At 67.0% G+C, this 54,684-nt stretch carries 56 protein-coding genes, 1 tRNA gene and 1 pseudogene (1 of these 58 only partly in view); 18 read left to right on the top strand and 40 right to left on the bottom strand.

All coding sequences use genetic code 11. From position 1 onward, the window contains the following. Window positions 1-300: 300 nt before the first annotated feature. The 4 genes from ACFQ2S_RS20385 to msrP form a co-directional block, all read right to left on the bottom strand. Window positions 301-1,335 carry a hypothetical protein gene (locus ACFQ2S_RS20385; RefSeq protein ID WP_386077360.1) on the bottom strand — a complete coding sequence of 345 codons (1,035 nt, stop codon included), beginning with the start codon at window positions 1,333-1,335 and terminating at the stop codon, window positions 301-303. Window positions 1,336-1,413: 78 nt separating this feature from the next. Then, window positions 1,414-2,028, bottom strand: a complete 615-nt coding sequence (gene msrQ / locus ACFQ2S_RS20390) for a protein-methionine-sulfoxide reductase heme-binding subunit MsrQ (RefSeq protein ID WP_386077622.1) — start codon at window positions 2,026-2,028, stop codon at window positions 1,414-1,416. Then, the gene (locus tag ACFQ2S_RS20395; RefSeq protein ID WP_281251220.1) at window positions 2,028-2,234 is read right to left on the bottom strand and encodes a GDCCVxC domain-containing (seleno)protein; all 207 of its coding nucleotides are present in this window, start codon (window positions 2,232-2,234) and stop codon (window positions 2,028-2,030) included. Before ACFQ2S_RS20395 ends, msrQ begins: the two co-directional genes overlap by 1 nt. Before the next feature lie 2 nt (window positions 2,235-2,236). Next, a complete protein-coding gene (gene msrP, locus ACFQ2S_RS20400) occupies window positions 2,237-3,166 on the bottom strand; it encodes a protein-methionine-sulfoxide reductase catalytic subunit MsrP (RefSeq protein WP_386077361.1) in 930 nt (309 codons plus the stop codon). 343 nt (window positions 3,167-3,509) lie between these two features. Here msrP and ACFQ2S_RS20405 point away from each other — a divergent pair, with 343 nt between their 5' ends. Further along, on the top strand, window positions 3,510-3,995 hold the full coding sequence (locus tag ACFQ2S_RS20405; protein ID WP_386077363.1) for a fasciclin domain-containing protein: 486 nt from the start codon (window positions 3,510-3,512) through the stop codon (window positions 3,993-3,995). A 151-nt stretch (window positions 3,996-4,146) separates the two neighbouring features. Here the strand turns inward: ACFQ2S_RS20405 and clpB are convergent, their stop codons facing one another. Next, window positions 4,147-6,762 (bottom strand): ATP-dependent chaperone ClpB, encoded by a 2,616-nt coding sequence (clpB, locus tag ACFQ2S_RS20410; RefSeq protein WP_386077365.1) that lies wholly within the window; start codon window positions 6,760-6,762, stop codon window positions 4,147-4,149. Between the two features lie 297 nt (window positions 6,763-7,059). Here clpB and pyrF point away from each other — a divergent pair, with 297 nt between their 5' ends. Further along, complete coding sequence (gene pyrF / locus ACFQ2S_RS20415; protein WP_386077367.1) at window positions 7,060-7,788, top strand: orotidine-5'-phosphate decarboxylase; 729 nt, start codon at window positions 7,060-7,062, stop codon at window positions 7,786-7,788. 197 nt (window positions 7,789-7,985) lie between these two features. Here the strand turns inward: pyrF and ACFQ2S_RS20420 are convergent, their stop codons facing one another. The 3 genes from ACFQ2S_RS20420 to ACFQ2S_RS20430 form a co-directional block, all read right to left on the bottom strand. Further along, complete coding sequence (locus ACFQ2S_RS20420; protein WP_089233911.1) at window positions 7,986-8,273, bottom strand: NfeD family protein; 288 nt, start codon at window positions 8,271-8,273, stop codon at window positions 7,986-7,988. Then, window positions 8,273-9,163 carry an SPFH domain-containing protein gene (locus ACFQ2S_RS20425; RefSeq protein ID WP_386077369.1) on the bottom strand — a complete coding sequence of 297 codons (891 nt, stop codon included), beginning with the start codon at window positions 9,161-9,163 and terminating at the stop codon, window positions 8,273-8,275. The genes ACFQ2S_RS20420 and ACFQ2S_RS20425 overlap by 1 nt, the downstream gene beginning before the upstream one ends. A 177-nt stretch (window positions 9,164-9,340) precedes the next feature. Next, a complete protein-coding gene (locus tag ACFQ2S_RS20430; protein ID WP_386077371.1) occupies window positions 9,341-9,766 on the bottom strand; it encodes an NUDIX domain-containing protein in 426 nt (141 codons plus the stop codon). Window positions 9,767-9,935: 169 nt separating this feature from the next. Here ACFQ2S_RS20430 and ACFQ2S_RS20435 point away from each other — a divergent pair, with 169 nt between their 5' ends. Further along, the gene (locus ACFQ2S_RS20435; protein ID WP_386077372.1) at window positions 9,936-11,189 is read left to right on the top strand and encodes a DNA polymerase IV; all 1,254 of its coding nucleotides are present in this window, start codon (window positions 9,936-9,938) and stop codon (window positions 11,187-11,189) included. 269 nt (window positions 11,190-11,458) lie between these two features. Here ACFQ2S_RS20435 and ACFQ2S_RS20440 read toward each other — a convergent pair whose 3' ends face one another. Then, the gene (locus tag ACFQ2S_RS20440) at window positions 11,459-12,322 is read right to left on the bottom strand and encodes an N-formylglutamate amidohydrolase (protein WP_386077373.1); all 864 of its coding nucleotides are present in this window, start codon (window positions 12,320-12,322) and stop codon (window positions 11,459-11,461) included. Window positions 12,323-12,480: 158 nt separating this feature from the next. On the opposite strand from ACFQ2S_RS20440, the gene ACFQ2S_RS20445 reads away from it, so the two are divergent. The 3 genes from ACFQ2S_RS20445 (at window position 12,481) to ACFQ2S_RS20455 (ending at window position 14,867) form a co-directional block, all read left to right on the top strand. After that, window positions 12,481-12,555 (top strand) — tRNA-Val (locus ACFQ2S_RS20445). A 79-nt stretch (window positions 12,556-12,634) separates the two neighbouring features. Continuing rightward, window positions 12,635-12,760 carry a type B 50S ribosomal protein L36 gene (gene ykgO / locus ACFQ2S_RS20450; RefSeq protein WP_089233906.1) on the top strand — a complete coding sequence of 42 codons (126 nt, stop codon included), beginning with the start codon at window positions 12,635-12,637 and terminating at the stop codon, window positions 12,758-12,760. Window positions 12,761-13,046: 286 nt separating this feature from the next. Then, complete coding sequence (locus ACFQ2S_RS20455) at window positions 13,047-14,867, top strand: calcium-binding protein (protein WP_386077374.1); 1,821 nt, start codon at window positions 13,047-13,049, stop codon at window positions 14,865-14,867. Window positions 14,868-14,909: 42 nt separating this feature from the next. On the opposite strand, the gene ACFQ2S_RS20460 is transcribed toward ACFQ2S_RS20455, so the two are convergent. Next, window positions 14,910-15,371 carry an Lrp/AsnC family transcriptional regulator gene (locus ACFQ2S_RS20460; protein WP_217898320.1) on the bottom strand — a complete coding sequence of 154 codons (462 nt, stop codon included), beginning with the start codon at window positions 15,369-15,371 and terminating at the stop codon, window positions 14,910-14,912. Window positions 15,372-15,524: 153 nt separating this feature from the next. Between ACFQ2S_RS20460 and ald the strand changes: the two genes are divergently transcribed. Next, window positions 15,525-16,643: an alanine dehydrogenase gene (ald, locus tag ACFQ2S_RS20465; protein ID WP_386077375.1), complete on the top strand. Its 1,119-nt coding sequence runs from the start codon at window positions 15,525-15,527 to the stop codon at window positions 16,641-16,643. 25 nt (window positions 16,644-16,668) lie between these two features. Here ald and ACFQ2S_RS20470 read toward each other — a convergent pair whose 3' ends face one another. Beyond that, on the bottom strand, window positions 16,669-18,324 hold the full coding sequence (locus ACFQ2S_RS20470) for a peptidoglycan-binding protein (protein WP_386077376.1): 1,656 nt from the start codon (window positions 18,322-18,324) through the stop codon (window positions 16,669-16,671). Between the two features lie 84 nt (window positions 18,325-18,408). Then, a complete protein-coding gene (locus ACFQ2S_RS20475; protein ID WP_386077378.1) occupies window positions 18,409-19,632 on the bottom strand; it encodes a phenylacetate--CoA ligase family protein in 1,224 nt (407 codons plus the stop codon). A 334-nt stretch (window positions 19,633-19,966) separates the two neighbouring features. Here ACFQ2S_RS20475 and ACFQ2S_RS20480 point away from each other — a divergent pair, with 334 nt between their 5' ends. Beyond that, window positions 19,967-20,116, top strand: coding sequence for a hypothetical protein (locus tag ACFQ2S_RS20480; protein WP_386077379.1), 150 nt, complete (start codon window positions 19,967-19,969; stop codon window positions 20,114-20,116). Window positions 20,117-20,165: 49 nt separating this feature from the next. On the opposite strand, the gene ACFQ2S_RS20485 is transcribed toward ACFQ2S_RS20480, so the two are convergent. The 8 genes from ACFQ2S_RS20485 to ACFQ2S_RS20520 form a co-directional block, all read right to left on the bottom strand. Then, on the bottom strand, window positions 20,166-20,996 hold the full coding sequence (locus ACFQ2S_RS20485; protein WP_386077381.1) for an ABC transporter ATP-binding protein: 831 nt from the start codon (window positions 20,994-20,996) through the stop codon (window positions 20,166-20,168). 74 nt (window positions 20,997-21,070) lie between these two features. Next, window positions 21,071-22,360, bottom strand: a complete 1,290-nt coding sequence (locus ACFQ2S_RS20490; RefSeq protein WP_386077382.1) for an ABC transporter substrate-binding protein — start codon at window positions 22,358-22,360, stop codon at window positions 21,071-21,073. 87 nt (window positions 22,361-22,447) lie between these two features. Next, a complete protein-coding gene (locus tag ACFQ2S_RS20495) occupies window positions 22,448-23,524 on the bottom strand; it encodes a branched-chain amino acid ABC transporter permease (RefSeq protein WP_386077384.1) in 1,077 nt (358 codons plus the stop codon). Beyond that, window positions 23,524-23,793, bottom strand: a complete 270-nt coding sequence (locus tag ACFQ2S_RS20500; RefSeq protein ID WP_386077386.1) for a hypothetical protein — start codon at window positions 23,791-23,793, stop codon at window positions 23,524-23,526. Before ACFQ2S_RS20500 ends, ACFQ2S_RS20495 begins: the two co-directional genes overlap by 1 nt. Window positions 23,794-23,848: 55 nt before the next feature. Further along, window positions 23,849-24,802: a branched-chain amino acid ABC transporter permease gene (locus ACFQ2S_RS20505; protein WP_386077625.1), complete on the bottom strand. Its 954-nt coding sequence runs from the start codon at window positions 24,800-24,802 to the stop codon at window positions 23,849-23,851. 192 nt (window positions 24,803-24,994) lie between these two features. Further along, the gene (locus ACFQ2S_RS20510) at window positions 24,995-25,753 is read right to left on the bottom strand and encodes an ABC transporter ATP-binding protein (RefSeq protein ID WP_386077628.1); all 759 of its coding nucleotides are present in this window, start codon (window positions 25,751-25,753) and stop codon (window positions 24,995-24,997) included. 47 nt (window positions 25,754-25,800) lie between these two features. Then, a complete protein-coding gene (locus ACFQ2S_RS20515; RefSeq protein WP_386077388.1) occupies window positions 25,801-26,055 on the bottom strand; it encodes a hypothetical protein in 255 nt (84 codons plus the stop codon). Further along, a complete protein-coding gene (locus tag ACFQ2S_RS20520) occupies window positions 26,052-28,025 on the bottom strand; it encodes an AMP-binding protein (RefSeq protein ID WP_386077389.1) in 1,974 nt (657 codons plus the stop codon). The genes ACFQ2S_RS20515 and ACFQ2S_RS20520 overlap by 4 nt, the downstream gene beginning before the upstream one ends. Window positions 28,026-28,282: 257 nt before the next feature. Here ACFQ2S_RS20520 and ACFQ2S_RS20525 point away from each other — a divergent pair, with 257 nt between their 5' ends. Next, the gene (locus ACFQ2S_RS20525) at window positions 28,283-28,846 is read left to right on the top strand and encodes a L,D-transpeptidase (RefSeq protein WP_386077390.1); all 564 of its coding nucleotides are present in this window, start codon (window positions 28,283-28,285) and stop codon (window positions 28,844-28,846) included. Between the two features lie 102 nt (window positions 28,847-28,948). Here the strand turns inward: ACFQ2S_RS20525 and ACFQ2S_RS20530 are convergent, their stop codons facing one another. Beyond that, window positions 28,949-29,503, bottom strand: coding sequence for a L,D-transpeptidase (locus ACFQ2S_RS20530; RefSeq protein WP_386077391.1), 555 nt, complete (start codon window positions 29,501-29,503; stop codon window positions 28,949-28,951). Between the two features lie 180 nt (window positions 29,504-29,683). On the opposite strand from ACFQ2S_RS20530, the gene ACFQ2S_RS20535 reads away from it, so the two are divergent. Beyond that, window positions 29,684-30,307: a hypothetical protein gene (locus ACFQ2S_RS20535; RefSeq protein ID WP_386077392.1), complete on the top strand. Its 624-nt coding sequence runs from the start codon at window positions 29,684-29,686 to the stop codon at window positions 30,305-30,307. Window positions 30,308-30,353: 46 nt separating this feature from the next. Here ACFQ2S_RS20535 and ACFQ2S_RS20540 read toward each other — a convergent pair whose 3' ends face one another. Next, window positions 30,354-31,010, bottom strand: coding sequence for a peroxiredoxin (locus ACFQ2S_RS20540; RefSeq protein WP_386077393.1), 657 nt, complete (start codon window positions 31,008-31,010; stop codon window positions 30,354-30,356). A 161-nt stretch (window positions 31,011-31,171) separates the two neighbouring features. Here ACFQ2S_RS20540 and ACFQ2S_RS20545 point away from each other — a divergent pair, with 161 nt between their 5' ends. Next, window positions 31,172-32,611, top strand: a complete 1,440-nt coding sequence (locus ACFQ2S_RS20545; protein ID WP_386077395.1) for an aldehyde dehydrogenase family protein — start codon at window positions 31,172-31,174, stop codon at window positions 32,609-32,611. Window positions 32,612-32,683: 72 nt separating this feature from the next. On the opposite strand, the gene ACFQ2S_RS20550 is transcribed toward ACFQ2S_RS20545, so the two are convergent. From ACFQ2S_RS20550 to ACFQ2S_RS20565, 4 genes are read right to left on the bottom strand one after another with little or no spacing between them, the layout of a single operon-like run. After that, window positions 32,684-33,322 carry an RluA family pseudouridine synthase gene (locus tag ACFQ2S_RS20550; RefSeq protein WP_386077397.1) on the bottom strand — a complete coding sequence of 213 codons (639 nt, stop codon included), beginning with the start codon at window positions 33,320-33,322 and terminating at the stop codon, window positions 32,684-32,686. Beyond that, complete coding sequence (locus tag ACFQ2S_RS20555; protein WP_386077399.1) at window positions 33,319-33,702, bottom strand: GFA family protein; 384 nt, start codon at window positions 33,700-33,702, stop codon at window positions 33,319-33,321. The genes ACFQ2S_RS20550 and ACFQ2S_RS20555 overlap by 4 nt, the downstream gene beginning before the upstream one ends. Further along, window positions 33,695-34,150, bottom strand: a complete 456-nt coding sequence (locus ACFQ2S_RS20560; RefSeq protein ID WP_386077400.1) for a GAF domain-containing protein — start codon at window positions 34,148-34,150, stop codon at window positions 33,695-33,697. Before ACFQ2S_RS20560 ends, ACFQ2S_RS20555 begins: the two co-directional genes overlap by 8 nt. Then, window positions 34,150-35,310, bottom strand: a complete 1,161-nt coding sequence (locus ACFQ2S_RS20565; RefSeq protein WP_386077402.1) for a thiolase family protein — start codon at window positions 35,308-35,310, stop codon at window positions 34,150-34,152. The genes ACFQ2S_RS20560 and ACFQ2S_RS20565 overlap by 1 nt, the downstream gene beginning before the upstream one ends. 93 nt (window positions 35,311-35,403) lie before the next feature. Here ACFQ2S_RS20565 and ACFQ2S_RS20570 point away from each other — a divergent pair, with 93 nt between their 5' ends. Then, window positions 35,404-35,748: an STAS domain-containing protein gene (locus ACFQ2S_RS20570; protein WP_386077404.1), complete on the top strand. Its 345-nt coding sequence runs from the start codon at window positions 35,404-35,406 to the stop codon at window positions 35,746-35,748. Beyond that, complete coding sequence (locus tag ACFQ2S_RS20575; RefSeq protein WP_386077405.1) at window positions 35,748-36,320, top strand: ATP-binding protein; 573 nt, start codon at window positions 35,748-35,750, stop codon at window positions 36,318-36,320. Before ACFQ2S_RS20570 ends, ACFQ2S_RS20575 begins: the two co-directional genes overlap by 1 nt. Window positions 36,321-36,861: 541 nt before the next feature. Here the strand turns inward: ACFQ2S_RS20575 and hspQ are convergent. Beyond that, on the bottom strand, window positions 36,862-37,188 hold the full coding sequence (gene hspQ / locus ACFQ2S_RS20580; protein WP_386077407.1) for a heat shock protein HspQ: 327 nt from the start codon (window positions 37,186-37,188) through the stop codon (window positions 36,862-36,864). An 83-nt stretch (window positions 37,189-37,271) separates the two neighbouring features. On the opposite strand from hspQ, the gene ACFQ2S_RS20585 reads away from it, so the two are divergent. Together ACFQ2S_RS20585 and ACFQ2S_RS20590 are read left to right on the top strand one after the other, a co-directional pair. Beyond that, entirely contained in the window at window positions 37,272-38,153 is an 882-nt protein-coding gene (locus tag ACFQ2S_RS20585; protein WP_386077409.1) for an AEC family transporter, read from the top strand. 117 nt (window positions 38,154-38,270) lie between these two features. Further along, complete coding sequence (locus ACFQ2S_RS20590; protein ID WP_386077411.1) at window positions 38,271-38,855, top strand: transglycosylase SLT domain-containing protein; 585 nt, start codon at window positions 38,271-38,273, stop codon at window positions 38,853-38,855. Between the two features lie 22 nt (window positions 38,856-38,877). Here ACFQ2S_RS20590 and ACFQ2S_RS20595 read toward each other — a convergent pair whose 3' ends face one another. The 6 genes and pseudogenes from ACFQ2S_RS20595 to ACFQ2S_RS20620 all read right to left on the bottom strand — a co-directional run bounded on the left by ACFQ2S_RS20595 (window position 38,878) and on the right by ACFQ2S_RS20620 (window position 46,861). Further along, entirely contained in the window at window positions 38,878-39,477 is a 600-nt protein-coding gene (locus ACFQ2S_RS20595) for a LolA family protein (protein ID WP_386077413.1), read from the bottom strand. 93 nt (window positions 39,478-39,570) lie between these two features. Beyond that, entirely contained in the window at window positions 39,571-40,293 is a 723-nt protein-coding gene (locus tag ACFQ2S_RS20600; RefSeq protein WP_386077414.1) for a calcium-binding protein, read from the bottom strand. A gap of 7 nt (window positions 40,294-40,300) precedes the next feature. Further along, a pseudogene (locus ACFQ2S_RS20605) lies at window positions 40,301-41,116 on the bottom strand (matrixin family metalloprotease); the annotation flags it as partial. An 81-nt stretch (window positions 41,117-41,197) separates the two neighbouring features. Next, the gene (locus ACFQ2S_RS20610; protein WP_386077416.1) at window positions 41,198-44,167 is read right to left on the bottom strand and encodes a DNA translocase FtsK; all 2,970 of its coding nucleotides are present in this window, start codon (window positions 44,165-44,167) and stop codon (window positions 41,198-41,200) included. A 15-nt stretch (window positions 44,168-44,182) separates the two neighbouring features. Next, complete coding sequence (locus tag ACFQ2S_RS20615; protein ID WP_386077418.1) at window positions 44,183-45,367, bottom strand: aminotransferase class I/II-fold pyridoxal phosphate-dependent enzyme; 1,185 nt, start codon at window positions 45,365-45,367, stop codon at window positions 44,183-44,185. A 165-nt stretch (window positions 45,368-45,532) separates the two neighbouring features. Then, the gene (locus tag ACFQ2S_RS20620) at window positions 45,533-46,861 is read right to left on the bottom strand and encodes an amidase (RefSeq protein WP_386077420.1); all 1,329 of its coding nucleotides are present in this window, start codon (window positions 46,859-46,861) and stop codon (window positions 45,533-45,535) included. 85 nt (window positions 46,862-46,946) lie between these two features. Here ACFQ2S_RS20620 and ACFQ2S_RS20625 point away from each other — a divergent pair, with 85 nt between their 5' ends. After that, a complete protein-coding gene (locus tag ACFQ2S_RS20625) occupies window positions 46,947-48,176 on the top strand; it encodes a UbiH/UbiF/VisC/COQ6 family ubiquinone biosynthesis hydroxylase (protein WP_386077421.1) in 1,230 nt (409 codons plus the stop codon). A 15-nt stretch (window positions 48,177-48,191) separates the two neighbouring features. On the opposite strand, the gene ACFQ2S_RS20630 is transcribed toward ACFQ2S_RS20625, so the two are convergent. The 5 genes from ACFQ2S_RS20630 to ACFQ2S_RS20650 form a co-directional block, all read right to left on the bottom strand. After that, entirely contained in the window at window positions 48,192-48,344 is a 153-nt protein-coding gene (locus ACFQ2S_RS20630) for a Trm112 family protein (protein WP_386077631.1), read from the bottom strand. A gap of 47 nt (window positions 48,345-48,391) precedes the next feature. Continuing rightward, window positions 48,392-49,024: an LON peptidase substrate-binding domain-containing protein gene (locus ACFQ2S_RS20635; protein ID WP_386077423.1), complete on the bottom strand. Its 633-nt coding sequence runs from the start codon at window positions 49,022-49,024 to the stop codon at window positions 48,392-48,394. A 26-nt stretch (window positions 49,025-49,050) separates the two neighbouring features. After that, entirely contained in the window at window positions 49,051-49,974 is a 924-nt protein-coding gene (locus ACFQ2S_RS20640) for a tetratricopeptide repeat protein (protein ID WP_386077425.1), read from the bottom strand. Window positions 49,975-50,042: 68 nt separating this feature from the next. Next, entirely contained in the window at window positions 50,043-50,831 is a 789-nt protein-coding gene (locus tag ACFQ2S_RS20645) for an exodeoxyribonuclease III (RefSeq protein WP_386077427.1), read from the bottom strand. A gap of 186 nt (window positions 50,832-51,017) precedes the next feature. Further along, window positions 51,018-51,704 (bottom strand): response regulator transcription factor, encoded by a 687-nt coding sequence (locus ACFQ2S_RS20650; protein ID WP_089233873.1) that lies wholly within the window; start codon window positions 51,702-51,704, stop codon window positions 51,018-51,020. 164 nt (window positions 51,705-51,868) lie between these two features. Between ACFQ2S_RS20650 and ribA the strand changes: the two genes are divergently transcribed. Both ribA and ACFQ2S_RS20660 read left to right on the top strand, forming a co-directional pair. After that, window positions 51,869-52,951, top strand: coding sequence for a GTP cyclohydrolase II (gene ribA / locus ACFQ2S_RS20655; RefSeq protein ID WP_386077429.1), 1,083 nt, complete (start codon window positions 51,869-51,871; stop codon window positions 52,949-52,951). After that, entirely contained in the window at window positions 52,948-53,442 is a 495-nt protein-coding gene (locus ACFQ2S_RS20660; protein WP_386077431.1) for a L,D-transpeptidase family protein, read from the top strand. The genes ribA and ACFQ2S_RS20660 overlap by 4 nt, the downstream gene beginning before the upstream one ends. A 29-nt stretch (window positions 53,443-53,471) precedes the next feature. Here ACFQ2S_RS20660 and ACFQ2S_RS20665 read toward each other — a convergent pair whose 3' ends face one another. Further along, window positions 53,472-54,125, bottom strand: a complete 654-nt coding sequence (locus ACFQ2S_RS20665) for a YggS family pyridoxal phosphate-dependent enzyme (protein WP_386077433.1) — start codon at window positions 54,123-54,125, stop codon at window positions 53,472-53,474. A 1-nt stretch (window position 54,126) separates the two neighbouring features. Then, window positions 54,127-54,684: the end of a tetratricopeptide repeat-containing sulfotransferase family protein gene (locus ACFQ2S_RS20670; protein WP_386077434.1), read on the bottom strand. The gene runs 915 nt beyond the window's last position; the window shows 558 of its 1,473 coding nt (coding positions 916-1,473); the start codon falls outside the window, past its right edge — the gene reads right to left on this strand; the stop codon is at window positions 54,127-54,129.

Genomic DNA, 54,684 nt, shown 5'->3' on the forward strand with positions numbered 1-54,684 from the left:
CGCCTCAGCGCCGCCGGTGAAGGGGGTTCTACGGATACTACCCGCAGGCCGCAAGGGGTTTTTTACATGAAGATGACAGTTTTTGCATCTCTTTTTGAATATCCATTAAAAACAATAACTTGGGCACCCATTTTTTCACCCACCCCGTCAGAAAAGCCTGCGGACGCCCATCTGGATCGGGTGCGGCGGGGCGATTTTCGGGCGATTTCGGACTTCTCCACAGACTCGCCCACAGAATCCGCCGGAACATCCGCCGAGTCGCCTTCGCGAGTCGTCCGAATCCGGCCTGAACGGGCCGAGTCAGGCAGCCCCCGCCTTCTTCGCGCCCCGCTTCCGCTTGGCGAGCTGCGCCTGCAGCCGCTCGTTCTCTCTCTTAAGCCGGTTGAGTTCCCGGGCGATGTCCTCGACCGTCTCCGGCCCCCAGAGATCCGCCTCCGGCGGAAACGACGGCGCCGGCAGGTCGAGCCCGTACCGCTCGCGGAGCAGGTCCGCCTCGGGCCCCGCGATCTCCATGATCGCCTCCCGCGTCTCGGGTGGCAGGAAGAACCGCTGCCCACGGATCCGGCTGAACACGGCGCCGGGTGCCCGCGCCCGTTCCGGATTCGGACGCCCCTCGATCAGCACCGGCTCTATCCGGTTCAGTGCATCCGCCAGCAGCACCGCCTCGTGGCTCAGGCTCTCGTTGGTGTCGGTCCGGCTGAGCTGGCCGATTTGGCTGTCCTCCAGTCCGAGAATGCCGAAGAAATCCCGCACCACGTCGCCACCCTGAAGCTGGGTGCGATCGAAGGGGCGCAGCACGAGCTCGCATTTCTCCAGCGCGGGGCCGAATTGCTCCAGCTTCTCGGACCAGCGCCGGACGTTCCGGTCGGGCGTGAAGTCCTTCAGCTGCATGTTTCCCATCTTGATGTGCTGCTGCACGCCACTGAAGACCAGCGACGCGGGGTGCCGCAGATAGCAGATCACGACGACGCGCCGCGCCTTGGTCAGCAGGAAATCCACCAACCGCTCGAAGGACAGTGCGTCCTGCGTCACGAAGCTCTCGCTGGACAGGATCAGGTTGGGCGTTTCCGCCGTCGCCATCTCCGCCTCGATGCGGGCGCGGTATTCCAGCGCCTCGGCGCGAACCTCGTCCGACGTCCGCCCGTCGCGCCAGTGGTTCCGCTTCGGCGCGGGGTTGTCGACGAAGGACTGGCCCAGAAGGAAGTGGTTCCGGATGCCGGAAGGGTAGTGATAGCCGAACTCGCGCAGGAGATCCCTGGACTGATGCGCCGTCGCCTGGATCGACGAGCTTCCGGTCTTGCCGGTGCCGATGTGAAGATAGGCGGTGGCGAACATGGGCGATCCTCCGGGTCAGTCATCGCGCGCCACGGTTCCACGTTCCCCCGTGGCGGGCAAGCACCCAGTGGGCCGCCCTCAGGTCCGGGCCGCGGACCGGGAGCGGAGCAACCGGCCGGGGCGCAGGCGCAGCGCCAGCAGGCCGAGGATCGCGGCCAGATAGTAGAACGGCTCGACCTGCCAGCCCTTCACCACCATGACGAAATGCACCGCGCCGAGCGGCACCACCAAGTAGGTCAGCCGGTGCAGCCGCCGCCACCGCTCTCCGCCGAGCCGGCGCAGCGCCCAGTTGTTCGAGGTCAGCGCCAACGGGATCATCAAGACGAAGGCGACCATGCCGATGGTGATGTAGGGCCGCTTGAGAATGTCGCCCCAGATCTGCGCGGGGATCTGCACGTCCAGCACCAGCCAGACGGCCAGGTGCGCCGCTATATAATAGAACCCGAGCAAGCCGATGGCCCGGCGGAACCGGACCAGCCGCAGCCCCGCGTGGCGCTGCAGGGGCGTGATCGCCAGCGTCGCGATCAGCAGCCACAAGCCCCAGAGCCCCAGCCGATGCTCGATCGCCTTCACCGGATCGACGCCGAGGTCACCCCGGATGCCGGCCCAGAACAGCCAGATCACCGGCAGCGCGCCAAGCGGATACAGCACCCAGGCCGGGACGCGGCGCAGCGCGGAATTGATCGGGTCCATCAGGTGCAACACCCCTGTCCTTCCTGAACCGGCGGGCATGGCACGTCCCCGTAGGAACAGAAGACGCAGCAATCGCCGGGGCGCGGCCGCAGCAGCGCCGCACAGGCCGGGCATTCGTAAAACCAGACGCAGGCATTCCCGGGCATGTCCTCCCGGCTGCGATGGCCGCAGCGCGGGCAGGTCAATGTCGAGACGGTCTGCGTCACCGTCAGTAGTACTTCGCCAGGTCCATCCCGTCGTAGAGCGACGCGACCTCCTGACCGTATCCATTGAACATCAGCGTCGGCTTTCGCCGGGCCAGCAACCCGCCGCCCACCTCACGCTCGGAAGCCTGGCTCCAGCGCGGATGGCTCACTTCCGGGTTCACGTTGGAATAGAAGCCATATTCCCGCGGCTGAGACTTGTTCCAGCTCGTCGGGGGTTCGCTGTCGGTCAGGGTAATGCGCACGATCGACTTGATCGACTTGAAGCCGTACTTCCACGGCACCACCAGCCGGATCGGCGCGCCGTTCTGGTTCGGCATCGGCTCGTCGTAGAGTCCCGTCGCAAGGATCGTCAGCGGGTTCATCGCCTCGTCAAGCCGCAGCCCCTCCACATAGGGCCAGTCGATCACGCGGGTGCGCACGCCCGGCATCTCTTCCGGCCTCAGCGCGGTCTCGAAGGCCACGTATTTCGCCGAAGGCTGCACACCCACGCGGTTCAGCATGTCGGCCAGCTCGAAGCCGACCCAGGGCACGACCATCGACCAGGCCTCGACACAACGAAAGCGATAGATCCGCTCCTCCAACGTCGTGCCGGCCAGAACGTCGTCCATTGTCCAGGTACCGGGCTTGTCCACCAACCCGTCGATCTGCACCTGCCAGCCGTCGGTGGTCAGCATGTGCGCGTTGCGCGCCGGATCTTCCTTGCCCGTACCGAACTCGTAGAAGTTGTTGTAGGACGTCACCGCCTCGTAGCTCGTCGGCTCTTCGACGGTCGAATATTGCGACGGTTTCGCCGCCAGCCCGGCACGCGCCACGCCGGCGATCCCGCCCGCAGCCAGACCGGCGGCAGCGGCGATCACCTGGCGACGGTTCAGCCAGGCCACCTTCGGGGTCACCTGCGACCAGGTGAGATCGTTTTTCCAGCGTCCGGCCATCTCTGCCCTCCTGTTGCGCTTTCCCCCTTGTACGATATTCCAAAGCATCCCGCGCCCCTCCGAAACGAAATCTCACGCGAAAGTTGGCACTCGTCACCGCGTCGGCCCACCGCGCCATCGCGCGGGGCAGTCTCGCGGAGATCACGTCCATTCATCAAAAGGTGACTTGATTCTGCGAAAGCCCCGGGCTTAGCGCGCAGAACCTCCGGATCAAGCCCATGCCCGGCGTTCTTTTACCCGTTCCCGAACATCCAGACGGCGTCTCCCACCGTAGCCCTGATAACGTCCCAGACGGGCGTGCCAGAACCAACTGGAAACAACATTGGCTACGGAGATGACCAAAATGATTCGCAGAACTTTCCTCGCCCTCGCTTCCGCCACCATGCTTTCCGCCCCGGCCTTTGCCGGCAGCCACAGCATGGACATCGTCGACACCGCCGTCGGCGCCGGCTCCTTCGAAACCCTCGTCGCCGCGGTGACCGCCGCCGGCCTGGTCGACACGCTGAAGGGCGAAGGCCCGTTCACCGTCTTCGCGCCGACCGACGAAGCCTTCGCCGCGCTGCCCGAAGGCACGGTCGAGTCGCTGTTGCTGCCGGAGAACAAGGACCAGCTGGTCTCGATCCTCACCTACCACGTCGTTCCGGCCAAGGTGATGTCGAGCGAGCTTGCCGGCCAGACCGTGACCGCCAAGACGGTGAACGGCGGTGAGCTCATGGTCGATGGCCGCGACGGCGTAAAGGTTAACGACGCCATGGTCGTGCAGGCCGACATCGAGGCCTCCAACGGCGTCATCCACGTCGTCGACAAGGTGATCCTGCCCGAGGGCTGAGTCCGAGCGGCCCTGCCGCCATCTCACGAAAAGGGGCGCGCCGCAGCAGCGACGCGCCCCGTTTTTCTCTCCGACCCCACCAGCAAGGCCCAGCCTGTCTTCCTGGCTGCAATACCCCCGCCGGAGGCAGCGCGCGGCAGCGCGCTCCCGATCAGTGAACCACGGCATCCTCTGGCGGCTGCCGGTTTGTCGAGCCGATGTGGTCGCCCACGATCAGCCCCTCCGCCCCGGCAGAAACCGTGACAGTATCGCCCTCGGCCACGTCGCCGGCCAGGATCATCTCGGCCAGTTCGTTCTGCAGCGCCTTCTGGATCACCCGCTTCAGCGGACGCGCGCCGAACACCGGGTCGTAGCCCTCGTCGGCCAGCCACTTCCGCGCCGCCTCGTCCAGATCCAGCGAGATGCCCCGCCGCGCCAGACGCTTCTCCAGCAAACCGACCTGGATATCGACGATCCCGTCCATGTCGCGCCGGCTGAGCCGGTCGAAGATGATTGTCTCGTCCAGCCGGTTCAGGAACTCGGGCCGGAAATGCGCCTTCACCGCATCCATCACGTCGCGCTTGGCCTCCGAGGCATCCGCCCCATCGGGAAGCTGGCTCAACGCCTGCGCCCCGAGGTTGGAGGTCAGCACGATCAGCGTCTGCTTGAAATCCACCGTCCGGCCCTGCCCGTCGGTCAACTGACCGTCGTCAAGCACCTGCAGCAGCACGTTGAACACGTCCGGATGCGCCTTCTCGACTTCGTCGAACAGCACCACCTGGTAGGGCCGGCGCCGCACGGCCTCGGTCAGCACACCGCCCTCGTCATAGCCCACGTAGCCCGGAGGCGCACCGATCAGGCGGGCCACCGCGTGTTTCTCCATGAACTCCGACATGTCGATACGCACCATCGCACTGTCATCGTCGAACAGGAACTCCGCCAGCGCCTTGGTCAGCTCGGTCTTGCCGACACCGGTCGGCCCGAGGAACAGGAACGAGCCCAGCGGCCGCGATTCCTCATTGAGCCCGGCACGCGCCCTGCGGACCGCATTCGCCACCGCAGTCACCGCCTGCCGCTGGCCGATCACGCGCTTGCCGATCTCCTCTTCCATGCGCAAGAGCTTCTCGCGCTCGCCCTCCAGCATCCGCGTGGTCGGAATTCCGGTCCAGCGTTCCACGACCTCGGCGATCTGCTCGGGCCGCACGGCCTCCTCGACCATCACGTCGTCCTCGGAGTTTTCAGCCTCGGCGAGCTGCTTCTCGAGCTGCGGGATGACGCCATAGGACAGCTCCCCGGCCTTGGCCAGGTTGCCCTCGCGCTTGGCGATATCCAGCTCCGCCCGCGCCTGGTCGAGCTGCTCCTTGAGGTTGCGCGCCGAATCGAGCTTGTCGCGCTCCGACTGCCAGCGCGCGGTCATCTCGGCCGAGCGCTGCTGAAGGTTCGACAGCTCCTCTTCCAGCTTGTCCAGCCGGGTCCGCGAGGCCTGGTCGTCCTCCTTCTTGAGCGCTTCCGCCTCGATCTGCTTCTGCAGAATCTCGCGGTCGAGCGCATCGAGCTCTTCCGGCTTCGAATCCACCGCCATCCGCAGACGGCTCGCCGCCTCGTCCATCAGGTCGATCGCCTTGTCCGGCAGGAACCGGTCGGTGATGTAGCGATGGCTGAGCGTCGAGGCCGCCACCAGCGCGCTGTCCGAAATCCGGACCCCGTGATGCAGCTCGTACTTCTCCTTGATGCCGCGCAGGATGGAGATCGTGTCCTCCACCGTCGGCTCCTCGACCATGATCGGCTGGAACCGCCGCGCCAACGCCGCGTCCTTCTCGACGTGCTTGCGGTACTCGTCGATCGTCGTCGCGCCCACGCAGTGCAGCTCGCCCCGCGCCAGCGCCGGCTTCAGCAGGTTGGAGGCGTCCATCGCCCCATCCGCCTTGCCCGCGCCCACCAGCGTGTGCATCTCGTCGATGAACAGGATGATCTCGCCCGCCGCGGCGGTGATCTCCGCCAGAACCGCCTTCAGCCGCTCCTCGAACTCGCCGCGGTACTTCGCGCCGGCAATCAGCGAGCCCATGTCGAGCGCCATCAGCGTCTTGTTGCGCAGGCTCTCCGGCACGTCGCCGTTGATGATGCGCAGCGCAAGGCCCTCGGCGATCGCCGTCTTGCCGACGCCGGGTTCGCCGATCAGCACCGGGTTGTTCTTGGTCCGCCGGCTCAGCACCTGCATGGTGCGCCGGATCTCGTCGTCGCGGCCGATGATCGGGTCGATCTTGCCCTCGCGCGCCGCCGCCGTCAGGTCGCGGGCGTATTTCTTGAGCGCGTCATAGCCTTCCTCGGCGCTCGCCGTGTCGGCGGTCCGGCCCTTGCGCACGTCATTGATCGCGGCGTTCAGCGCCTGCGCGGTCACCGCCCCCGCTTCCAGCGCCTCCTTGGCGCCCGAACGCACCACCGCCAGCGCGGTCAGGATGCGCTCCACCGGCACGAAACTGTCGCCCGCCTTGGTGGCGATCTTCTCGGCCTCGTCCAGCACGCGGCTCATCTTCTGGTCCAGATAGACCTGCGCCCCGTCGCCCGACACCTTCGGCTGCTTGGCAAGCTGCGCTTCCACGGCCTCCCGCACCCGCTCCGGCGCGCCGCCCGACCGCTTGATCAGGTTGGCCGCAAGCCCCTCTTCGTCATCCAGCAAGGCCTTCAGCAGATGCTCCGGCACCAGCCTCTGGTGCTCTTCCCGCATCGCGATGGTCTGCGCAGCCTGAAGGAACCCGCGCGACCGCTCCGTGAACTTCTCCATGTTCATCGGTCTCTCCTTTTCCAAAGCGCCTGCCAGGATTTCGCCGCCCGTCCGGCGGCACGGCGATGTCGCAGGCCTCGTCAGCGATATGGGAAGCGAAACCGCCCGGCTCAAGCCGCACTGTCACATTTTTCACACAGCAACTTTCGTGCCCCCAGCCCTCTCCTGCCCGGAAATTTCCCCGGCGAGAGCGCGGCCGCATGGGCCGCAACGGGGACAGACAGTCCCCCGGCCACCGCCGCCACAGGCTTGACCCGCATGTAAAGCAGCGCCATGACGGCCCCGATCAACCGGAGAACCGCCATGCCACAGCCCGCAGCCGACGACCGCCTGATCGTCGCCCTCGACGTCCCCGACGCCCTCGCAGGGCTGAAACTGGCCACCGAAATCGGCGACGCCGTCTCCTTCTACAAGATCGGCCTCGGCATGCTGACCGGCGGCGGGCTGGCACTGGCCAACGAACTCAAGGCCGAACACGGCAAGCGCATCTTTCTCGACATGAAGCTCTTCGACATCGGCGCGACCGTCGAGGCGGCCGTGCGCGGGCTCGCGCAATTCGACCTCGATTTCCTGACCGTCCACGGTGACCCCCATGTCGTGCGCGCCGCGCAGGAAGGCAAGGGGGCGAGCGAGCTCAGGATCCTCGCCGTCACCATCCTCACCTCGCTCGACCGTGCCGACCTCGACGCCAGCCTGATCCGGCCCGGCGACCTGCCGGAGATCGTCCTCGAACGCGCCGCCCGGGCGCTCTCCGCCGGGGCCGACGGGGTGATCGCCTCGCCGCAGGAAGCCGCCCTGATCCGCGCCCTTCCCGAAGCGGAAGGCAAGCTCATCGTGACGCCGGGCGTCCGCCCCGCCGGCGCCGACCTCGGCGACCAGAAACGCGTCGCCACCCCGGCGCAGGCGGTTGCGGACGGCGCCGATCACGTGGTGGTGGGCCGCCCGGTCTGGCAGGCCGAGGACCCGCGCGCCGCCTCCCAGGCCATCGTCGCCGAGCTCAACAGCCCGCAGGCTCTCCGCGCCAACGCCTGATCGGGCCGGCAAAGGGGGCTCCCCTCGCGGCTCGACGCTGCCGCGCCTCGCCCCCTTGGGGCCGGGCGCGCCTGCGGCGCGTCCCCGCGCCCGTGGCGGACGCCCCCCCTTGCCGGGCACGACCGCGGCGTCTTCTGTCCGGAAATATCCCGCCGGAGCCAATCGCGCGCCAGCGCGATCCTCTGCCCCAATGAGGCTCAATCCTCGTTGATGTCCTCGTCGAACGTCTTCACCGACCCGCCAGACAGCCCGAATATCCGCTTCAGCGCCAGCCAGGCCACGAGCGAGAGCACGGCAAAGACCAGGAACAGCAGCGGCAGCGACCCGGCCATCATCGCCCCGAGCGGCCCGCCGACCCAGAGCAGCAGCCCGGTCGCCAGCGCCCCCACCGCGAAGCCCAGAAAGATCCATCCCGGCGCCAGCACCTCGAGGATCGCCAGCACCAGCCCGGCGATCACCCAGGCCCACCAGGTGCTCCAGACCATCAGCCACGCCCCCGCAACATCTTGAACGCGTCACCGAAGGCCTCGGCGGCATTCGCCGGCAGCACGATGGTCTGCTTGCCCTCGCCGTTGCCGAGGTTGTTCAGCGCCTCGACCTGCTTCAGCGCCACCTGGTACTGCGCCGCTTCGATCCCGTTATCGCGGATCGCCGCCGCTACCACGCCGGTGGCATAGGCCTCCGCATCCGCCTGGATCCGCCGCGCCTTGGCGACCTGCTCGGCGGCATAGAGCTCCGCATCCGCGTTGAGCTCGATCGCCCGCTTCTGGCCCTCGGCCCGGGTCACCGCGGCGCGGCGCTCCCGCTCGGCGTTGAGCTGCTGCAGCATGGCGTCCCGCGTCGCCTGGTCGAGATTGACGTCCAGGATCTCCGCCCGGGTCACCTCGATCCCCCAGTCGTCCACCGCGGATTCGACGCTGGTCTTGATCTGATCGATCAGCTGCGAGCGGTTCGACTGCACCTCGTCGAGGTCCATCTTGCCGATCTCGGCCCGCACGATCCCCGCGACGGTCGTGGCGATCGCCCCGTCCACGTCGCGGATCCGGTAGACCGTCTTTTCCGGCTCGAGGATGCGGTAGAACACCGATGTGTCGATCTGCACCAGCACGTTGTCCTTGGTGATCGCATCCTGGGTGGCGTTGGGCAGCTGCCGCTCCAGGATCGACACCTTGTGCGCGACCCGGTCGAGAAACGGCACGATCAGGTTCAGGCCCGGCCCGAGCACCGCCCGCAAACGGCCGAACCGCTCCACCACGTATTTCTCGGATTGCGGCACGATCCGCACCCCGAGAAAGACACAGAGCAGAATGAAGGCCGCAAGAAGCAGCACCACCACCGAGCCGCCAGAAAGGGAGAAAAGAATATCTTCGAGCATGGGACCGCTTTCGTCTGCCAGCAAATCTTGCAGGACTATGCCGGTCGCATGTGAAAACAAAAAGGCGCGAATGGTCCGATTGCAGGAAACCGGGAGCGGATGTGGCGCGGGAGCGGCATCGGCGCTGCTGCGCGGCGACGATCAGCCGAGCGCCTCCCACCAGTGGCACAGCGCACCCTACAACTCCGGAACGGCGTTCGGATGGGCGATGAAACGGGGCACGCCCATCATCTCCCAACGCTGGCCCTCCTCGCCAAAGACGATCGCCTCGACCAGCGCCGGCGGGATGCGGGCGACGAAGAAGACGCCCGCGATCCGCTGCGGCTGATACTTGTGGAACCGGTCGGCATGGACGACCGACGCCGCCGGGACCCGGATGCCGAATTCCTCGTGCGTCTCGCGCAGCGCGCAGTCGAGCGCCGTCTCCCCCGGCTCGCTCTCGCCGCCCGGAAGATCCCATTGGCCCGGGTTCGGGATATGCGCAAAGTCGTCCCTGAGGTAACTCACCAGATGGTCGCCGCAGATTAGGGCGATCTTTGCTCCCAGAACATCGCGGCTGGCGGTCCAGTCCCGCGCCACCGGTCTCGTCTCGATCACCGCCATCCGTTCCCTTCCGTCCCGCCTTCACTTAGCGCGCCCCGCCAACGAGGCAAACCCAAGGCGCCTGGCTGCAGGGGGCGCCAGCCCGCCCACGGAACAAATCCGTTGCGCCCGGTCCGTCCCCTCCCCTATCCCGTCTGCACCACAGGTTCCCAGCTAAGGGCCCCGCGCCATGCCCGCGCTCTGCCGCGATTGCCTGCACAGTTTCGAGACCGGCCGCCGCTGCACGGCCTGCGGCTCGCCGCGCGTGATCGCCCATCCCGAACTCTTCGACCTCGCCATAGCCCACATGGATTGCGACGCCTTCTATGCTTCTGTGGAAAAGCGCGACGACCCGAGCCTCGCCGACAAGCCGGTGATCGTCGGCGGCGGCAAGCGCGGGGTGGTCTCCACCTGCTGCTATATCGCCCGCACCTACGGCGTGCGTTCGGCGATGCCGATGTTCCAGGCGCTGAAGCTCTGCCCGCAGGCCGTGGTGATCAAGCCGCGGGGAGAGGCCTACGCCGCGGCCTCCCGTGCAATCCGCGGGATGATGGAGGAGCTGACCCCGGCCATCGAGCCGCTGTCGCTCGACGAGGCCTTCATCGACCTCACCGGCACCGCGCGGCTTCACCATGCACCACCCGCGGTGATGCTGGCCCGGCTGGTGCGCCGGATGGAGCAGGAACTGGGCCTCTCCGGCTCGATCGGGCTCAGCCACAACAAGTTTCTGGCCAAGGTCGCGTCCGACCTCGACAAGCCCCGCGGCTTCGCGGTGATCGGCAAGGCCGAGACAGCCGATTTCCTGCGCGACCAGCCCGTGCGCCTGATCTGGGGCGTGGGCGAGGCCTTCCAGTCCTCGCTCGACCGCGCCGGCATCCGCACCTTCGGCGACCTGCTCCGCTGGGACCGCAAGGACCTGCATGCCCGGTTCGGCGCCTCGGGCGACCGGCTCTGGCACCTGGCGCGCGGCGAGGACCGCCGCCGCGTGACCCGCAACGCCCCGGTCAAGTCGATCTCCAGCGAGACCACCTTCTTCGAGGACACCGCCGACCGCGACCTGCTGGACGGTCATATCTGGCGCCTCGCCGAGAAGGTCTCGGACCGGGCCAAGGCCAGGGGATCGGCCGGGCGCGTGGTGACGCTCAAGCTGAAACGGGCGAGCCACGCCCTGCTCACGCGGCGCCGCGCGCTGGAGGACGCCACCCAGGTCGCCGACCGGATCTACCGCACCGCGCGCAGCCTGCTGGACCAGGTCGAGGAGCCGGGGCCGTTCCGGCTGATCGGCGTCGGCCTGTCGGACCTGGTGCCCGAGGCCCAGGCCGACCTCTCCGGCGATCTGCTCGACCCCGCCGCCGAGCGCCGCGCCCGCGCCGAACGCGCCACCGACCGAATTCGCGCCCGCTTCGGCGCGGAGGCCATCCTCAAGGGGCGCTCCCTGCGCTGACCGCCACGCCATCGGCAAACGGCCAGGGGCTCCCGCCCGGGCTCGACGCCTTGCGGCGTCTCCCCCGGTTGGGCCGGGCCGCGCCTTGCGGCGCGGCGGTCGCGCTCTCGCCCGAGGGAGATGCCCGCTGGAAATCGGCTTTGCGGCCGTCTCGGCCTGCAGGCCGAAGGCCTGCGACGCCCAACAGCTTTTCCGCCCCGGCACGGGGGCGGGTAAGCTGGCGGGAGCCGTTGATCACCGGATAGAACAATCGACTGGAGCGCTATGCCCTATTCGGCCGCGAGCGGGAGCGATGCCGCGCGTCCGATCTCCACGATCTCTTCGATGATGCCCTTCAGCATCGCCCGGAAATCGCTGAAATGCTGGCTGGGCCGGACGGCACGCTCGTCCATGTAAAGCGCCCGGTCGATCTCTACCTGGACCACGTGCTGCCGACGGGACGGCTTGCCGTAATGCTGGGTGATGAAGGCCCCCGCGAAGGGCGCGTTGCGCACCACCCGCAGGCCGGCCCGGACAAAGGCCGCTTCCACCGCATCGATCACATCCGGTGCGCAGGCCGCGCCGAACCGGTCGCCCAGCACCACCTGCGGCCGGCGTCCAAGGGCGCCGGGCATGGAGAGCACCGCCTCGTGCGGCATCGAATGGCAGTCGATCAGGATCGCCCGGCCGAACTGCGCCTTGCTCTCGTCGAGCAGCTGCTGGAGCTGGCCGTGGTAGGGCCGCCAGACCTCGGAGATCCGCTCCCGCGCCTCCGCCAGTTCTATTTTGCCGCGATAGATCGCCCGACCGTTGGCGACCACCCGGGGAATCACCCCCAGCCCGGAGGTCACCCGCGGGTTGTGAGTCACCGCCCGCACGCCGCGTACCACCGCCGGGTCGAGCTCGTCGGCCCCGCGGTTCAGATCCACATAGGCCCGCGGCGCCAGCGCCGCCAGCAGCGGCGCACCGAGGCCCGGGGCGGTGTTGAACAGCCGGTCGACGAAGGCATCCTCGGAGGAGCGGATCGACATCTCGTCCAGCACGGACTTCCTCAGGAAATCCCAGCTGTAATCGCGCCCGCTGTGCGGCGAGGCAAAGACCACGCCCGTGGTATGCTCCTTCGGCAGGTCCAGTCTGTAGGGAAGTATCGCCATGCTGTCTCCTTGCAGACCATATAGCGACAAATTTTCCTCTGCCAAAAGCCCTTGAACCCGCCGGGGCTTCGCTTTATACGCCCCTCCACCGACGCGGAAACGACCCGCGTTCTTTTCCTTTGTGGAGCGGGACACGGCGGGCACGATTCGGCGAAGGCGGGCGGTTAGCTCAGCGGTAGAGCACTACGTTGACATCGTAGGGGTCACTGGTTCGATCCCAGTACCGCCCACCATTGAATTCGGGCCGGAAACGGCTCGCTGGCGAAACAAACGGCGCCGTCTCAGCGCCTGCGACAGAGGAAAGGGAAGACCATGAAGGTCCGCAACTCGCTCCGCTCGCTGAAATCGCGGCACCGGGATTGCCGTATCGTGCGCCGCAAGGGCCGCGTATACGTCATCAACAAGACCCAGCGCCGCTTCAAGGCCCGCCAGGGCTGATCAGCGCAGCTTGAAGACCAGATCAGAGGCCGTGGAAATTTCCGCGGCCTCTTTCTTTTGCGCGCCCGCTCCCCCGTCACGGCCCCCGTCACAGACCGTCACGGCCCCCGTCACAGACCGTCACGGCCCTAGGCCCCGGAGCGCGACGGCCGGCGGCAGATTCCCGAAGCGTGACCCCGATCCCACCAGCCGCACCCCGCTGCAGCCTCTCCGTTGACCGGCCGAATCACCCCTGCTACGCCTTTGGAAAAAGATAATTGGCATAGCGCAAAAGGCAGAGGCACAGATGCAGTTGAAACGATCCAACCCAGAAGTTCTCGTGGGTTCCGTAGGGTATACCCCGTCCGGCACCTCCCCCGATATCACCACGCTGGCCGACGGCCGGCTTCTTGTGGTCTGGACCGAAACCCTCGGTCGCCCGACCGAAGAATTCGACGACGTCGACGGCGCGATCTTCGCCCGGATCTTCAATTCCAGCGGCAAGCCCCTCGGCGACGCCTTCCAGGTAAACGACTGGCAGCCCTTCACACAGGACAGCCCGCAGGTCGTCGCGCTCGATGACGGCGGCTTCGCGATCGGATGGACCCACCGCGCCGAATACGGCGACCACGATCACGACAACGATGTCTTCGTGAAGACCTACGACTCGGACGGCGAGCCGTCCGGCCGCGTCGTGACCCGCGACCTGGTGATCGACGAACCGGGCAACGATCCCGACAACGATCCGCAGTTGCTCGAGATGGTCGCGCTCTCCAACAACCGCATCGGTTTCGCCGTCGACTTCAATGCGGGCGCCCCCGAATCCTACTTCTACACGCTGAGCGCCAATGGCACCGACAGCGGCGACGGCACCAGCGATTCCAACCGGCACAGCCTCGATCTCGTCGGCAACCCCGACATGGTGCAGCTGGAGAACGGCGACATCGTGCGCGCCTTCACCTCGCGGGACCCGCTGGTCGGCGACACCCATTATGACATCGTGATCACCATCACCGATGAATACTTCGGCGCGCCGACCGGCATTCCGGGCGTCTATGCGCCGCTGGAATTCTGGATTTACAACGATCCCGACACCCGCAAGGGCGACATGGAACTGGCCGCGCTCACCGGCGGCGGCTTTGCCATCGCCTACGCGGAACGCACCGGCGACGGCACCTCGGACGTGCATGTCGACATCCTCACCGACTTCGGCCAGATCGAGTTCCAGAACACGATTGTCAGCCGCAAGCTTGGCATTGCCTATGACGTCGCCGATATCGACATGCTCGGCCTGTCGAACGGCATGATCGCCCTCGCGGTCGTGATGCACGATGCCACGGGCGGAACCACCGGTGTGGACCTGTTTCTGCTCGATGCCGATGGCAAGCAGATCGACAAGAAGCAGGTCAGCACCTACGACATCGGCAAACAGGCGGCCCCCTCGCTCACCGAAACGGCAGACGGCCGAATCGCTGTCGTCTTCACCGACACCTCCGGAAAGCTGATCGACGGCGACACCGACACGCTCCACATGTCCTTCTTCGACATCAAGGGGCCCAGCGGCCGTTTCGTCGGCACCAATGACGACGACCTGCTGCGCGGCCTCGGCGGAAACGACACCCTGATCGGTCTCGGCGGCAACGACACGCTCTATGGCGGGCGCAACCGCGACACCCTGCGCGGCGGCGACAACAACGACACGCTCGTCGGCGGGTCCGGCAACGACTTCCTCGGCGGCGGCGCGGCGCGCGACGTGCTCAAGGGCCAGGCCGGCAACGACGGCCTGAACGGCGGCAGCGGCAACGACCGGCTGAACGGCGGCACGGGCAATGACATGCTGCGCGGCGGCAGCGGCGTCGACACGATGACCGGCAGTGACGGCGCGGATATCTTCGTCTTCTCGGGCGACATCGGCGAGGATACGGTGACGGATTTCGAGATCGGCACCGACACGCTGCGCTTCCGCAAGGGCAATGGCGAGGCCGAAAGCTTCCGGCAGTTCGTCAACAACGCCGATCAGGTCGGCAAGAAGGTCGTCTACGACAAGGGCGGCGACGGCGAAGACACGATCACGCTGCTCGGCACCCAGCTCGACGACCTGTCCCGCTCGGATTTCGACTTCCTCTGAGACCGCATCCGGCCGGGGCCGCCCATCGCGCGGCCCCGCGCCTCACCCCGGCACCGGATAGCCGCGCCACCCCTTGATCGAGCGCAGCGCGAAGCTGGTCTGCATCCCCGACACCCCCGGCAAACGGCCCAGGCAATTGCGGTGGATGTTGTCGTAATCGGCGACGTCCCGCGCCACGATCCGCAGGATGTAATCCGCCGTCCCGGTGGTCAGCACGCATTCGAGTATCTCGTCATAGAGCATCACCGCGCGTTCGAAGGCGTTCATCGCCTCCTGGCTCTGGGAGGTCAGAGTGATCTCGACGAAAACCAGCAGATCGAGCCCCAGCGCCTTGGGATTCACCCGCGCCGAATAGCCGTCGATCAGCCCGCCCGCCTCCAGCAGCTTGACCCTCCGGTGGCAGGCCGATGTGGACAGCCCGATCCGCTCGGCCAGCTCCGCAACGGGAATGTTCGACTCTCTCTGCAACTCCCGAAGAATCTGTGCATCGAAGCGGTCCAGCATGTGGTTCACCTATTTCCCCTCAACGTCGGAAATTTTACCGCACAGCCCGGAGTATGCACACAAAATTCGAAACTCCCGCGGAACCGCCTCCGGTATCCTTGTTGCATTTGCATCGAACGACACACGCAACCAGAACAGGGAAGCAACAGGGCCATGAAGATCGGTGTCCCCAAGGAGATCAAGAACCACGAGTACCGCGTCGGGCTTACGCCGGAATCCACCGCCGAGCTGGTGGCCCACGGCCATAGCGTGCTGGTCGAGACCGGCGCAGGGCTCGGCATCGGCGCACATGACGAAGCCTACCGCGCCGCTGGCGCGCGGATCGCCCCCGGTGCCGCCGAGGTCTTTGGCGAAGCCGCGATGATCGTGAAGGTCAAGGAGCCGCAGGCCGCCGAATGCGCCATGCTGCGCAAGGGCCAGCTGCTCTACACCTATCTCCACCTGGCGCCGGACCCGGACCAGACCCGCGCGCTGCTCGCCTCCGGCGCGACCGCCATCGCCTACGAGACCGTCACCAGCCCCTCCGGCGGACTGCCGCTGCTGAAACCGATGAGCCAGGTCGCGGGGCGGATGTCGATCCAGGCCGGCGCCACGGCGCTGGAAAAGGCCCATGGCGGCCGCGGCGTGCTGCTCGGCGGCGTGCCGGGCGTTGCGCCGGGCCGGGTCGTGGTCCTTGGCGGCGGGGTGGTCGGCTTCAACGCCGCGCAAATGGCCGTCGGCCTCGGCGCCGACGTGACGATCCTCGACCGCAGCCCCGAAGTGCTGGAGCGTCTCGCCACTCATTTCGAGAGCCGCGCCAAGACCGCCTATTCCACCCGGACCCGCGTGGCCGAGCTGATCGCCGAGGCCGACCTCGTGATCGGTGCCGTGCTGATCCCCGGCGCCGCCGCGCCCAAGCTCGTCACCCGCGCCGACCTCGCGACGATGAAGCAGGGCGCGGTTCTGGTGGATGTCGCCATCGACCAGGGCGGCTGTTTCGAGACCGCGCGCGCCACCACCCATGCCGAGCCGACCTACGAGGTCGACGGCATCGTGCATTACTGCGTCGCCAACATGCCCGGCGCGGTGGCCCGCACCTCGACCTACGCGCTCAACAACGTCACCCTGCCCCATGCCCTGCGCATGGCCGATCTCGGCTGGCAGGAGGCGCTGCGCCGCGACAAGCACCTGCGCAACGGCCTGAACGTCTGGAACGGGCAGATCACCTGTGAGGCCGTGGCCGATGCGCTCGGCTACGACCTGCACAGCGCCGAGGATGCGCTGGCCGCCTGAGCCGGCGCGGTTGGGATCGGGCGCCTCAGCGCCCGGTCCCGAACAGGCTCCCGAAATCCGACAGCATCGCGACCACAGTCTCCTCGCCGACATAGCCTGTCGGCTGCAGCCCGCGGCTGCGCTGGAACCGGCGGATCGCCGCACGGGTGTCGTCGTCGAACGTGCCGTCGACCAGCCCCGGATCATGCCCGAGCTGCTCCAGCCGGCGCTCGATCACCATCCGCGAGGTCGGTGTCATCTGCAGCGCCGCTTCGGCCGCCTGCGCCGCCTTGTCCGCCTCGCTGCCGGCGCCCTCAAGAGCCTCTATCCGCTCCCGCGCCGTCTCGGCCCGCGCGCCATCCGGATGGGCCTCGAGATAGGCGCGATAGGCGGTGACCGTGCCGGCCTTGCGCGCCGCGGTCCAGTCCTGCCGGTCCTGCCGCGCCGCAACCTCCTGCGCCTCCGCCTCGATCCGCGCCAGGCGCTCCCGCGCGATCGGCGCGAACAGCCCGTCCGGATAACGGTCGAGATAGGTCCGAAGCCCGGCCTCGTCCGCGCCCTCGTTCAGCGCCGCCCAGGTCTCCCGGTCGGCCTTTTCCCGCTCGAGCTGGGCCCGGCGCTCCTCGGCCTCAATCTCCGCCTGCCGGCGCTCCGCCTGGAATGCCAGCCGGCCGATCTGCCGCTCGTTCAGGTAGCTCGTGGACGGGAATCCGTTCGCCGTCTGGAACCGCGAGATCGCGGCCCGACTCGCCGGCCCGAAGACCCCGTCCGCCCCGCCAGGCGCGTGGCCCAGCACGGCGAGGTTCTCCTGGATGACCCGGCGCGAGGCCCGGTCCAGCTCCAGAGCCTCCTCGATCAGCCGCGCATCCCGGTCGGGCTCGTTCCGGATCTTCTCCACCGCGGCGCGCGCCTCGGTGGCAAAGAACCCTTGCGGATAGCGCTGCAGATAGCCCTCGTAGGCCGCCATGCTGTCCTGCGCCTGCGCCGCCTGCCAGAGCGCCCGCTCCACCTCGGCCGCATTCGGCGGCGCTGGGGGGCGCTCCGCCCCGAGCGGCAGGAACTCCACCGCCTCCGACAGGAACCCCGCCCCGGCGACGCCGCTCGACGCGGCGATCGCCTCCGGCAGGGTCCGCCCCTCCTGCAGCAGCTGGTTGGCGACGAAATCGGCCACCTGTTCCGCGCCGCCCTGCACCAGCGTCACCCCCTGCGGGGGCTCCACCTGCGGGCCGGCGCTCAGCCCGTCGCCCGGACCGGCCACGGCCGTCGCATTGCCGAGCGCGACCACGGACCGCCCCTGCACCCGCGCCGCGATCTGCAGCACCGTCTCGATGGAGAGCCCCACGTCATCCGCCGTCGCCAGGTCCGGCATCCGCTCCAGCCCCTCCACCAGCAGCCAGCTTCGCCCGCCGCCACTGACGAAGCTGCCCGAGAGGTGCACCAGCACCCGCTCCTCCTGCGCCAGGTCGCGCATGAAGGTCGACAGCGCCGCACGCATCTCTGTAATCGAGCCCGCATCGGCGGTGATCACCTCGAACCCCGCGCGCCGCAGCGCCTCCGCGGTGTCGGTGATCTCCGGGGTTCGCAGCAACCCGCGCCGCTGCGCCTCAGGCGCGCCGATCACCAGCGCGCGGTCGGCCGCCGCCGGCAGCGCGACCGTACAAGCCAGCCCGGCGAGCAGGGGCAGCATCATCAGCCTTTTCATTCTTGTCTCCGCAAACCTGCCATTGCATCGAACTGTAAGCATGAGGCGCAGGTTATTGAATAGCAGCGCGCGGAAGACCCGGCTTCAGTCGTAAGTCCGCCGATCCTCGATCACGACACCGTCCTTGGGCAGGTCCCCCGGCGCCAGAACCTCGACCGATCCGCGCAGCTTCAGCAGGTCGTGCACGTCCTCGGCATATTCGGTCCAGTCGCCGCCCTCGGCCTCGATCTGCACGTGCAGCTTGTCCATCTCGTCCTCGCGGGTCACGATCACCCGCGCCTTGTGGACATGGCTGTGCCGCGCCACCAGCGCCGCCACCTGCTCCGGCCGCACGAACATGCCCTTCACCTTGGTCGTCTGGTCGGCCCGGCCCATCCAGCCCTTGATCCGCGCATTGGTCCGCCCGCAGGGGCTCTCGCCCGGCAGCCAGGCACTCATGTCGCCGGTGGCGAAGCGGATCAGCGGGTAGTCGGGGTTGAGCGAGGTCACCAGGATCTCGCCCACCTCGCCCGGTCCCACCGGATCGCCGGTGCCGGGGGTGACGATCTCCACGATCACGCCCTCGTCCACGATCATCCCCTCCATCGCCTCCGATTCGTAGGCGACGTTGCCGAGATCGGCCGTGGCGTAGCATTGCACGCAGGTGATCCCCCGGTCGGCATAGGACTGGCGCAGCGACGGGAAGAGCGCCCCGCCCGACACCGCGGCCCGCGCGATCCGGAGCTCCACGCCCAGCTCGTCGGCCCGCTCCAGGATCACCTTCAGGAAATCGGGCGTGCCGGCATAGGCCGTGGTGCCGACATCCGCCGCCGCGCGCACCTGCAGCTCGGTCTGCCCGGTGCCCGCCGGCAGCACCGCCGCGCCCACGGCCCGCGCCCCGCTCTCGAACATCGCGCCCGCCGGGGTCAGGTGATAGCCGAAGCAGTTCTGCACGATATCGCCTTTGTCGATCCCCGCGGCGTGGAGGAACCGGCCCAGCCGCCACCAGTCCGGCGCGCTGACCATGCCAGGTTCATAGAGCGGCCCGGGCGACTGGAAGATATTGTCGAACCCATGCGCCGGCCGCGCCGCGAACCCGCCCAGCGGCACCACCGCCGACTGCTTCGCCCCAAGCTCCGACTTGCGCAGCACCGGCAAGGCGGCGAGCGCCGCCACATCCACGATCTTGCCCGGATCGACGTCGGCCAGCGTCTCCGCGTAGCCACTCAGCGCCTTGGCGGCCGCGATCTGCTTTGGCAGCGCCTCCGCCAGCGCCGCCGCCCGCTTGTCCGCCGACCGCGTCTCCAGCTTGTCGAAATGTCTGGCCATCTACCACTTTCCTCCGTGCTGCCCGCTGCGGCCGCCATCGGCAGGCCGGGGCCTTGCGTCTCCGCCGCCATCATCACGGCGGCACGGGCCCGGCGCAACTCCCTGCATGGGTATTCCCGCTCCCCGGCCCGTGCAGGGCACCTCTCTGCGGAAGCCCGCAGAATCGTTGCGACACAGGCCACGATGGCCTCCCAAACGCTCCGAAGATCCGCCCCTCGGCGCCCACGCCCGGCGAAAATGCCGCGGAATTCTCCGACACATGCAAGGCTTGCACTCTTTTCCCTGAGGGCAACTGAAGGAGACCAACGAGATCCGCGCGCCCCCGGAACTTGACTTGCTGTCACCGCCCGGCTCGCCTTTCGATGTCCTCGGCGACACGCTCGACACCGGCGCGGACGGGCAGGTCAACGACGACGCCATGGCCGCCTCCGGAACCCACCTCCCGGAGACCTGCGAGGTGCGTGACTGGACCACCTTCGCCTGAGACAGGTCCGACGGGCCGCGATTGCCCCGGCTCGCTCCCGCGCCGCGCCTCAGCTCAGCCAGCGCTTGCGGCGGCGATAGGAGCGCACGTCGCGGAACGACTTGCGCCCCTCGTCGCCCACCCCGAGGTAGAATTCCTTCACATCCGGGTTCTCGCGCAGCTCCGCCGCCGGCCCGTCCATCACCACGCGGCCGGATTCCAGGATGTAACCGTAATGGGCGTACCGCAGCGCCACGTTCGTATTCTGCTCGGCCAGCAGGAAGCTCACGCCCTCCCCCTCGTTGACCGATTTTACGATCTCGAAGATCTGCTCCACCAGCTGCGGCGCCAGCCCCATCGACGGCTCGTCGAGCAGGATCGTCTCCGGCCGGCTCATCAGCGCCCGCCCGATCGCGCACATCTGCTGCTCGCCGCCCGAGGTATAACCCGCCTGGCTCCTGCGCCGCTCCTTCAGCCGGGGGAAGTAGGAATAGACCATCTCGAGGTCGGCATCGATCGCCCCCTTGCCGTCCCCGCGGGTATAGGCGCCGGTCAGCAGGTTCTCCTCCACCGTCAGGTGCTCGAAGCAGTGCCGCCCCTCCATCACCTGGATCACCCCGCGCTTCACCAGCTTGGCCGGGTCCAGATCCTGCACCACCTCGCCACGATAGCGGATCGAGCCCTTCGTCACCTCGCCGCGCTCCGAATGCAGCAGGTTCGAGATCGCCTTCAGCGTCGTCGTCTTGCCCGCGCCATTGCCGCCGAGCAGGGCGGTCACCCCGCCCCGAGGCACGCTGAGCGACACCCCCTTCAGCACGAGGATCACGTGATTGTAGATCACCTCGATATTGTTCACCTCCAGAAGCAGGTCGGAGCTCTCGGCAGGGGCGGCATCCAGCATTTCGGTCTTCTTCTTGGCTAAAATACCCATATCCCGCCGGCAGCCACCCATGGCCGCCGGCGGGGGTCGTCAGATCACTCGCAGGTCTCGTTCACCGGCCAGGGCGCGTTCGCCTCGGCGTATTCGACGGACTTCGCTTCTTCCAGCGGCGCGATGAAGGCCGCGTCGGCCGTCAGCAGGTCGCTGGCCTGGACGAACTTTTCGCCGTCCCATTCCAGCATCCAGCCGCCCGAATGCCCGGTGTGATCCGAGCACGAGGTCTTGAACGGCGGCACCATGCCGGTCATCCCCAGCTCCTCCAGCCGCTCGGCGGAGATGTCGAGGTTCTCCAGCCCCCAGCGCAGCTCCTCGGCATTGATCTCGCCCTTGCCGAAATGATCCTGCGCGGCCTTGATGCCCTCGGCCAGGATCATCGAGATCACCAGTCCGCGCTGGTAGAACACGCTGTTGAGATCCTCCTGCTGGCTCAGCCCGGCATCGACCACGTGGGTCTTGATGTCGGCCATCACTGGCGCGTCGGGCTGCGGCATCGACCAGGAGATCGACTTGTAGCCCTTGCCGTCGGCGCCGACCTGCTTGAGGTCCTCGTCATGCCCGGCCCACCAGACGCCGATGAACTGGTCCATCGGGTACTTGGTCTTGACCGCCTCGGTGATGGCGCCGGCGTTCATCGCGCCCCAGCCCCACATCACCACGTTGTCCGGCCGCTCGCGGCGGATCTGCAGCCATTGCGCGGACTGGTTCTGCATCTCCTTCAGGCCGACCGGGATCGGCACCAGCTCGAAGCCGTATTCCGCCGCCATCGCCTCCAGCACCGGGATCGGCTCCTTGCCGAACGGATGGTCGAGGTGCAGCAGCACGATCTTCTTGCCGCTGAGCGAGCCCATGTCGCCGCCCGCGATGTACTGCATGATCATCGAGGCCGCGTCCCAGTAGGAGGCCGGCGGGTTGAACGCCCACTGGAAAACCTTGCCGTTGGCCATCGGCGAGAAGCCGTAGCCCGGCGCCAGGATCGGGATGTTGTCGGTGTTGGTCTTCGGCAGAACCTGCAGCGTGATGCCGGTCGACCAGGGCTGGGTCACCACGGCCTGCGCCTTGGTCCGCTCGTAGCATTCCACGCCCTTCTCGGTGGAATAGCCGGTCTCGCATTCGTCGAAATCGATCGGCACGCCGCCGATGCCGCCATCGCGCGCGTTGAGCATCGCCATGTAGTCGGCCTGCCCGTTCATCAGCGGAATGCCCGTCGCCGCAAAGGGCCCGGTGCGATAGCTGAGGTTCGGGGTATAGATCCCTTCCGCGAGCACCGGGGCGGCGAGCCCGAGGCTCAGCGCGCCGGCCATCGCCAGCTTGGTAAAGGTCTTCATGTCTTTCCTCCCTGAATGAACATGTTCGACGTCTCGTTTGCGCGGGTGCTCCTCCCGGATGTCACCTGTCTCCTCGTGCCGCCCCCCTCAATGCGGGAACGGCCAGATGATCAGCTTCTCCCGGATCAGCCGCCACAGCGCGTTCAGCCCGTGCGGCTCGATGATGAGGAAGAAGATGATCAGGCTGCCCACGATCATGATGTTGAGATGCTCCAGCAGCGCCGATTCCACCTCGATCCCGAGCGCCCGCGGCACCGTGTTCAGCACCACCGGCAGCCCCACAATCAGGATCGCGCCAAGGTAGTTGCCGAGGATCGACCCCAGCCCCCCGATGATCGCGATGAACAGCACCCGGAACGACAGCGGAATGTCGAAGAGGTTCGGCTCCGCCGCCCCCCGCCACATGAACACGAACAGCGCCCCTGCCACGCCCACGATATAGGACGAGACCGCGAAGGCCGTGAGCTTGGAGCGCATCAGGTTGATCCCGATCAGCTCGGCCGCGATGTCCATGTCCCGCGTCGCTTTCCAGGTCCGGCCCAGATTGCCACGGGTCAGATTGATGGCGAGGTAGGTGAGCAGGCTGACGATCGTCAGAACCAGGTAGTATTGCGTGATCGAGCTGGCCTGCGGCCCGGACACGTACAGACCAAAGATGTCGAGGTTCGGCACCTGGATCGCGCCCGAAGCGTTGTAATTGTAGAGCCAGGCCCATTTCTCGAACAGCCAGACCAGAAAGAACTGCGCCGCCAGCGTCGCGATGGCGAGGTAGAAGCCCTTGATCCGCAAGCTCGGGATGCCGAACATCACCCCCACGCCCGCCGAGAACACCCCCGACAGCAGGATCGCCACTACCGGGTTCAGCCAGGGCATCAGCGTGACCATCTTGTAGCAGGCATAGGCGCCCACCCCCATGAAGGCCCCGGTCCCCAGCGAGAGCTGCCCGGCAAACCCCGTCAGGATGTTCAGCCCGAGCGCGGCCAGCGAATAGATCAGGATCGGCGTCAGCAGCGTCTGAAAGGTGAACTCGCTCGCGGTAAGCGGAAACACCACCCAGGCGCAGATCAGGATCACGCCGAGCAGGAAGGCATCCTGCCTGATCGGAAACAGCGCCTGATCGGTCCGGTAGGACGTCTTGAACTGGCCGGCAGTGCGATAGAGCATCAGGAGGGTTCCCCGGCATCGGCGTATTTCTCGGGCTCCCGGAGCTGCTCCGGCACCGCCTTGTTGGGCCGCCGCGCGTAGCCGGTGCGCTCGCTGTGCCGCACCAGCCACATGTAGGCCCAGATCCCCGCCGCGGCACCGAGCGCGGCCAGTATCATCGCCACGACCACCTGCCCGCCGGCCTCGGACCCGCCTGTCAGCGCGAGGTAGCCGAAGGCCCAGAAGCCCGACCACGCCACGACGTTCAGGATCGCTATCAGCTTTGCCACGTCATCCTCCTCCCAAAGAGCCGCGCCTCCTCCGGCGCGGCCGCCTTCGTCTCCGTCACACCCGCTCGATGATCTTTTCGCCGAACAGGCCCTGCGGCCGGAACAACAGCACGATCAGCGCCAGCACATAGGCAAACCAGCTCTCGGTGTTTCCCCCAAGCAGCGGCCCGCCCCAGTAGATCTCGAACATCTTCTCCAGCATCCCGATCATCAGCCCGCCGATGATGGCCCCGGTGATCGATTCGAGCCCGCCCAGCATCAGCACCGGCAGCGCCTTGTAGGCGATCACCTCCAGCGCAAAGGACACGCCCGCGCGGCTGCCCCAGGCGATGCCCGTCACCAGCGCGATGATCCCGGCGATGAACCAGACCAGCACCCAGACCGTCTGCAGCGAGATGCCCACCGACAGCGCCGCCTGGTGATCGTCTCCCAGCGCCCGGATCGCCCGTCCCATCCGAGTCTTGTTGAGAAACAGCAGCAGCGCCGTCACCAGCAGCACCGCCACGACCACCGCCGTGATGTCGATATGCTGCAGGATCAGCAGCCCGCCGAAGGGCTCCAGCACGAAATCGCCGGTGGGAATTCCCAGCTCCTCGGTGATCATCTGCTTGTTCTCGCCGCCAAAGATGATCTCGCCGAACCCGATCAGGAACAGCGTGATGCCGATGGTCGCCATGAACAGGATGATGTCCGGCTGCCCGACCAGCGGCCGCAGCACCACCCGCTCCACCGTGACCGCCAGCCCGAACATAACGCCAAGCGTCAGCACCACCGAGATCCAGGCCGGCACCCCCATCTCGTGCAGCCCCACCAGCGTCAGCGCCGCGAACACGACCATGATGCCCTGCGCAAAGTTGAAGATCCGGCTGGAGCGATAGATCAGCACGAAGCCGAGCGCGATCAGCGAATAGAGCACGCCCGACACCAGCCCCTCCCAGAGCACCTGCATCAGGAAGTCCGGCGCCTCCACCATCTCGGCGAAGGGCGCTACGAAGATCTTGTTCAGCAACTCCATGCCATACCTTCCGCTGTCTGTCTGGATTTCCGGTCGCAACCGGCGGTCGAAACGACCGGACCGGCGATCATTGCGGCCTCTCGCTTCCCGAAAGCCCCGGACTCGGGGGGCGCAACGGCCGCTCCGATGGAAAACGACCGCGGTTCCGGTCGTTTCGACCGGGGTTTGTGCGCAAAACGCCCGGGATCACTCATGCGGCACCCCCAGGTAGGCCTCGATCACATCCTGGTTGGAGCGCACCTCGCCCGGCGTGCCGTCGCCGATCTTCTTGCCGTAATCCATCACGACAACCCGGTCGGAAAGGTCCATCACCACCCCCATGTCATGCTCGATGAGTGCGATGGTGGTGCCGAATTCGTCATTCACATCAAGGATGAAGCGGGACATGTCCTCCTTCTCCTCGACGTTCATCCCCGCCATCGGCTCGTCCAGCAGCAACAGCGACGGCTCGGCGGCCAGCGCCCGCGCCAGTTCCACACGCTTCTTCAACCCGTAGGGAAGCCGCCCCACCGGGGTCTTGCGGATCGCCTGGATCTCGAGGAAATCGATAATCTTTTCAACCTGTTCCCGGTTTTGAACCTCTTCCCGCTCGGCCTTCCCCCACCAGATCGCCTGCTCCCAGAGCGACGCCTTCATATGCGTCAGCCGCCCGGTCATGACGTTGTCGAGCACCGTCATCCCCTCGAACAGCGCGATGTTCTGGAACGTCCGGCCGACGCCCATCCGGGCCACCTCGTAGGGCTTCATCGACGGCCGCGGCGCCCCCTTGTACCAGACCTCGCCCTCCTGCGGATGGTAGAAGCCACTGATAACATTGAGCATCGATGACTTCCCCGCGCCGTTCGGCCCGATGATCGCCCGGATCTCCCCCTCTCGGATGTCGAAGGAAATGTCCTTGATCGCCTCCACCCCGCCAAACCGCAGCGTGATGTTGCGCATCTCCATCAGAACGCCGCCAATCCGGCGGCCGTCCTCGGTCACGTAGCCGTCCGTCACGATATCCCCCCGATCCCCCAAAGGAACCCGGCGATCACCGCGCCGGCCGACATCGAAAAGGCTATCAGGAAACCATGGATCCAGACGTTGATGGGACGGTTCACCAGTGACGGGATCGGGATCGCAAAGGCCGCCCCGATCAGAGCTCCTCGGATTCCGGCCGGGGCCTCGCCGATCAGCACCAGCACGATCACCACAAGGCTGATTGGAACCGTGACCTTTGCCGGAAGGGTGTTGCCCTTGTTGCTCATTCCGCCGCCACCTCCAGATGCTTAGCCTCCGCCGTAGCGGCATCCACCAGCTTCAGCGTCGCCGAGATGCTGCCCTTGCGCCCGTCCTCGTAGGTAACTTCCGTGGTGGTGAAGATGCTCTCCGAGCCATCGTAAAGCGCCGCGATCAGGTCGGCGAATTTCTCCTCGATGATTCGCCGCCGCACCTTGCGGGTCCGCGTCATCTCCCCGTCGTCGGCGTCCAGTTCCTTGTGCAGCACCAGGAAGCGATGGATCTGGCAAGCCGAGAGCATCGGGTCCTGCGCCACCGACCGGTTCACGTCCTCGACATGCGCCCGGATCGTCTCGAGCACCTTCGGGTGCCCGGCCAGTTCCTGATAGGAGGCGTAGGCGATGTTGTTGCGCTCCGCCCAGTTGCCCACGGCGGTCAGGTCGATGTTGATGAAGGCGGTGCAGTAGTCGCGGGCATTGCCGAAAACCACGGCCTCCAGGATGTCGGGAAAGAACTTCAGCTTGTTCTCGACGTACTTGGGCGCGAACAGGCTGCCGTCGGCCATCTTGCCCACGTCCTTCGCCCGGTCAATGATCCGCAGGTGGCCGCTGCCTTCCTCGAAGAACCCGGCATCGCCGGTGGCGACCCAGCCCTCGGCATCCTTGGTCGAGGCCGTGCTTTCCGGGTTCTTGTAGTATTCCACGAAGGTGCCGGGCGAGCGGTAGAAGATCTCGCCGGTCTCGTCGATGCGGATCTCCACCCCGGGCGACACCACGCCCACGGTATCGGCGCGCACCTCGTTGTCCGGCTGCTGGGCGATAAAGACGCTGGCCTCGGTCTGGCCGTAGAGCTGCTTGAGGTTGATTCCGAGCGACCGGTAGAAATCGAAGATCTCCGGCCCGATCGCCTCGCCCGCGGTGTAGCCGACCCGCACACGGCTGAATCCGAGCGCATTTTTCAGAGGCCCGTAAACGGCGAACTCCCCGAGCGCGTAGCGCAGCCGGTCCAGCAGGCTTACAGACTTGCCATCCAGGATCGCGGGCCCCACCCGCCGGGCCAACGCCATGTAGTGCCGGAACAGCCACCGCTTCACCGGGCTGGCATCCTCCATCCGGATCATCACACTGGTCAGCTGGCTCTCGAACACCCGCGGCGGGGCGAAGAAATAGGTCGGCGCGATCTCGCGGAGGTCGGTCATCATCGTGTCAGCGCTCTCCGGGCAGTTCACGCAGAACCCGTTCCAATAGGCCTGCCCCATGGCGAAGATGAAATCGCCCACCCAGGCCATCGGCAGGTAGGCCAGGATCTCGTCCTCGGCCCGCAGATGGTCGAACTCGGAGGAATTCTTGGAGGTCTCGATGATGTTGCGGTTCGACAGAACCACGCCCTTGGGCTTGCCGGTCGTCCCGGAAGTGTAGAGCATCACGCAGGTGCTGTCGTAGCTCAGCTCCGCCTCGCGCCGGTGCAGCTCCTCCTCGTGGCGATAGTGCGAGGCCTTGCCCTCGTCGCGGATGTCACGCAGCCAGTTCAGGTGCTCGTGGTCGTATTTCCGCATGCCCCGCTTGTCGTGGTAGAGCACATGCTCGATCTGGTGGAGACGCTCCTGGATGTCGATGACCTTGTCGACCTGCTCCTGGTCGCCGCAGACCACGAAACGCGCGCCGCAGTGCTCCAGAACATAGGCCATCTCCTCGGCCACCGCGTCCTGGTAGAGCGGCACCGGAACCGCGCCGCACATCTGAGCCGCCACCATCGACCAGTAAAGATCCGGCCGGTTGCGCCCGATGATGGCAACGTAATCCCCACGCTCCATCCCAAGCGCCAGGAAGCCCATGGCCAGCCATTCGATTTCCTGCAGGGTCTCGGCCCAGGTCCAGCTCTGCCAGATCCCGTATTCCTTCTCGCGATACGCGGTGCGCGTGCCGAACTCGCGCGCGTTGCGCCTCAGGAGCGCAGGAACAGAACACAGATCGCCCGCAGGCGTTGTGGTCGCAGTCAAAAGATGTCCTCCCCTGGTGCCGTTGCGGACACCGCGGCCTTTTCAGCCTTGGGGTCAGTATAGGACGGGGATTCGGGGAGTCGTCAAATCTTTTTTGAACATGCGTTCAAATAAGCGCCCGGCGGCCTTGCCGGGGGCATTGAACTGCTGCAACACCCACGCCCGCTCTTGCAGGTTCATGCATGCGCGCCCTTCGAAGCCGCACGAATTTCCTGTATCCCCCGGGCAAACCGATCATGACGAAGGGGCAGTCACCAATGATCAGTCGCAGAAGCTTTCTTGCAAGCGCCGCCGCATCGGCAGCGATGCCGCTCCCGGCATTCGCCGCGACCCGGACCTCGACCAAGCTGCCGAAGAAATTCCGGCCGCAGGTGGTCAAGGTCTCCAGTGAATACCCGGCGGGCGAGATCCACGTCCTGACCGAGGATCACTTCCTGTTCTGGACCCTCGGCGACGGCAAGGCGATGCGCTACGGCATCGCCGTCGGCGCGCCGGGCCGCAATTTCCAAGGCGTCGCCGAGGTCCGCCGCAAGGCCGAATGGCCGAGCTGGACCCCGACCGCCAGCATGATCGCCGCCGAACCGCAGGTCTATGCCAAGTGGCGCAGCGGCCTGCCTGGCGGCCACGAGAAGAACCCGCTCGGCGCCCGCGCGCTCTACCTATACCAGGGCAACCGCGACACGCTCTACCGCATCCACGGCACGCCGCAGCCCTGGACCATCGGGCGTTCCTTCTCCTCCGGCTGCATCCGGCTGCAGAATGCCCATGTCGAGGAGCTTTACGAACACGTGCCGCTTGGAACGCGGGTCGTGGTCTACTGACCAGGCCGCCCCCGGCCCTTTACTTTTCCGGAAATACCCTCGGGGGGAGCGCCGCAAGGCGCTTGGGGGCAAACAGCCCCCTCCCCGGCCGCCACGCGCGCCTCAGTGGAAGGTGACGCTCGTCCCCACCGGCACCCGGTCATAGAGATCGACGATATGGTCGTTGTGCAGCCGGATGCAGCCCGACGACACCGACCGGCCAATCGTCCAGGGCTGCGGCGTGCCGTGGATGCGGTACATGGTGTCCCGTCCGCCGCGATAGAGATAGAGCGCACGCGCCCCCAGCGGATTCTCCGGCCCGCCCGGCATCCCCGAGGCCCACTTGGCATATACATGCGGCTCGCGCCGGATCATGTTGGCGGTCGGCGTCCAGCTCGGCCATTCCGCCTTGCGCCCGACATAAGCCGACCCGGACAGGTTGCGCCCCTCGGTGCCGATCGCCACGCCGTAGCGGATCGCCTGCTCGGGGGCGACGATATAATAGAGGAAATGCCGCCCGAGCTCGATGTGGATGTCGCCGGCCGTGAAGCCCGGCCGCACCCGGACGATCTGGGCCCGAAGCGACTTGTCGAGCTGGAAATCCTCCTGAGCACGCAGCAGACCCGGCGCGGCGAGGGCGGCGAGACCGGTGGCGAGGAAACGTCGTCTGGCGGGCATCGGCTTCTCCAGGGTTCTGGCTGACAAGGCACTCCATCCACTCACCAAGCTGTCGCAAAGACTGCCACCCGGACCGGAATGGCGCAACCGTGCGGTTTCCGGCACGCCCCGACCATATTCGAGCCACAGTCGCGGGATGAGATGGGACAGTGGGAGGGGCGGTCCAGTCGGGAGCCTGAAGTGACGCCGGAATTTGCGAAAGACATGGCCGTCTGGATCCATTTCATGGGTCTGGTGCCCGGCCTCCTCTATGCCCTTGCGGCCGATGCGACCGCGATGCGCAGCCTGCGGCGCCCATTGTCGGCCGAGGAGCTTCGGCAACTTCGCGACTTCCATCTGATCATCTCGCTTGCGCTGCTGCTGCTCTGGGCCAGTGGCCTCGCGCTGCTCTGGCTCAAGCTCGGGCCCGGTGGCGGCGGCCTGACGCCCAAGCTCATGGTCAAGCTCGCTGTCGTCTGCACGCTGACGGCCAATGCCGTGGCGATCGGGCGGATCGGCCTGAACGGGTTGGGTTCGCGCCCGCTGCTGCGCCTCGGCGACTATCCCGCCGCCTTCCGTATCCGCCTGGGCCTTATCGGCGGTCTCTCCGCCGCGTGCTGGATCTCGGCCTTTGCCCTGGGAATGTTCGCGCCGCTGGCGAGCATGGATTTCGGCCAGCTCGTCCTCCGGCTCGGACCGGTCTTCGCGCTCTGCCTCGCCGGTGGCCTCGCGATTGCCTATGTGGCGCGCGGGCTGGACCGCCGGCTCGCCGCGCTCCGCGAAGCCGCTATGCCCGCCCCCTCCGACCCGCTGACCTCGTCGTGAGGTCGGCCCCGCGGGGAGCGGGACCGACCCGGTTTGCCGGTGGCGATCAGACCGGCGAACGCGTCTTGCGCAGGTAGGGCAGCACCGCGTCGAACTCGCCGAACTTCTCCTTGGCCGCCGCGTCGTCCAGCGACAGGGCGACGATCACGTCCTGCCCCATGGTCCAGTTGGCCGGGGTGGCGATCGGGGTCTGGTAGGTCGCCTGCAGCGCGTCGAGCGCCCGCAGCACCTCGGCGAAGTTGCGTCCCACCGACATCGGGTAGGTCATCGTCAGCTGCAGCTTCTTGTTCGGCGCGATGATCATAACCACCCGCACCGAGGCGCTGTCCGCCGCCGTGCGGCCGTCGGGCAGGTAGGCGTCGGCGGGCAGCATGTCGAGCTGCTTGGAGATCGTCAGGTCGTCATCGGCGATGATCGGGAAGGTCACCGGGCTCTCGGCCACTTTCTCGATGTCGCCGATCCACTTCTTGTGCTCCTCGACGCCGTCGACCGACAGGCCGATCACCTTGGTGCCCCGCTTTTCCCATTCCTCGGCGAGCTGCGCCACGGCGCCGAACTCGGTGGTGCAGACGGGGGTGAAATCCTTCGGATGCGAGAAGAGAATCGCCCAGCTGTCGCCGATCCAGTCGTGGAACGAGGCAATCTCGCCCTGGCTCGTCGTGAGTTTCAGATCAGGCACAATGTCGTTTATACGCAGGCCCATGCTCGGGTCTCCTTCATGATTGGAAATGATCGCGTCCGCGTTGGCGAATATCGCTGCCTCGCCCTTAGATATATTCCAGACTCAGGAAAGAAACCCCCATCTTGCGACCCGCCTCAAGCGGTGACAGTGTGTCGCAAAATTCAAGACGGGAAGGATATCCCATGATCGAGAAACGCCAGTTCTACATCAACGGCGCCTGGGTGGACCCGGCCGCGTCGCGCGACTTTCCGGTGATCGACCCCTCCACCGAGGAGGAGGTCGCGGTGATCTCGCTCGGCGACAAGGCCGACACTGATGCCGCCGTCGCCGCCGCCAACGCCGCCTTCGAGACCTGGTCCCAGACCGACCCGGCCGAACGCATTGCCGTGGTCGAGAAGATCCTCGAGATCTACAACGCCCGCGCCGAGGACATGGCCCAGGCCATGACCACCGAGATGGGCGCGCCGCTCAAGCTCTCCCGCGAGGACCAGGTCGGCGCCGGCAGCTACCACATCAAGGACTTCATCCGCGCCGCGAAGGAGTTCGACTTCGTGCGGATGCTACGTCCCGATGCGCCGAACGACCGGATCATCCTGGACCCGATCGGCACCGTGGCGATGATCACGCCCTGGAACTGGCCGATGAACCAGGTGACGCTCAAGGTCATCCCGGCGCTGCTCACCGGTTGCACCATGGTGCTGAAGCCCTCCGAGATCGCCCCGCTCTCCTCGATCCTCTTCACCGAGATCCTCGACGAGGCCGGCGTGCCCGCGGGTGTCTACAACATGGTCAACGGCGACGGCGTCGGCGTCGGCAGCCAGCTTTCTGCGCATCCAGGCATCGACATGGTGAGCTTCACCGGCTCCACCCGCGCCGGCATCGCGATCTCCAAGGCCGCGGCCGACACGATCAAGCGCGTGAGCCTGGAACTCGGCGGCAAGGGCGCGAACCTGGTCTTTGCCGATGCGGACGAGGATGCCGTCCGCCGCGGCGTCGCCCACATGATGGAAAACACCGGCCAGTCCTGCAACGCGCCGAGCCGGATGCTGGTGGAACGCTCGATCTATGACGACGCGGTCGAGATCGCGCGCGAGACGGCCGAGCACACCGGCGTCGCGAATGCCCACGACGACGGCGATCACATCGGCCCGCTGGTCAGCCAGATGCAGTGGGACAAGGTGCAGGGCCTGATCCAGAAGGGAATCGACGAAGGCGCGCGGCTGGTGGCCGGCGGCCTCGGCCGGCCCGACGGGCTGAACCGCGGCTACTTCGCCCGCCCCACGGTCTTCGCCGACGTGACCAACGACATGACGATCGCCCGCGAGGAGATCTTCGGCCCGGTCCTGTCGATGATCCCCTTCGATACCGAGGAAGAGGCCGTCCGCATCGCCAACGACACCGTCTACGGCCTCACCAACTACGCCCAGACCCAGGACCCCGACCGCCTGCGGCGCATGGCCCGCAAGCTGCGCTCCGGCATGATCCATCTGAACGGCAAGTCCCGCTCGGCGGGCGCGCCCTTCGGCGGCATCAAGCAATCGGGCAACAGCCGCGAGGGCGGCGCCTGGGGGCTGGAGGATTTCGTCGAGGTCAAGGCGGTCGGCGGCTACCCGGCCGAGTGACCGACCAGGAGGGGCGGCGCGCCCGCCCTTCTCCTGGCTCCAATTCCCGCGGGGGGCAGACAGCCCCCTCCCTCAGAACGGGCAGGGCGCGACGAACTCCACCGGCGCCCCGCCGTCGGGATGCCGCAGCCCCAACCGTTCGGCATGCAGCATGAGCCGCGGCGCCACCCCATCGAAATACAGCGGATCGCCAAGGATCGGATGGCCGATCTCCGCCATGTGCACCCTGAGCTGGTGCGAGCGCCCGGTTTCCGGCAGCAGCGCGACCCGCGCCGCCTCCGCCTCCCGCTCCAGCACGCTCCAGCGCGTCCGCGCCGGCTTGCCGCGCGCGTGATCCACCATCTGTTTCGGCCGGTTCGGCCAGTCGGCGATCAGCGGCAGGTCGATCACCCCGCCCTCGGCCTCCGGATGGCCATGCACCCGGGCGATGTAGCGCTTGGACATGTGCCGCCGCTCGAACTGGAGCCCCAGGTGCCGCTGCGCCGTCCTGGTGCGGGCAAACACCATGACCCCCGACGTGTCGCGGTCCAGTCGGTGCACGAGGAGCGTGCCGGGATAGGCCGTCTCGAGCCGGGCCAGCAGGCAATCGGCCAGGTGCGCCCCCTTCCCCGGCACCGACAGCAGCCCCGAGGGCTTGTCGACCACTAGTAGCTCCGCATCCATGTGCAGCACGACCGGCGGCCCGGCAGGCGGATCGTAGGTGTCGCTCACGGCTCTTGCGGCACCCCGTCGGCGATCTCGTAGTAATCGCCCTTGTCGGCACAGAAGATATGTTTCTCGAGCCGCAGCCCGGTCACCCCGTCGAGTGAGCCGAGCGAGACCGAGATCGTCTCCTCGTCCAGTGCCCGCCAGAACAGGAAGGACCCGCAGTCCGGGCAGAACCCGCGCCGCGCGGCCTCGCTCGCCGCATACCAGCGCACCGGTCCGCTGATCTCCACCGCAGCCAGAGGTGCCTGCGCCGAGGCCCAGACGTGCCCGGACTGGCGGCGGCACTGGCTGCAATGGCAGGCCGAAACCGAGCTCAGCGGCTCCGCGACGCGGTAGGTCACGCCGCCGCAGAGGCAGCCCCCGGTGCGGACCGGATCAGCCACCGGCGAAGACCTTCTTCAGGATCCGCTCCAGCCCGGCGGCATCGGCCTCGTCGAAGGCCGCCGGCTGGTCGCTGTCGATGTCGAGCACGGCGATCAGCGCACCGGAGGCATCCCGGACCGGCAGCACGATCTCCGACCGGGTGGAGGTGGCGCAGGCGATGTGCCCCGGAAAGGCCTCCACGTCCGCCACGAGCTGCACCTCTCCGGTCCGCGCCGCGGCGCCGCAGACGCCGCGCGCGAAGGGGATCACCAGGCAGCCGTGCCCGCCCTGGTAGGGGCCGATCTTGAGCAGTTCCGGCGCGACCACCCGATAGAAGCCGGTCCAGTCGAACCGGTCGTCGGAATGGTGGATCTCGCAGGCGAGCGTGGCCATCAGCGCGACCGCGTCGTCCTCGCCCTCGGTCAGAGCCAGGATCGTCTTTTCAAGCTCAGTGTAATCGACCCGCATCACGGCCTCTCTATTGCAATCGCAGTGCCCTCGCCGCCGCCAATGCAGATCGCCGCGAGGCCCCGCTTCAGCCCGCGCTTCTCCAGCGCATTGAGCAGCGTCACCATGATCCGGGCGCCGGAAGCTCCGATCGGGTGGCCGAGCGCGCAGGCCCCGCCATTCACGTTCATCTTCTCTCGCGGAATACCCATCTCGCGCATGAAGGCCATCGGCACAACGGCAAATGCCTCGTTGACCTCCCAGAGATCCACGTCCCCGACATCCCAGCCGATCTTCTGCAGCAGCTTCTGCGCTGCCGGGACCGGCGCGGTGGTGAACCAGCCTGGCGCCTGCGCGTGGCTGGCGTGCCCGAGAATGCGCGCGCGCACCGGCAGGCCGGCGTCTTCCGAGGCAAGCACCAGCGCCGCGGCCCCGTCCGAGATCGACGAGGCATTGGCCGCCGTCACCGTGCCGTCCTTGCGGAAGGCCGGTTTCAGATGCGGGATCTTCTCCGGGCGGGCCACGCCGGGCTGTTCGTCCTCGTTCACCGTCACGTCGCCCTTCCGGCCCCTCACCAACACGGGCGTGATCTCGGCGTCGAAAGCGCCGCTCTCCTGCGCCGCCAGCGCGTTCGACAGCGAGCCGAGCGCGTAATCGTCCTGCCCCGTGCGAGTGAACTGGAAGTGCTCGGCGCAATCCTCGGCGAAGGTGCCCATGAGGCGGCCCTTGTCATAGGCATCCTCCAGCCCGTCGAGGAACATCGAATCCTGGACCTGCTGGTGCCCGATCCGCGCGCCGCCGCGCATCTTGGGCAGCAGGTAGGGCGCGTTGGTCATGCTCTCCATGCCGCCCGCGGCGACCACGTCGGACTGGCCGAGGGCGATCTGGTCGAAGGCCATCATCGCTGCCTTCATACCCGAGCCGCACATCTTGTTGAGCGTCGTGGCCGGCACCTCCTCGCCGAGGCCCGCGCCAAAGCCCGCCTGCCGCGCCGGTGCCTGCCCCTGACCGGCAGGCAGCACACAGCCCATGAGCAACTCGTCGACGGTCGTCACGCCGGCTTGCCCGAGCGCGGCCTTCAATGCCGAAGCGCCGAGCTCCGGCGCCGAGAGCCCGGAAAACACCCCTTGAAAGCCGCCCATCGCCGTTCGCGCCGCCCCGGAAATCACCACGTTACGCATGTCGTCCTCCCCGTTTCAGCCGCGTGCATACCGAATGGTAAGGTTTATCGTCCAGCCTTGTTGCCGATTGGACCTGCCGCACCGGAGGAGCGCATGGAATTCGAGACTCGCACGGAAGGCGACGTTCTCAGGATCGATGTTCTGGCCACGCGGATCGATGCTGCCTGCGCCATCCAGTTCAAGGACTGGATGCGGGACCTCTGCGCCGATTGCCCGGAGCGGGTGGTGCTGGATCTCCAGCGGGTCGATTTCCTCGATTCGTCCGGTCTGGGCGCGGTGGTGGCGGCCATGAAGTTCCTCGGGAATGGCCGCAGGCTGGAACTCGCCGGGCTGACACCCAAGGTCTCCAAGGTCTTTCGCCTGACCCGGATGGACTCGGTCTTCACCATTCACCAGTCCGCCGACGACGTATGCGGCAGCGGGAGCAACGTCGCCTGATGGAAAGACGGCGGGCATCCGGCACGCTGGGGCCATCATGCGCAGGGTCGGCAACGCCCGGTGCGGCTGCATCCGACCCGACGCCGTCGGCGCCCGGTCTTCCTGCCGAGTGCAGCGGCGTTACGCAGCGACCATGCCGCGGGTGCCTCGGTTACCTCCACGAGATCGTCGGCGACACGCCGAACGATGTACGCCGCGCCCTGCGAAGGATCGTCCGTTCCCTCGCCTTGCACGGGCTCTCGGCGAAGGATTGCGTAGATGCGGAACTCGTGCTGGCCGAGATCATGAACAATGTCGTGGAACATTCCTATCTCGGACCGATCTCGGGGGTCTTCAGCGTCGAGATCGCGATTCTCACCAGCGGTCTGAACGTGGTCGTGGAGGATGACGGCGCTCCGATGCCGAACCTGCGGCTGCCGGCAAGCCACCCACACGACCTCTCGGTCGAACTGAACGATCTTCCGGAGGGCGGGTTCGGATGGCTGATGATCCGGGAACTTGCCAAGGATCTTCACTACGAACACCACAAGGGTCGCAACCGACTGCAGTTCCGACTGGAGACATCCTCATGACCCAATGCTTTGAAGATGTACGCCACGCTGTCGCCGCAATCACACCGCAGGAATGCCCCGAATCGTCGGCATCCTATAGGTGTAGCTCCAAAAGGCTTCCCTCGACGCCGCGTGTTTTCAGCCCCCACCCAAAGCGCGGCGTCGAGGTCCTGCCTTCGGGGAGACCCACTTCAGCTGTTCCGCGAAACCCTCGATCCGGCAATTCCGTCCGGATCGCCCTCTTCCAGCCGAAGGGGAAACTTTCGGCATCGCACGCGTCGATGGCGCCGGCCCGAAGCCGCGTTCACGTGACGGAGCGGACCCAAAGCCGACGACCGTTCGGATGAATGTTGGAGGAACCTGACGATGGATACGCGGTCCTGCATGGCTTGCGACCGCCAGAAAAGGCCCGGCTACAGCCCACAGCCCAGCCATTCGGCCAGCCCAACGTCGCGTTTGGCTAAACCCACAGAAATCAAGGATACTTCCAGCGCCAGAGCAGAGTCGCGCACTGATCGCGCACCATCATGGCGCGCGCCATAATCCACAGTGTTCGCACCAGTCAGTTCAGCTGGAAGTGCAGCGGATAGATGCCGTCGCGAAACTCTCCGAACAGATCCGGAAGGTCGGGATGATCGACAGGTTCCCCGGAATAATCCGGCACCAGGTTCTGTTCCGAGACATACGCCACGTAGTAGCTCTGATCGTTCTCGGCCAGCAGGTGATAGAACGGCTGCTCCTTTTCCGGACGGCTTTCTTCCGGAATCGCATCATACCAGGCTTCGGTGTTGGAAAAGATCGCGTCGACATCAAAGACCACACCCCGGAAAGGATGTTTGCGGTGCCGAACAACTTGGCCCAAGTGATATTTGGCTTTACTCTTATGCATACACAAAGTCCCCACGGTAAATGTGGTACGAATTTGCGGGGCGCGAGTCCATCCGCCAGTGCCAGAATCATGGGAAACAGTGTGTGAACGCCCTCGTCACAGTCCTTGAAATCACCGCTCCCGTGTTCCTCCTGGCCGCCCTGGGCTATGGCTGGACGCGCATGGGATGGGACTATCCGGTTTCCTTCATCACCCGCCTGGCGATGACGCTCGCCGTCCCCTGCCTGATCTTCACCGCCCTGATGACTTCGCCCGCGGACCCGGCCTCGCTGGCCGCGATCTCCCTCGCCGCGACGCTTGGCTACGTGCTGGCCGCGATCGTGCTTGCGGCATTCCTACGATTCGCGGGGTTCGACCGGCGCAGCCTGCTCGCGCCGATGATCTTCGGAAATACCGGCAATCTCGGCCTGCCGCTGGCCTTTTTTGCCTTCGGGCAGGAGGGGCTCGGCCTCGGCGTGGCGGTGCTGGCGGTGACGACGATCGGGATGTTCACTTTCGGCCTGCTGCTGTTCTCCGGCGGCACGAACCCGGCCCGCGTGCTGCGCGAACCTATGCTGATCGCGTCAGTGCTTGGCGGGCTGTTTCTCTGGCAGGGGTGGCAGACCCCGCAATGGCTGACCAACTCGCTGGAGTTGATCGGGCAGATGGCGATCCCGCTGATGCTGCTGACGCTCGGTGTGGCGATGGGCCGCCTGCACCCCGGCGCACTGTTTCGCTCGTTCGGGCTCTCGCTGGTCAAGCTTGTGGTCTCCGCCTGCGCCGGGATCGCCGCGGGGCTGGTTCTTGGCCTGCCGCCGGTGCCGATGGCGGTGCTGATTATCCAGATCATCACGCCGGTCCCGGTGACCGCCTACCTGCTCGCGGAGAAATACGATGCCGACAGCGAGTCCGTGGCAGGTCTCGTGGTTGTCTCCACGCTTCTCTCGATCGCCGTCTACCCGGTCGCGCTGGCAATCCTTCTGTAACAACCCACGAAAAATTGTGCTGTTCGGTCTACCTGTTCTGCGTTCACCCCGGATGCGATTTCGCCTAGACTGGAAAAAAACGAGCAGATCAAAAAACAAATCGGATCGGACAGGCGGATGATCAGATCTCTATGCGCCTTGTTTCTCCTGGCGGTTCTTGCGGGCTGCGGGGGCGGTAACAAGGTATCTCCCAATAACCTCGACAATGCCTGCAGCATTGTCGACCAGCGCCCGCAATACCTGCGCGCCATGCGAAAGGCCGAGCGGAAGTGGGGTGTGCCGGTTCCGGTGCAGATGGCGATTATCCACCAGGAAAGCAAGTTCGACGGCGACGCCCGTACCCCGCTGCAATGGCAACTGGGCGTGATCCCGATGGGTCGTCAAAGCTCGGCCTACGGCTATTCCCAGGCGCTCGACGCCACCTGGGATCAGTACAAGACCGAGACCCGCAATCGCCGGGCCAAGCGTGACGACATCAGCGACGCCACCGATTTCATGGGCTGGTACATGAACAAGACACGATCGAGGAACGGCATTCCGCTTACCGATGCGCGCCGCCAGTACCTCGCCTATCACGAGGGTTGGAGCGGCTACTCCCGCCAGAGCTACAATTCGAAGGGGTGGCTGGTGAACGTGGCCGCGCGGGTCGGCGACCGGGCGCTCGTCTACGACCGTCAGCTCCGGTCCTGCGGCAAGCTCTGACCGCAGGCCTGCCGGCGCGCTGCTAGTTGCGGCGCGCTTCTTCGCGGGGGATGTCGAACAGCGACGATTGCATTCGGGTTCCCGTCTTCAGCTCGCCAAGGATGACAGTGGTCTGGTCACCCGCGCCGTCGGTGATCACCCACTGGCGCAACTCGATCGGGTCCGGGGTGAACACCAGTCGGATCGTGCCGTATTCGGGGTTCTCCGGATCCTGTGCGACCACGCTCGTCGTCTTGCCGTCGGTGCTATGGGCGACAACCATGCGCGCCTGGGAGAGGTTCACATTCTTCTGCAGGATGATGCTGAGCGGCGTCTGGCGCAGCGGATACTGGGTGGAGCCCGCGTTGGACTTGGGGTCGAAGATCGCCACCGTCCCGCCGCCGGCCATCACCAGCGAATTGTCCGGCGGGTTGTACTCGAACCGCGCCCGCCCGGGCCGGTGGAGATAGACCTTGCCGGTCGAGATCGTGCCGTCGGCATTGATCTGGGTGAACTCTCCCGAGGCGGTTTCGAACCCGTTGAGGTAGTTCGACAGCGCGTTCAGCGAGATCTTCTCCGCCGAGGCGGGGCCAGCCAGCGTCAGCGTGAGTGCGAGTGCGAGAATGGAAGCAAGACGTTTCATCATGACATCTGAGTATGATCTCCCGGGGGCGCTTACCAGAGTGCGCGCTCTCAAAGCGGCGTGAACGGCGGAAGCCGGCCACCTCCCTGCTGGTCAGGCATCGATGAAGATCTGCCAGTCCGCAAGGCCGGTGAGCTCGGCCTTTGCCACATCCATGATCCGGATCTCCAGGTCGGCCCCGAAGCGGACAAAGCTGTCGGAGCCGCCTCCCGTTTTCACGAAGCGGGCATGTGACGTGGAAAAGCCGGTCGCCGCGATGTCGATCCGATCGATCCCGAGCTCGAAATCGGTGATCCGGTCGGTCGCGCCGAAATCTTGCCGGGTAAAGACAAAGGTGTCGCGGGCATTCCGACCGCCGATCAGGACATCGGCGCCGCTGCCGCCACCCAGCGTGTCGGTGCCGCCGCCGCCGATCAGGCGGTCGTTTCCGGCGTCGCCAGAGAGGCTGTCATTGCCCGCCTCGCCAAGAAGCCTGTCCTTCTGCGCGCCGCCCGAAAGCGTGTCGTCGTCCGCGCCGCCGCGCAAAGTGTCGGTGCCCTTGCCACCGTCGAGCGTATCCTCGCCCCCGCCTCCGCGCAGGTCGTCCCGGCCTGCGCCGCCGCGCAGGATGTCATCGTTGACCCACCAGAATTGCCCGTCGTCGCCGATCAGCAGGTCGTCGCCCTTGCCGCCGACGAGCAAGTCGTTGCCGTCATGGCCCTTGAGCGTGTCGTCGCCGTCCTGACCGAAGAGCCTGTCGTTGAAATCGTAGAGCCGGCCCTCGACCTTCCCGGTCGCCCAGAAGCGTGTCGTTGCCTGCCCCGCCGCGCAGGACATCGGCGCCGCCATTGCCCATGAGCCGGTCGTTGCCGCCGCCGCCCTCGAGCCGGTCCGCCTTTTCCCAGCCCCAGATCTTGTCGGCCCCGCCCTTGCCGTCGATGTGGTTCTTGATGTGGAGCAACCCGACCACCTGCTCCCCCCGCTTGGTCCCTTCGGCGGTGAAGACCCCTCTCTCAAGCGCGTAACGCCAGCCATTCAGGGCCTCGGACGTGCCGTAGATATGCTGGACGGCCTGCACGTCAAACGGGCTCGGCTCGGTCTGGGGATCGGAGGTGTAGTTATAGGACATCACCGTATTGTCGGTGCTGTCGACGGACGACTTCAGGGTATATGTCCCCTCGAACGGATGGCCGAGACCGAGTGTGTGGCCCAGCTCGTGCAGGACGGTGGTAAAGCCGTGGCCGCTGGTCATCTCGTTCTTGTCGAGGTTCATCACGAAATCCTTGGGGTTGTCGAAGGCCCCGCTGTCGATGTTCGTGAAAGGCAGGCTGGCATAGCCCGCAAGGTTGCCGGCGTCGACGTCGGCCGCATAGGCCAGCACCATGGCGGTCTCGTCCGTCGTCTCGACGAAGCGCACCCCCGCGATCGCCTCGTAAAGGCCGAGCGCCTTGCGGAACGCGGCCTCCTCGGCCGCGGTGTAGCTCCGGAAGGATTTCGCGCCGTAGGGGTTTTCGTCCGCCAGCAGGCCGGGAAGGTCTGAGCCGGTGGCGAAGCGGTAGGAGATGAAGACAGAGGTTCCGAGGGGCTCGTTGGCGTTCCACCGGTCGCCCTCGTTGTCGAGATAGGCCAGGATCGCCCTGTAGTCGCCGACTTCCGTCATGGGCCTCCCCTCCTGGTCGATGGAGACGATAGCACAGGCCCGCCGCCGGGGTAATCCCGGCGCCGGGCAGGGGAGGGGGGATCAGGCCTGTTCGGGCACCAGGATCTCGCGCTTGCCGACGTGGTTGGACGCGCTGACCAGCCCTTCCTCTTCCATCTGCTCCACGAGGCGCGCGGCCTTGTTGTAGCCGATTGCCAGCTTGCGCTGGATGTAGGAGGTGGAGCACTTGCGATCCTTGATGACGATCGCGACCGCCTGGTCGTAGAGCGCATCTTCGCCGTCGGTATTGCCGCCGAGGCCGAGGACGAGATCGATGTCGCTCTCCTTGTCCTCGTCGGGGCCGTCCAACACGCCGCCCACGTAGTCCGGCGGACCGAAGGCCTTGAGGTGGTTCACGATCTCCTCGACCTCCTCGTCACTCACGAAGGGGCCGTGGACGCGGGTGATCTTGGCGCCGCCGGCCATGTAGAGCATGTCGCCCATGCCGAGGAGCTGTTCGGCGCCCATCTCGCCCAAGATCGTCCGGCTGTCGACCTTGGAGGTCACCTGGAAGGAGATCCGAGTCGGGAAGTTGGCCTTGATTGTGCCGGTGATGACGTCGACCGAGGGACGCTGCGTGGCCATGATGATATGAATGCCCGAGGCCCGGGCCATCTGCGCCAGGCGCTGGATGCAGGCCTCGATTTCCTTGCCGGCGACCATCATCAGGTCGGCCATCTCGTCGACGATCACGACGATGAAGGGCAGCAGCTCGGGCGCGAATTGCTCGGTCTCGAACACCGGCTCGCCGGTCTCGTCGTCAAAGCCCGTCTGCACGGTGCGCGAGAACATCTCGCCCTTGGACTGCGCATCCTTCACGCGGCTGTTGTAACCCTCGATGTTGCGCACGCCCATCTTGGACATCTTCCGGTAGCGGTCCTCCATCTCGCCCACGACCCACTTAAGCGCCACGACGGCCTTCTTGGGGTCGGTCACGACGGGCGAGAGCAGGTGCGGGATGCCATCATAGACGGAGAGTTCCAGCATCTTGGGGTCGATCATGATCATCCGGCACTCTTCCGGGCTGAGCCGGTAGAGCAGCGAAAGGATCATGGTGTTGATCGCCACCGACTTACCGGAGCCCGTGGTCCCGGCGATCAGCAGGTGGGGCATCTTGGCGAGGTTGGCCACGACCGGCGCTCCGCCGATGTCCTTGCCGAGCGCGAGCGGTAGCGGCATCGAGGTGTCGCCGAATTCGCGGGCCGAGAGGATCTCTCGCAGCACCACCTTCTCGCGGTTGGCGTTGGGCAGTTCGATGCCGATCACCGAGCGGCCGGGCACGGTGGAGACACGGGCAGAGAGCGCCGACATCGAGCGGGCGATGTCGTCGGCCAGGCCGATCACACGGCTCGCCTTGAGGCCCGGCGCGGGCTCCAGCTCATACATGGTCACGACCGGGCCGGGACGGACGGAGACGATCTCGCCCTTCACGCCGTAATCGTCGAGCACGTTCTCGAGCATCCGGGCGTTCTCCTCCAGCGCCTCGTCGGAGAGCACGTGGCGCTCGACCGAGGTCGGGCTGGTCAGCAGCGACAGCGGCGGGATCTCGTATTGCTCGGCCTCGGCGGGCTCCAGCTCCAGCGAGGGCTGCGCCTCGGCACGGGCCTGGCGGGAGGGTTCGGACCCCTTGCGGATCGGATGCTGAACCACGGCCTTCGGCTCGTCGTCGAGCGACGCGACCGGGGTGCCGCGCTCGTAGATCGTCGGCGCGACCTGCGGGCGGGCGGCGCTCGGCGCGGGCTGCGGCGCGCGGGGCGCGACGGGGGCCGGCGCTTCGACGGGCTGCGGCTGCGGGGCACGCTGGGCGGGCAGCGTCTGCACTTGCATCGGCGGCATGGCCGGCGGCGGCATGTCGTCGATCTCGGCCATCGGCGCGGAAGGCACGGCGCCCGGCACCTTGAGGATCAGCGGATTGGGGCCGCGGCGGCGCACCACCGGCGGCTCGGCCCGGCCGATCGTGCTCGGGGCCGCGGGACGCGGGATGGCGCGGGCGCGGACCCGGAGCGCATCGGCGATCCGCGCCTTGATCCGCTCCTCGCTAGGGCCGGCATCCTCGGCGTTCTCGTAGAGATCCTCGTCGTCATAGTCCGCGGCGGCGGGCTCGGCGACGAAGGCGGCCTCCGGCGTGGGGGCACGGCGCACCAGCTTGGTGACCGAACCGAGCAGCTTGCCGGCGGCGGGACGTTCGGCGCGCAGGGGCGGCTCGGGCGGCAGGTCGTAGTCGTCGTCCTCGAACAGCACCGGCTCGCTCTGGCGGCGCTCGGCCCGGTCCTCGACGCGCGCCGCACGGCGTTCGGCAAGCCGCGCCCGCTGTTCGCCGCCCTTCTCGGCAAGCCCCCGGGCCAGCACGGCCGTCCCGGCGAAGCCCACGCCCGCGGCGCGCAGCAGGCCCGCGTAGAGAAGGATCACGCCGACAATCAGGAAACGGCCGATCCGGCGCAGCTCGTCGAAGGTGAAACCGGTCACGAAGAGCAGCATCGACAGGGCGCCGAGCCCGACCGGCACGGCCAGCAGGCGCACGCCGAAGCTCGCGGAGATCGGCAGCATGTTGAGCGTGGCGCCCAGCACGGTGTCGCCGAACAGCCCGCCGAGGCCGAAGCTGTGGGTCCATTCGGAACTGGGCACGACGGTCGAGGCATAGACGGCGGCGCAGGCCACCGCGATCGGCGCGAAAAGCAGCCGGCCGAGCGCGCGCTCGGTCCCGCAATGGGCCAGCAGGCGGATGCCCCAAGCCATGGCGATCACCGCCAGCGCCCAGCTTCCGAAGCCCACGACGATGAAGAGCGGCGCGGCGATGGAGGCGCCGAACCGGCCCAGCAGGTTGCGCACCGGCGCGTCGGTGGCGGAGAAGAAGGACGGATCCTGTGGCGCGTAGGAGGCAAGCATCGCCGCGATTGCAGCGGCCAGCCCAAGGAGCATGATCCCGACCAGCTCCCGTCCACGCCTTTCGATGGCTTCCTGCATGGAGCTGTCGAGAAGGGGGTCACGCTGTCTTGTCTGATATGAAGCCATCGGATCTTTTCGTCCTTATTTTTCGTAGAGGCAGTCACGCAGGCCCAGCAACCCGCGCCGCAACTCGTCCATCCCTGCAACCATCGCGACCCGGACATATCCCTTGCCGGGATTGTCTCCACCCACGTCGCGACCCAGATAGGCGCCGGGCAGAACCCGCACGCCGGTCTGTTCGAATACCTGTTTCGCCGCCGTCTCGCCATCGCTGACCGGCAGCCAGAGGAAAAATCCCCCTTCGGGCCCCTGATACCCCTCCACGCCGGACATGATCTCGTCGGCGAGGCGGAATTTCTCCTGATAGATCGCGCGCGAAGCCTCCACGTGGGCCTCGTCCGCCCAGACCCGCTCGGCCACCCGCTGCAGCGGCAGCGGCAGCGGCGCCCCGGCATAGGCGCGGAGCTGGCGGATGCGCGCCATGCATTGCGGGCCGGAGGCGACGAAGCCAGAGCGCAGGCCGGGCAGGTTCGACCGCTTGGAGAGCGAGTGGAAGATCACCACCCGCTCCGGGTCCGCCCCGGTGGCCTGCGCCATCTGGAGCGCGCCGGGCGGCGGCGCGTCACGGTAGATCTCGGAATAGCACTCGTCGGCCATGATCCGGAAATCGTGGCGCTCGGCCAGGTCGAGCAGCCGCCGCCAGTAGGCCTCGTCCGCGACCGCACCCTGCGGGTTCGAGGGCGAGCAAACATAGGCGAGCGTCACACGGTCCAGCAGCTCGGCCGGCAGGGCGGTGTAATCGGGCAGGAAACCGGTCTCGGCCGTGGCAGGCACGAAGACGGGGTCGGCCCCGGCCATCAGCGCGGCAACCGCGTAGACCTGGTAGAACGGATTCGGCACCAGCACCACGGGCGCCTTGCCCCGCTTGGTCTCCGGGCTGAGCGCCAGCGCGGTGTTGAACAGCCCTTCGCGGGTGCCGTTCAGAGCCATGATCTGCGTGTCCGGGTCGACCGTCACGCCATAGCGGCGCCCGATCCAGCCCGCGATCGCAGCCCGCAGCTCCGGAGTGCCCTCGTTGGGCGGATACTTCGCGAAACCGGCGATGTTCTGCGTCAGCACGTCTTCGAGGAAGTCCGGCATGGCATGGCGCGGCTCGCCGATCGTCATGTCAATGACGTCGCCGCCCGGCTCGGACTCGGCCAGCAATTTCCGCAGACGCGGAAAGGCGTATTCGGGTAGGTCCGAAAACCTGTCGGGGAACGTCATGCGCTCGCTTGCTGTAAACTGCCTCGGGGTCGGGGTCGTGACGCCCCGTTTGGTGACAGATTAGCCACGCTGCCCGGTTTGGTCCAGAAAATGTGACACTCCGCCGGGGGCTTGTGTCTTTTCGGCCAGATCGCCGGGCCGGAGCCCGGCGAGGCCGACCGTGGCTCAGGCCAGCGCCGCCTCCGCCGCCGCCCCGAGGCGCAGCAAGGCCTCCTCGGCCATCGGAGGGGCCATCAGCGACACCCCGGCCGAGGGCACGCCGGTGGGCAGGGTCAGAGCGCAGAGACCCATGAGGTTGCCGATCCGGGTGTTGCGCAGGGTCATCAGGTTCTCCGCCACGAAGAAATCGGCGTCCTCCTCGAGCAGGGCCTTGTTCGGCGGCATGATCGGGACCGTCGGCACGAGGACCGCGTCAAATTCGGCGGTGGCGGCGAGATAGGCGCGGCGCAAGCGCTCCAACTCCTGCCAGGCCGCGACGAAATCGGCGGCCTCGATGCCTTTGCCGCCCCGGAACCGCTCCAGTACCGGCGGATACATCCGCTCCGGATGCGCCTCGATCTCCGTCTTCCAGGTGCCATAGGCCTCGGGTGCGTAAAGCGTCGGCGACAGGGCCATCGCGGCCTCCACCTCGGGCAGTTCGTGCTCCTCGATCACCGCTCCGGCCGCCGCAAGACGCGCGATGGCGCGCTCGAAGCCTTCCTTCGGCTTGTCCCGCAGCCCGTCGAAGGCGGTGGTCTTGAGCACCATGAGCCGACGGCCTTCCAGCGAGGCGCCGGTCAGGTCCGCGGGCTTGCCGCCTTCGAGGATCGCCAGCAGCAGCGCGGCATCCTCGACCGTCCGGCACAGCGGGCCGACGGTGTCGAACCGGGCGCAGAGCGGCACCACGCCGGTGAGCGAGAGGCGGCCCGAGGTCGTCTTGAGCCCGACGAGGTCGTTCCAGGCCGAGGGCACCCGCACCGAGCCGCCGGTGTCCGAGCCGATGCCCGCCGCCGCCAGCCCGAAGGCCACGGAGGCCGCCGCGCCCGAGGAGGAGCCGCCGGGCACCGCCTCGGGGTCGTTCACGCAGGGCGGCGTCTCGGTCACCGGGTTCAGCCCGAGGCCGGAGAAGGCGAGTTCGGTCATGTGGGTCTTGCCGAGGCAGACGAGCCCCGCCGCGGTCGCATTGCGCAGCACCTCGGCATCGGCGTCCGGCACCCGGCCCCTGAGCAGCGCGGTGCCGGATTCGGTTCCGACGCCCGCGGTGTCGAACAGGTCCTTCCAGCTCACCGGCACGCCGTCCAGCAGCGACCGCCGCATACCGAGCCGCGCCCGTTCCGCCGCCGCACCGGCCTCGGCCAGGGCGCGGTCGCGGGTGCTGCGGGCGTAGATCCGACCGGAGGCCTCGTGGCTTTCGATGGCCGACAGGTAGGCTTCCGTCAGCGCCACCGGGTCGATCTCTCCCGCGCCGATTCCGCGGCCCAGGTCGCCCGCACTCATCCAAAGCCACTCGTTCATGCCGTTCTCCGAATTTCGCCGAAACGGACCCTAGCGGCAGGGCAGCGCATGGACAATCCCGACGACTGGGGTATGTCTTGCCGCGATGACACATGACAGCGACCTCCTGATCGTCGGCGGCGGGCTTAACGGGCCGGCCTTGGCGCTGGCCTGCGCCCAGGCCGGGATGACCTCGACCGTGATCGACGCGCTGAGCACCGAGGCGCGGGCAGACGCGGGATTCGACGGGCGCTCCTATGCGCTGGCGCTCGCCTCGCAGCGACTGCTCTCGGCCATCGGCATCTGGAACAAGGTCGCCGAGCACGCCCAGCCGATCCGCAACATCGTCACCACCGACGGCCGCCCCGGCGAGGGGCCCGTGCTGCCGTTTGCCATGCACTTCGACCACGGCGAGTTGGACGAGGGCGTGATGGGCTACATCCTCGAGGACCGCTACCTGCGCCGCGCGCTGCTGGAGGCGATCGAGGCCGAACCGAAGATCACCCACCGCCCCGGCGAAACGGTCGTGGACCAGCAGATCACCCCCTCCGAGGCGCGCGTCACGCTAGCGTCGGGCGATACGCTGACCGGGCTGTTGCTGGTCGGCGCCGACGGCCGGAAGAGCGGCGTAAGCCTTCGCGCAGGCATCCAGCGGACGGGGTGGGATTACGGCCAGACCGCGCTGGTCTGTGCCGTGGAACATGAAAAGCCGCATGACGGCACCGCGCACCAGTTCTTCATGCCGCACGGTCCTCTGGCGATCCTGCCGCTGCCCGGCAACCGCAGCTCCATCGTCTGGGCCGAGACACCCGAGGCCGCAGCCCATATCGCCGGCCTCGACGACGCCGGCTTCCTCGCGGCGCTGCGCCCGCGCTTCGGCGATTTCCTCGGGGAGATCCGGCTGGCCGGCAAACGCTTCTCCTACCCGCTCAACCTGACCATGGCCAACCATACGGTGAAGGACCGGCTGGTGCTGATCGGGGATGCGGCGCAGGGCGTGCACCCGATCGCCGGACAGGGCTTCAACCAGGGGCTGGCGGACGTGGCCACTCTGACCCAGGTGCTGGCAGAGGCGCGACGGCGCGGCGAAGATATCGGCTCGATCCTCGTGCTCGAGCGTCACCGGGCCTGGCGCAGCTTCGACCGGGCCACGCTGGCGCTTGGCATGGATGCGGTCAACCGGCTGTTCTCGAACGACAATCCCCTCCTGCGGGTGGCGCGCGGGATTGGCATGGGGGTGATCGACAAGCTCCCTGCCTTGCGTCGCACCTTCATCCGCGAGGCCGCCGGCCTGTCGGGCGACGTGCCGAACCTGCTCAAGGGAAGACCGGCCTGACGCGACCGGCCGGGCTCAATCGAGCTGCCGCGCCTCGTCGATCACCAGGATCGGCACCCCGTCGCGGATCGGATAGGCCAGCCGCGCGGCCCGGGAGACCAGCTCCTGCCGCTCCGCATCATAGGAAAGCAGCGTCTTGGTCTGCGGGCAGACCAGCGCCTCCAGCATCTTGCGGTCGACAATCGTGGCGCGGGGCTCGGCCTCGGGGCGCGCGTTCACTGCATCACCTCCGCGCCATCGTCGCCCGCATGCAGCGCGAACTGCATCAGCGCCGTCAGGGTCTGCCGACGGTCGGCCAGCGTCGGCGCCTCCAGCAACGCCTGCTTGTCGCCGACATCGAACGGCAGCAGCATCGACAGCGAGTTCAGCAGCAACTCGTCATCGGCCTCCTTCAGGCTGTCCCAATCGGTCGATAGCCCGCGGTCTTCCATGAAACGCGCCAGCAGGTCGAGGAACGGCTGACGCCGGAACCCCGCGTCCCGCTCCGTGGCGCCGCTATCGCGGGTGAAATCGCTCCAGTCGACGCGGGCCCGGATATAAGGCGTGAAGCCCTCGACCTGCTCGATCAGGCGGAAGCGGGAGATCCCCGTGAGGGTGATCATGTACCGCCCGTCCTCGGTCTCGGAAAAGGCGGTGAGGCGCCCGGCACAGCCGATGGACTGCAGGCCCTCGGTCTCCCGCGGCTGCACCATGCCGATCAGACGATGCTCCGTCTTCATCGTGTCATCGAGCATCGCCAGGTAGCGCGGCTCGAAAATGTGCAGCGGAAGCCGGGAACGCGGCAGCAGCAACGCCCCCGGCAGGGGGAACAGAGCGATGGTGTCGGGCAGGTCGGTCCTGGAGATCATGCAACCAAGGTAGCCGGATCGCGCCGTCAGGCAAATATCATCGAGCTGAGTTTGCGGCGGCCGTTGAGAACCACCGGGTCGGTCGGCTTGAGCGCATCGAATATCGTGAAGAGCTGCGCCTTCGCGGCGCCGTCATTCCACTCCCGGTCGCGGCGGAACAGTTCGAGCAATTCGGCCACCGCCTGTTCCACCTCGCCATTGGCATGCAGCGCCTGGGCGAGGTCGAACCGGGCCTGATGGTCGTTGGCGTCGGCCTCCACGGCGGCGCGCAGTTCCGCTACCGGGCCGGCGTTGGCCGCCTGCCTGGCCAGCTCGAGCTGGGCGCGGGCGGCCTCGACCTCGGGGGCCTTGGCGATCTCGGGCGCGGCGGAGGCGAGCAGGGCCTCGGCCTTGTCGGTCTCTCCGAGCGCCAGGTGCGACCGCACGAGGCCACCGAACGCAGCCGCATTCAACGGGTCCTCGCCGAGGATCGCTGCAAAGGTCTGCGCCGCGTCGACGACCGCGCCTTCGCTCAGCATGCCCTCGGCCGCCTCGACCGCCTCCGCCAGCCCGCCGTCACCGGCCAGCGCGGCAACGCGGTCGACGAAGGCCTTGACCTCGGACTGCGGCAGCGCGCCCTGGAACATGTCGGCCACCTGGCCCTTGTAGAAGGCGACCACCGTCGGGATCGACTGCAGCGGCAGCCCCTGCTGGGCGAGCATCTGCGCCAGCCGCTGGTTCTGGTCGACGTCGATCTTGACCATCGTCACCTTGCCGCGGGCCGCCGTTACGGCAGCCTCCAGCGCCGGCCCGAGCGTCTTGCACGGCCCGCACCAGGGCGCCCAGAAATCGACGATGACCGGCACCTCCTGGCTGGCGTCGATCACGTCGGGCATGAAGGTGGCTTCGGTGCCGTCCTTGATCAGGCCGGCAGGGGCGCTCTGCGGGGGGGTCTGGCCAAATTCCAGCATCGGTCTCTTCCTTGCATGTCTTTGCGGTTTAGATGGCGCATCGCCCGACACCTTGCAAGGGCGGCGTCTCAGAGATCGAAGGTCGCGAATACAGGTGCGTGGTCTGAGGGCTGCTCCCAGCCGCGCACGTCCCGCAGGATCCGGCTGGAATGTGCCGCGTTCGAGATGTCGGGCGTCGCCCAGACGTGATCGAGCCGACGCCCCTTGTCCGCCGTGTCCCAGTCGGGCGAGCGATAGGACCACCAGGAATAGAGATTGCCTGAGGGAATGTCGGCCCGGGTCACGTCCACCCAGCCGCCCGCATCCTGCGTCTCGGCCAGGTGCTCGACCTCGATCGGTGTATGGCTGACCACCTTCAGAAGCTGCTTGTGGTTCCAGACGTCATCCTCGCGCGGGGCGATGTTCAGATCGCCCACGAGGATCGCCTTTTCCGGGCGCTCCGAATGAAACCAGTCCCGCATCCCGGTCAGGTAGTCGAGCTTCTGGCCGAACTTCTCGTTGATCTCCCTGTCCGGCTTGTCGCCGCCGGCGGGGACATAGAAATTGTGGATCACCACCCCGTTTTCCAGCCGTCCGGCGACGTGGCGCGCATGACCGAGCTCCGCGAAGTCCATGTCGCCCACGTCCTCCATCGGCAGTTTCGACAGGATCGCCACGCCGTTGTAGCCCTTCTGGCCGCGGGCGATCATGTGGGTGTAGCCGAGCGCGGTGAAAACCTCGGCCGGGATCTTGTCCACAGGGCTCTTGCACTCCTGCAGGCACAGGATATCCGGAGCCTCGTCGCGCAGCAGGCGCGCCACGAGACCGGCGCGCAGGCGTACGGAGTTGATGTTCCAGGTGGCGAGGGTGAGGGGCATGGGTCGTCTCCGCTTGAGGCGGCGCGACCCTACTCGCAGCCGTCCCGCCCCACAAACGAAAAAGACCCGGGCCGAAGCCCGGGCCAGTCCAACAGGGAGGTGCCGCGCCATCACCCCGACGCGACAAGGGGAGACTATCCAGACAAGGTTAACAACTTCCTTCACGGAAGGTGTTAACGCCGACGATCACGCAACGAGGCGATATCCGCCGGATTCGGTTACCAGCAGTCGGGCGTTCGAGGGATCAGGCTCTATCTTCTGGCGCAACCGGTAGATGTGCGTTTCTAGCGTGTGCGTCGTGACTCCAGCGTTATATCCCCAGACCTCGTGCAGCAGCACATCGCGCGCCACGACGCCGTCGGTCGCGCGATAGAGGAACTTGAGGATGTTGGTTTCCTTCTCGGTCAGCCGGATCTTGCGCTCGTTCTCGTCGATCAGCATCTTCATCGCCGGCTTGAAGGTATACGGCCCAAGCTGGAACACGGCGTCCTCGGACTGCTCGTGCTGGCGGAGCTGGGCGCGGATACGGGCCAGCAGCACCGGGAACTTGAACGGCTTGGTAACGTAGTCGTTGGCACCGGCATCGAGGCCGAGGATCGTGTCGGCGTCGCTGTCGTGGCCGGTCAACATCAGGATCGGGCATTTCACGCCCTGCTTGCGCATCAGCCGGCAAAGCTCACGCCCGTCTGTATCGGGCAGCCCCACGTCGAGGATCACCAGATCGTAGAGCCCGGCCTTGACCTTTTCCATCGCCTCGTGGCCGTTGCCGGCCTCAAACACGTCGAAATCTTCGGTCATCACGAGTTGCTCGCTCAGCGCCTCGCGCAGGTCGTCCTCGTCGTCTACCAGCAGGATCTTCTTCAGCGTGCCCATGGGGTATGCCTCCTTGTGTTCACCGGGAGATGCGGGCGGGTGACCTTTGCGGCAAGATTTGCTGCAGCGATCTCACGGCGATGTGTCAACACCCGCCCGATTGTTTCAGCTTCCGGGCCTCCGGGGAACGTGCTAACGCTCCGCCCCAGACAAAACGAGCCGCCATGACCCTTGCCCCCTCCCCCGCCGAACGCCGTGCCCGCGCGCGCGCCGACCTGCGCATCGGGGTTCCGGTCTGCCTGCGAGACGGCGACAGCGTAGCGCTTGTCGCCGCCGTCGAATGCCTCTCGCCGGAACGATTTGCCGAGATGACCGCCGAACCGGGCGCGACCCTCGCCATCACCGCTCGCCGGGCCGAGACCCTCAAGGCGCGCGCCTACGACGGAGACCTGGCGCGGATTGCCCTGCCGAAGGATGCCTCGCTTACCTGGGCGCAGTCTGTGGCCGATCCGGCCGATGACCTGACCGACCCGATGAAGGGCCCGTTCCGCACCGAGCGCGACAGCCCGGCCACGCTGCATCGCGCCGCCATCGCGCTGGCCAAGGAGGCGCGGCTGCTTCCGGCGGTCCTGGTGCGCCCCCTGCCCGACCTGTCCGTCGCGATCACCTCGAACCTGACCATCCTCGACCTGTTTTCCGACGGCGCCCCTTCGAGCGCCCCGCAGTACGAAGAGGTCGTCTCCGCCCGCCTGCCGATGGCGCTGGCCCGGGCCGGGCGGCTGCACATCTTTCGCCCCGGCGACGGCGGCGAGGAACACTATGCCGTGGAGATCGGGCAGCCCGACCGCGCGAAACCGGTCCTAGCCCGGCTGCATTCCGCCTGTTTCACCGGGGACATCCTCGGCTCGCTCAAGTGCGACTGCGGCCCGCAACTCCACGCCGCGCTCGCCGCGATGGGCGAGGAAGGGGCCGGCGTTCTGCTCTATCTCAACCAGGAAGGGCGCGGCATCGGGCTTGCCAACAAGATGCGGGCCTACAGCCTGCAGGACCAGGGGTTCGACACCGTGGAGGCCAACCACCGGCTCGGCTTCGAGGACGATGAGCGCGACTTCCGGATCGGCGCGGCCTTGCTGCGGGAGCTGGGTTTTGCCTCGGTCCGGCTGATGACCAACAACCCCGCAAAGATAGCGATGATGCAGGCCCAGGGGATCGACGTCACCGAGCGTGTGCCGCTCAAGGTCGGCCACACCCGCGAGAACGCCGCCTATCTCGCCACCAAGGCCGCGAAGTCGGGTCACCTGCTGTGACCCCTCAGGACCTCGTGCTGACCCCGCGCGGCATCCGCTTTATGGGCCGCACCTTTCCCGCCGCCATCGGTAAGAGCGGGCTCCGCGCCGACAAACGTGAAGGCGACGGCGCCACGCCGCGAGGCATCCACCGCATTGCGGGGCTCTATTATCGCCCCGACCGGCTCCTGCCGCCGGCCCCCTGGGCCAGGCCCATCGGCCCGGGCGACCTGTGGTCCGACGATCCCGCGGATCCGGCCTACAACACCCATGTCCGGGCACCGCACGCTTTCAGCCATGAGCGCCTGCGCCGCGCCGATCCGCTCTACGATATCGTCCTGACGACGGACTGGAACTGGCCGGTGGCCACGCCTGGCCACGGCTCCGCGATCTTCCTGCACAACTGGCGCAAACCGCGCCACCCCACCGAAGGCTGCATCGCCTTTCGCCGCGATCACCTCGCCTGGATCGCCCTCCGGGCCGCGCCCGGCACCCGGCTCATCGTTCCCTGAACTTCCAGGATGGCGCCGGTCGCGGCGACCTAGCCGTAATCGCGCTCGCCGAAGATTGCCGAGCCGACGCGGACATGCGTTGCCCCCAACGCGATGGCGCTCTCGAAGTCGCTGCTCATCCCCATCGACAGCCCGTCGAGTCCGTTGCGCGCCGCGATCTTGGCGAGCAGCGCGAAATGCAGGCTCGGCTCCTCCTCCACCGGCGGGATACACATCAGCCCCTGAACCGGCAGGTCCAGCGCCCGCGCCTCGGCCACGAAGGCATCGGCCTCCGCCGGCAGCACGCCGGCCTTCTGCGGTTCCTCGCCGGTGTTGACCTGGATGAAGAGCGGCGGGCAGCGCCCCATCTCCTGCGCCAGCCGCGCCAGCGTGGTGGCGAGCTTGGGGCGGTCGAGCGTATGGATCGCGTCGAACAGCTCCAGCGCCACCCGCGCCTTGTTGGTCTGCAGCGGCCCGATCAGGTGCAGCTCGACCCCGTCGAACCTTTCGCGGAAGGCCGGCCACTTGCCCTGCGCCTCCTGCACCCGGTTCTCGCCAAAGACCCGGTGCCCGGCCTCGAGCACCGCCTCCACCCGCTCCAGCGGCTGCACCTTGGAGACCGCGATCAGCGTCGTGCTGTCGGCCGGCCGGCCCGCCTCGGCCTCCGCCTTTGCGATCCGTTTGCGGATGTCGTCCAGCCCCATGTTACAGCACCCCTTCCCGCTCCAGCGCCGCCGTCAGCGGTGCGAGCTCGGTTTCGTATTTCTCCCAGGCCCGCGCCGAGGTCGTGTAGATCGGCTGGCGCACCTGGCCAATCGACAAGGTCTTCACCTCCCGCTTCCCGGCGTGAAAATCCAGGCAGGCGTCATCCCACTCCAACCCCGCCGCGGCCACGAGCGCCCGGCTCTCGGCCTCGGGATCGGCGACCAGCGCCTCGTAGCTGATCTCGTGGAAGCCCCCAGGCAGCGCCTCGCGCCAGAAATCGAGCATCCGCAGGAAGGTCGCGTAATAGGCGGCAAGGTCCTCCAGGTCATAGGCATAGCGGTGCGTGCCCGGCTTGAACTGGTTCTTGTAGATCGAGAAGAGAAGGTCCCGCGGATCCCGGCGAACAACGACGAATCGGGCCGACGGAATGGCCTGCTTCAACAGCCCCATGAACAGATGGGACTGGATCCCCTTGTCGGTGACCACGCGGCCGAAGGCGACGGCCTTGCGGATGGCGTCCTGGTAGGCCTTCCCGATGTCCTCGATTTCGGCGCCGGA

It is taken from the genome of Tropicimonas aquimaris, from assembly GCF_042676185.1.
Taxonomy (GTDB): domain Bacteria; phylum Pseudomonadota; class Alphaproteobacteria; order Rhodobacterales; family Rhodobacteraceae; genus Tropicimonas; species Tropicimonas aquimaris.

Excerpts from the sequence above, each read along its gene's own strand:
- ACFQ2S_RS20385 (WP_386077360.1), bottom strand. The coding sequence starts at position 1,335 with ATGTTCGCCACCGCCTATCTTCACATCGGCACCGGCAAGACCGGAAGC.
- msrQ (WP_386077622.1), bottom strand. The coding sequence starts at position 2,028 with ATGGACCCGATCAATTCCGCGCTGCGCCGCGTCCCGGCCTGGGTGCTG.
- msrP (WP_386077361.1), bottom strand. The coding sequence starts at position 3,166 with ATGGCCGGACGCTGGAAAAACGATCTCACCTGGTCGCAGGTGACCCCG.
- ACFQ2S_RS20405 (WP_386077363.1), top strand. The coding sequence starts at position 3,510 with ATGATTCGCAGAACTTTCCTCGCCCTCGCTTCCGCCACCATGCTTTCC.
- clpB (WP_386077365.1), bottom strand. The coding sequence starts at position 6,762 with ATGAACATGGAGAAGTTCACGGAGCGGTCGCGCGGGTTCCTTCAGGCT.
- pyrF (WP_386077367.1), top strand. The coding sequence starts at position 7,060 with ATGCCACAGCCCGCAGCCGACGACCGCCTGATCGTCGCCCTCGACGTC.
- ACFQ2S_RS20420 (WP_089233911.1), bottom strand. The coding sequence starts at position 8,273 with ATGGTCTGGAGCACCTGGTGGGCCTGGGTGATCGCCGGGCTGGTGCTG.
- ACFQ2S_RS20425 (WP_386077369.1), bottom strand. The coding sequence starts at position 9,163 with ATGCTCGAAGATATTCTTTTCTCCCTTTCTGGCGGCTCGGTGGTGGTG.
- ACFQ2S_RS20430 (WP_386077371.1), bottom strand. The coding sequence starts at position 9,766 with ATGGCGGTGATCGAGACGAGACCGGTGGCGCGGGACTGGACCGCCAGC.
- ACFQ2S_RS20435 (WP_386077372.1), top strand. The coding sequence starts at position 9,936 with ATGCCCGCGCTCTGCCGCGATTGCCTGCACAGTTTCGAGACCGGCCGC.
- ACFQ2S_RS20440 (WP_386077373.1), bottom strand. The coding sequence starts at position 12,322 with ATGGCGATACTTCCCTACAGACTGGACCTGCCGAAGGAGCATACCACG.
- ykgO (WP_089233906.1), top strand. The coding sequence starts at position 12,635 with ATGAAGGTCCGCAACTCGCTCCGCTCGCTGAAATCGCGGCACCGGGAT.
- ACFQ2S_RS20455 (WP_386077374.1), top strand. The coding sequence starts at position 13,047 with ATGCAGTTGAAACGATCCAACCCAGAAGTTCTCGTGGGTTCCGTAGGG.
- ACFQ2S_RS20460 (WP_217898320.1), bottom strand. The coding sequence starts at position 15,371 with ATGCTGGACCGCTTCGATGCACAGATTCTTCGGGAGTTGCAGAGAGAG.
- ald (WP_386077375.1), top strand. The coding sequence starts at position 15,525 with ATGAAGATCGGTGTCCCCAAGGAGATCAAGAACCACGAGTACCGCGTC.
- ACFQ2S_RS20470 (WP_386077376.1), bottom strand. The coding sequence starts at position 18,324 with ATGAAAAGGCTGATGATGCTGCCCCTGCTCGCCGGGCTGGCTTGTACG.
- ACFQ2S_RS20475 (WP_386077378.1), bottom strand. The coding sequence starts at position 19,632 with ATGGCCAGACATTTCGACAAGCTGGAGACGCGGTCGGCGGACAAGCGG.
- ACFQ2S_RS20485 (WP_386077381.1), bottom strand. The coding sequence starts at position 20,996 with ATGCTGGATGCCGCCCCTGCCGAGAGCTCCGACCTGCTTCTGGAGGTG.
- ACFQ2S_RS20490 (WP_386077382.1), bottom strand. The coding sequence starts at position 22,360 with ATGAAGACCTTTACCAAGCTGGCGATGGCCGGCGCGCTGAGCCTCGGG.
- ACFQ2S_RS20495 (WP_386077384.1), bottom strand. The coding sequence starts at position 23,524 with ATGCTCTATCGCACTGCCGGCCAGTTCAAGACGTCCTACCGGACCGAT.
- ACFQ2S_RS20510 (WP_386077628.1), bottom strand. The coding sequence starts at position 25,753 with ATGGAGATGCGCAACATCACGCTGCGGTTTGGCGGGGTGGAGGCGATC.
- ACFQ2S_RS20515 (WP_386077388.1), bottom strand. The coding sequence starts at position 26,055 with ATGAGCAACAAGGGCAACACCCTTCCGGCAAAGGTCACGGTTCCAATC.
- ACFQ2S_RS20525 (WP_386077390.1), top strand. The coding sequence starts at position 28,283 with ATGATCAGTCGCAGAAGCTTTCTTGCAAGCGCCGCCGCATCGGCAGCG.
- ACFQ2S_RS20530 (WP_386077391.1), bottom strand. The coding sequence starts at position 29,503 with ATGCCCGCCAGACGACGTTTCCTCGCCACCGGTCTCGCCGCCCTCGCC.
- ACFQ2S_RS20540 (WP_386077393.1), bottom strand. The coding sequence starts at position 31,010 with ATGGGCCTGCGTATAAACGACATTGTGCCTGATCTGAAACTCACGACG.
- ACFQ2S_RS20545 (WP_386077395.1), top strand. The coding sequence starts at position 31,172 with ATGATCGAGAAACGCCAGTTCTACATCAACGGCGCCTGGGTGGACCCG.
- ACFQ2S_RS20560 (WP_386077400.1), bottom strand. The coding sequence starts at position 34,150 with ATGCGGGTCGATTACACTGAGCTTGAAAAGACGATCCTGGCTCTGACC.
- ACFQ2S_RS20565 (WP_386077402.1), bottom strand. The coding sequence starts at position 35,310 with ATGCGTAACGTGGTGATTTCCGGGGCGGCGCGAACGGCGATGGGCGGC.
- ACFQ2S_RS20570 (WP_386077404.1), top strand. The coding sequence starts at position 35,404 with ATGGAATTCGAGACTCGCACGGAAGGCGACGTTCTCAGGATCGATGTT.
- ACFQ2S_RS20575 (WP_386077405.1), top strand. The coding sequence starts at position 35,748 with ATGGAAAGACGGCGGGCATCCGGCACGCTGGGGCCATCATGCGCAGGG.
- hspQ (WP_386077407.1), bottom strand. The coding sequence starts at position 37,188 with ATGCATAAGAGTAAAGCCAAATATCACTTGGGCCAAGTTGTTCGGCAC.
- ACFQ2S_RS20590 (WP_386077411.1), top strand. The coding sequence starts at position 38,271 with ATGATCAGATCTCTATGCGCCTTGTTTCTCCTGGCGGTTCTTGCGGGC.
- ACFQ2S_RS20595 (WP_386077413.1), bottom strand. The coding sequence starts at position 39,477 with ATGAAACGTCTTGCTTCCATTCTCGCACTCGCACTCACGCTGACGCTG.
- ACFQ2S_RS20600 (WP_386077414.1), bottom strand. The coding sequence starts at position 40,293 with ATGTCCTGCGCGGCGGGGCAGGCAACGACACGCTTCTGGGCGACCGGG.
- ACFQ2S_RS20610 (WP_386077416.1), bottom strand. The coding sequence starts at position 44,167 with ATGGCTTCATATCAGACAAGACAGCGTGACCCCCTTCTCGACAGCTCC.
- ACFQ2S_RS20615 (WP_386077418.1), bottom strand. The coding sequence starts at position 45,367 with ATGACGTTCCCCGACAGGTTTTCGGACCTACCCGAATACGCCTTTCCG.
- ACFQ2S_RS20620 (WP_386077420.1), bottom strand. The coding sequence starts at position 46,861 with ATGAACGAGTGGCTTTGGATGAGTGCGGGCGACCTGGGCCGCGGAATC.
- ACFQ2S_RS20625 (WP_386077421.1), top strand. The coding sequence starts at position 46,947 with ATGACACATGACAGCGACCTCCTGATCGTCGGCGGCGGGCTTAACGGG.
- ACFQ2S_RS20630 (WP_386077631.1), bottom strand. The coding sequence starts at position 48,344 with ATGCTGGAGGCGCTGGTCTGCCCGCAGACCAAGACGCTGCTTTCCTAT.
- ACFQ2S_RS20635 (WP_386077423.1), bottom strand. The coding sequence starts at position 49,024 with ATGATCTCCAGGACCGACCTGCCCGACACCATCGCTCTGTTCCCCCTG.
- ACFQ2S_RS20640 (WP_386077425.1), bottom strand. The coding sequence starts at position 49,974 with ATGCTGGAATTTGGCCAGACCCCCCCGCAGAGCGCCCCTGCCGGCCTG.
- ACFQ2S_RS20645 (WP_386077427.1), bottom strand. The coding sequence starts at position 50,831 with ATGCCCCTCACCCTCGCCACCTGGAACATCAACTCCGTACGCCTGCGC.
- ACFQ2S_RS20650 (WP_089233873.1), bottom strand. The coding sequence starts at position 51,704 with ATGGGCACGCTGAAGAAGATCCTGCTGGTAGACGACGAGGACGACCTG.
- ribA (WP_386077429.1), top strand. The coding sequence starts at position 51,869 with ATGACCCTTGCCCCCTCCCCCGCCGAACGCCGTGCCCGCGCGCGCGCC.
- ACFQ2S_RS20665 (WP_386077433.1), bottom strand. The coding sequence starts at position 54,125 with ATGGGGCTGGACGACATCCGCAAACGGATCGCAAAGGCGGAGGCCGAG.